The sequence below is a fragment of the Pseudomonas sp. NPDC089407 genome (assembly GCF_044900445.1).
In the GTDB taxonomy this organism is placed as follows: Bacteria; Pseudomonadota; Gammaproteobacteria; order Pseudomonadales; family Pseudomonadaceae; genus Aquipseudomonas.
Genome location: NZ_JBJDNB010000017.1, coordinates 1 through 55,452, shown reverse-complemented (window position 1 = coordinate 55,452; position 55,452 = coordinate 1). Strand labels below are relative to the sequence as shown.

51 protein-coding genes, 4 pseudogenes and 1 riboswitch (1 of these 56 only partly in view) are annotated in these 55,452 nt (G+C 63.5%); of the genes and pseudogenes, 30 read left to right on the top strand and 25 right to left on the bottom strand.

Annotation, left to right across the window (positions count from 1 at the left end; genetic code table 11):
- The 4 genes in view from ACI2KG_RS15000 to mdcA are tightly spaced (at most 1 nt apart) and all read right to left on the bottom strand, a layout consistent with a single transcriptional unit that may run on beyond the window.
- Nucleotides 1-381, bottom strand: partial view of a biotin-independent malonate decarboxylase subunit beta gene (locus ACI2KG_RS15000; protein WP_404662447.1) — the 5' end (the start) only. 468 nt of this gene lie to the left of the window's left edge; the window shows 381 of its 849 coding nt (coding positions 1-381); its start codon is at nucleotides 379-381; its stop codon lies beyond the left edge, outside the window.
- Complete coding sequence (locus ACI2KG_RS14995; RefSeq protein WP_012272082.1) at nucleotides 374-673, bottom strand: malonate decarboxylase subunit delta; 300 nt, start codon at nucleotides 671-673, stop codon at nucleotides 374-376. Before ACI2KG_RS14995 ends, ACI2KG_RS15000 begins: the two co-directional genes overlap by 8 nt.
- 1 nt (nucleotide 674) lies before the next feature.
- Nucleotides 675-1,583 (bottom strand): triphosphoribosyl-dephospho-CoA synthase, encoded by a 909-nt coding sequence (locus ACI2KG_RS14990; protein ID WP_404662446.1) that lies wholly within the window; start codon nucleotides 1,581-1,583, stop codon nucleotides 675-677.
- Entirely contained in the window at nucleotides 1,583-3,244 is a 1,662-nt protein-coding gene (gene mdcA, locus ACI2KG_RS14985; RefSeq protein WP_404662445.1) for a malonate decarboxylase subunit alpha, read from the bottom strand. The genes ACI2KG_RS14990 and mdcA overlap by 1 nt, the downstream gene beginning before the upstream one ends.
- A 517-nt stretch (nucleotides 3,245-3,761) precedes the next feature.
- On the opposite strand from mdcA, the gene ACI2KG_RS14980 reads away from it, so the two are divergent.
- A complete protein-coding gene (locus tag ACI2KG_RS14980) occupies nucleotides 3,762-4,832 on the top strand; it encodes an enoyl-CoA hydratase/isomerase family protein (protein ID WP_404662444.1) in 1,071 nt (356 codons plus the stop codon).
- Between the two features lie 16 nt (nucleotides 4,833-4,848).
- Nucleotides 4,849-6,000, top strand: a complete 1,152-nt coding sequence (locus ACI2KG_RS14975) for an acyl-CoA dehydrogenase family protein (protein WP_404662443.1) — start codon at nucleotides 4,849-4,851, stop codon at nucleotides 5,998-6,000.
- A gap of 155 nt (nucleotides 6,001-6,155) precedes the next feature.
- Here ACI2KG_RS14975 and ACI2KG_RS14970 read toward each other — a convergent pair whose 3' ends face one another.
- Nucleotides 6,156-7,088, bottom strand: a complete 933-nt coding sequence (locus ACI2KG_RS14970; protein ID WP_404662442.1) for a LysR family transcriptional regulator — start codon at nucleotides 7,086-7,088, stop codon at nucleotides 6,156-6,158.
- 125 nt (nucleotides 7,089-7,213) lie between these two features.
- Here ACI2KG_RS14970 and ACI2KG_RS14965 point away from each other — a divergent pair, with 125 nt between their 5' ends.
- A complete protein-coding gene (locus tag ACI2KG_RS14965) occupies nucleotides 7,214-7,477 on the top strand; it encodes a DUF2790 domain-containing protein (RefSeq protein ID WP_404662441.1) in 264 nt (87 codons plus the stop codon).
- A gap of 1 nt (nucleotide 7,478) precedes the next feature.
- On the opposite strand, the gene ACI2KG_RS14960 is transcribed toward ACI2KG_RS14965, so the two are convergent.
- Entirely contained in the window at nucleotides 7,479-8,171 is a 693-nt protein-coding gene (locus ACI2KG_RS14960) for a tRNA (adenine(22)-N(1))-methyltransferase (RefSeq protein ID WP_404662440.1), read from the bottom strand.
- A gap of 136 nt (nucleotides 8,172-8,307) precedes the next feature.
- On the opposite strand from ACI2KG_RS14960, the gene ACI2KG_RS14955 reads away from it, so the two are divergent.
- Together ACI2KG_RS14955 and ACI2KG_RS14950 are read left to right on the top strand one after the other, a co-directional pair.
- On the top strand, nucleotides 8,308-8,688 hold the full coding sequence (locus ACI2KG_RS14955; RefSeq protein WP_346644682.1) for a RidA family protein: 381 nt from the start codon (nucleotides 8,308-8,310) through the stop codon (nucleotides 8,686-8,688).
- Between the two features lie 287 nt (nucleotides 8,689-8,975).
- The gene (locus tag ACI2KG_RS14950; protein WP_404662439.1) at nucleotides 8,976-10,976 is read left to right on the top strand and encodes a U32 family peptidase; all 2,001 of its coding nucleotides are present in this window, start codon (nucleotides 8,976-8,978) and stop codon (nucleotides 10,974-10,976) included.
- Between the two features lie 180 nt (nucleotides 10,977-11,156).
- Here ACI2KG_RS14950 and ACI2KG_RS14945 read toward each other — a convergent pair whose 3' ends face one another.
- Nucleotides 11,157-12,482, bottom strand: a complete 1,326-nt coding sequence (locus ACI2KG_RS14945; protein ID WP_404662438.1) for a sigma 54-interacting transcriptional regulator — start codon at nucleotides 12,480-12,482, stop codon at nucleotides 11,157-11,159.
- A 342-nt stretch (nucleotides 12,483-12,824) separates the two neighbouring features.
- Here ACI2KG_RS14945 and ACI2KG_RS14940 point away from each other — a divergent pair, with 342 nt between their 5' ends.
- Nucleotides 12,825-13,091: a hypothetical protein gene (locus tag ACI2KG_RS14940; protein ID WP_003247923.1), complete on the top strand. Its 267-nt coding sequence runs from the start codon at nucleotides 12,825-12,827 to the stop codon at nucleotides 13,089-13,091.
- A 106-nt stretch (nucleotides 13,092-13,197) separates the two neighbouring features.
- Here ACI2KG_RS14940 and ACI2KG_RS14935 read toward each other — a convergent pair whose 3' ends face one another.
- The 4 genes from ACI2KG_RS14935 to cobW form a co-directional block, all read right to left on the bottom strand.
- Nucleotides 13,198-13,788, bottom strand: a complete 591-nt coding sequence (locus ACI2KG_RS14935) for a VWA domain-containing protein (protein WP_404662437.1) — start codon at nucleotides 13,786-13,788, stop codon at nucleotides 13,198-13,200.
- Nucleotides 13,789-13,865: 77 nt separating this feature from the next.
- A complete protein-coding gene (locus ACI2KG_RS14930) occupies nucleotides 13,866-14,879 on the bottom strand; it encodes an ATP-binding protein (RefSeq protein ID WP_404662436.1) in 1,014 nt (337 codons plus the stop codon).
- A 1-nt stretch (nucleotide 14,880) separates the two neighbouring features.
- Entirely contained in the window at nucleotides 14,881-18,642 is a 3,762-nt protein-coding gene (gene cobN, locus ACI2KG_RS14925; RefSeq protein WP_404662435.1) for a cobaltochelatase subunit CobN, read from the bottom strand.
- 3 nt (nucleotides 18,643-18,645) lie between these two features.
- Nucleotides 18,646-19,713, bottom strand: coding sequence for a cobalamin biosynthesis protein CobW (cobW, locus tag ACI2KG_RS14920; RefSeq protein WP_404662434.1), 1,068 nt, complete (start codon nucleotides 19,711-19,713; stop codon nucleotides 18,646-18,648).
- A gap of 99 nt (nucleotides 19,714-19,812) precedes the next feature.
- A riboswitch (cobalamin riboswitch) is annotated at nucleotides 19,813-20,030 on the bottom strand.
- A 101-nt stretch (nucleotides 20,031-20,131) separates the two neighbouring features.
- On the opposite strand from cobW, the pseudogene ACI2KG_RS14915 reads away from it, so the two are divergent.
- The 3 genes and pseudogenes from ACI2KG_RS14915 to ACI2KG_RS14905 form a co-directional block, all read left to right on the top strand.
- A pseudogene (locus ACI2KG_RS14915) lies at nucleotides 20,132-20,224 on the top strand (glyoxalase superfamily protein); the annotation flags it as partial.
- An 8-nt stretch (nucleotides 20,225-20,232) separates the two neighbouring features.
- Nucleotides 20,233-20,592, top strand: coding sequence for a hypothetical protein (locus ACI2KG_RS14910; protein WP_404662433.1), 360 nt, complete (start codon nucleotides 20,233-20,235; stop codon nucleotides 20,590-20,592).
- A 483-nt stretch (nucleotides 20,593-21,075) separates the two neighbouring features.
- Complete coding sequence (locus ACI2KG_RS14905; protein WP_404662432.1) at nucleotides 21,076-22,095, top strand: branched-chain amino acid aminotransferase; 1,020 nt, start codon at nucleotides 21,076-21,078, stop codon at nucleotides 22,093-22,095.
- Nucleotides 22,096-22,317: 222 nt separating this feature from the next.
- Here ACI2KG_RS14905 and ACI2KG_RS14900 read toward each other — a convergent pair whose 3' ends face one another.
- Nucleotides 22,318-22,746 carry a multidrug/biocide efflux PACE transporter gene (locus tag ACI2KG_RS14900; protein ID WP_404662431.1) on the bottom strand — a complete coding sequence of 143 codons (429 nt, stop codon included), beginning with the start codon at nucleotides 22,744-22,746 and terminating at the stop codon, nucleotides 22,318-22,320.
- Between the two features lie 92 nt (nucleotides 22,747-22,838).
- On the opposite strand from ACI2KG_RS14900, the gene ACI2KG_RS14895 reads away from it, so the two are divergent.
- Complete coding sequence (locus ACI2KG_RS14895; protein ID WP_404662430.1) at nucleotides 22,839-23,693, top strand: LysR family transcriptional regulator; 855 nt, start codon at nucleotides 22,839-22,841, stop codon at nucleotides 23,691-23,693.
- 312 nt (nucleotides 23,694-24,005) lie between these two features.
- Here ACI2KG_RS14895 and ACI2KG_RS14890 read toward each other — a convergent pair whose 3' ends face one another.
- Together ACI2KG_RS14890 and ACI2KG_RS14885 are read right to left on the bottom strand one after the other, a co-directional pair.
- Entirely contained in the window at nucleotides 24,006-24,905 is a 900-nt protein-coding gene (locus ACI2KG_RS14890) for a DUF2950 domain-containing protein (RefSeq protein WP_404662429.1), read from the bottom strand.
- Nucleotides 24,902-26,368, bottom strand: a complete 1,467-nt coding sequence (locus ACI2KG_RS14885; protein WP_404662428.1) for a DUF3300 domain-containing protein — start codon at nucleotides 26,366-26,368, stop codon at nucleotides 24,902-24,904. Before ACI2KG_RS14885 ends, ACI2KG_RS14890 begins: the two co-directional genes overlap by 4 nt.
- Before the next feature lie 224 nt (nucleotides 26,369-26,592).
- Between ACI2KG_RS14885 and ACI2KG_RS14880 the strand changes: the two genes are divergently transcribed.
- Nucleotides 26,593-26,844, top strand: a complete 252-nt coding sequence (locus ACI2KG_RS14880) for a hypothetical protein (protein ID WP_404662427.1) — start codon at nucleotides 26,593-26,595, stop codon at nucleotides 26,842-26,844.
- An 81-nt stretch (nucleotides 26,845-26,925) separates the two neighbouring features.
- Complete coding sequence (locus ACI2KG_RS14875) at nucleotides 26,926-27,645, top strand: TorF family putative porin (protein WP_404662426.1); 720 nt, start codon at nucleotides 26,926-26,928, stop codon at nucleotides 27,643-27,645.
- 72 nt (nucleotides 27,646-27,717) lie between these two features.
- Here ACI2KG_RS14875 and ACI2KG_RS14870 read toward each other — a convergent pair whose 3' ends face one another.
- Nucleotides 27,718-28,131, bottom strand: coding sequence for a RidA family protein (locus ACI2KG_RS14870; RefSeq protein ID WP_404662425.1), 414 nt, complete (start codon nucleotides 28,129-28,131; stop codon nucleotides 27,718-27,720).
- A gap of 188 nt (nucleotides 28,132-28,319) precedes the next feature.
- On the opposite strand from ACI2KG_RS14870, the gene ACI2KG_RS14865 reads away from it, so the two are divergent.
- The gene (locus ACI2KG_RS14865) at nucleotides 28,320-28,646 is read left to right on the top strand and encodes a hypothetical protein (RefSeq protein WP_404662424.1); all 327 of its coding nucleotides are present in this window, start codon (nucleotides 28,320-28,322) and stop codon (nucleotides 28,644-28,646) included.
- 44 nt (nucleotides 28,647-28,690) lie between these two features.
- Here ACI2KG_RS14865 and ACI2KG_RS14860 read toward each other — a convergent pair whose 3' ends face one another.
- Nucleotides 28,691-28,903 (bottom strand): PLDc N-terminal domain-containing protein, encoded by a 213-nt coding sequence (locus tag ACI2KG_RS14860; protein WP_400617836.1) that lies wholly within the window; start codon nucleotides 28,901-28,903, stop codon nucleotides 28,691-28,693.
- A gap of 183 nt (nucleotides 28,904-29,086) precedes the next feature.
- Between ACI2KG_RS14860 and ACI2KG_RS14855 the strand changes: the two genes are divergently transcribed.
- The gene (locus ACI2KG_RS14855; protein WP_404662495.1) at nucleotides 29,087-30,094 is read left to right on the top strand and encodes a GlxA family transcriptional regulator; all 1,008 of its coding nucleotides are present in this window, start codon (nucleotides 29,087-29,089) and stop codon (nucleotides 30,092-30,094) included.
- A gap of 370 nt (nucleotides 30,095-30,464) precedes the next feature.
- Here the strand turns inward: ACI2KG_RS14855 and ACI2KG_RS14850 are convergent, their stop codons facing one another.
- Both ACI2KG_RS14850 and ACI2KG_RS14845 read right to left on the bottom strand, forming a co-directional pair.
- Nucleotides 30,465-31,136, bottom strand: a complete 672-nt coding sequence (locus ACI2KG_RS14850; protein WP_404662423.1) for a TetR/AcrR family transcriptional regulator — start codon at nucleotides 31,134-31,136, stop codon at nucleotides 30,465-30,467.
- A 100-nt stretch (nucleotides 31,137-31,236) separates the two neighbouring features.
- Nucleotides 31,237-32,118: a hypothetical protein gene (locus ACI2KG_RS14845; protein ID WP_404662422.1), complete on the bottom strand. Its 882-nt coding sequence runs from the start codon at nucleotides 32,116-32,118 to the stop codon at nucleotides 31,237-31,239.
- A gap of 198 nt (nucleotides 32,119-32,316) precedes the next feature.
- Here ACI2KG_RS14845 and ACI2KG_RS14840 point away from each other — a divergent pair, with 198 nt between their 5' ends.
- The 5 genes from ACI2KG_RS14840 to ACI2KG_RS14820 all read left to right on the top strand — a co-directional run bounded on the left by ACI2KG_RS14840 (nucleotide 32,317) and on the right by ACI2KG_RS14820 (nucleotide 37,464).
- The gene (locus ACI2KG_RS14840; RefSeq protein WP_404662421.1) at nucleotides 32,317-33,297 is read left to right on the top strand and encodes an aliphatic sulfonate ABC transporter substrate-binding protein; all 981 of its coding nucleotides are present in this window, start codon (nucleotides 32,317-32,319) and stop codon (nucleotides 33,295-33,297) included.
- A 16-nt stretch (nucleotides 33,298-33,313) separates the two neighbouring features.
- Nucleotides 33,314-34,705 carry an LLM class flavin-dependent oxidoreductase gene (locus tag ACI2KG_RS14835; RefSeq protein WP_404662420.1) on the top strand — a complete coding sequence of 464 codons (1,392 nt, stop codon included), beginning with the start codon at nucleotides 33,314-33,316 and terminating at the stop codon, nucleotides 34,703-34,705.
- A 106-nt stretch (nucleotides 34,706-34,811) separates the two neighbouring features.
- A complete protein-coding gene (locus tag ACI2KG_RS14830; RefSeq protein ID WP_404662419.1) occupies nucleotides 34,812-35,648 on the top strand; it encodes a bifunctional allantoicase/(S)-ureidoglycine aminohydrolase in 837 nt (278 codons plus the stop codon).
- Between the two features lie 89 nt (nucleotides 35,649-35,737).
- Entirely contained in the window at nucleotides 35,738-36,337 is a 600-nt protein-coding gene (locus tag ACI2KG_RS14825; protein ID WP_404662418.1) for an START domain-containing protein, read from the top strand.
- A 191-nt stretch (nucleotides 36,338-36,528) separates the two neighbouring features.
- The gene (locus tag ACI2KG_RS14820) at nucleotides 36,529-37,464 is read left to right on the top strand and encodes a LysR substrate-binding domain-containing protein (RefSeq protein WP_404662417.1); all 936 of its coding nucleotides are present in this window, start codon (nucleotides 36,529-36,531) and stop codon (nucleotides 37,462-37,464) included.
- Nucleotides 37,465-37,598: 134 nt separating this feature from the next.
- Here ACI2KG_RS14820 and ACI2KG_RS14815 read toward each other — a convergent pair.
- Nucleotides 37,599-37,748, bottom strand: a pseudogene (locus tag ACI2KG_RS14815) (amino acid transporter); the annotation flags it as partial.
- A gap of 47 nt (nucleotides 37,749-37,795) precedes the next feature.
- On the opposite strand from ACI2KG_RS14815, the pseudogene ACI2KG_RS14810 reads away from it, so the two are divergent.
- Nucleotides 37,796-38,191, top strand: a pseudogene (locus ACI2KG_RS14810) (ornithine cyclodeaminase); the annotation flags it as partial.
- A 26-nt stretch (nucleotides 38,192-38,217) separates the two neighbouring features.
- Nucleotides 38,218-38,880 carry an arginine deiminase-related protein gene (locus ACI2KG_RS14805; protein ID WP_404662416.1) on the top strand — a complete coding sequence of 221 codons (663 nt, stop codon included), beginning with the start codon at nucleotides 38,218-38,220 and terminating at the stop codon, nucleotides 38,878-38,880.
- Nucleotides 38,881-39,020: 140 nt separating this feature from the next.
- On the opposite strand, the gene ACI2KG_RS14800 is transcribed toward ACI2KG_RS14805, so the two are convergent.
- Nucleotides 39,021-39,902, bottom strand: coding sequence for a LysR substrate-binding domain-containing protein (locus ACI2KG_RS14800; RefSeq protein ID WP_400617810.1), 882 nt, complete (start codon nucleotides 39,900-39,902; stop codon nucleotides 39,021-39,023).
- Nucleotides 39,903-39,960: 58 nt separating this feature from the next.
- Nucleotides 39,961-41,748, bottom strand: a complete 1,788-nt coding sequence (gene ggt, locus ACI2KG_RS14795; RefSeq protein WP_404662415.1) for a gamma-glutamyltransferase — start codon at nucleotides 41,746-41,748, stop codon at nucleotides 39,961-39,963.
- A gap of 117 nt (nucleotides 41,749-41,865) precedes the next feature.
- On the opposite strand from ggt, the gene ACI2KG_RS14790 reads away from it, so the two are divergent.
- A complete protein-coding gene (locus ACI2KG_RS14790; protein WP_404662414.1) occupies nucleotides 41,866-42,516 on the top strand; it encodes an ankyrin repeat domain-containing protein in 651 nt (216 codons plus the stop codon).
- Nucleotides 42,517-42,676: 160 nt separating this feature from the next.
- On the opposite strand, the gene pobA is transcribed toward ACI2KG_RS14790, so the two are convergent.
- The gene (pobA, locus tag ACI2KG_RS14785) at nucleotides 42,677-43,864 is read right to left on the bottom strand and encodes a 4-hydroxybenzoate 3-monooxygenase (RefSeq protein ID WP_404662413.1); all 1,188 of its coding nucleotides are present in this window, start codon (nucleotides 43,862-43,864) and stop codon (nucleotides 42,677-42,679) included.
- A 172-nt stretch (nucleotides 43,865-44,036) separates the two neighbouring features.
- Between pobA and ACI2KG_RS14780 the strand changes: the two genes are divergently transcribed.
- The 3 genes from ACI2KG_RS14780 (at nucleotide 44,037) to ACI2KG_RS14770 (ending at nucleotide 46,376) form a co-directional block, all read left to right on the top strand.
- Nucleotides 44,037-44,915 (top strand): helix-turn-helix domain-containing protein, encoded by an 879-nt coding sequence (locus tag ACI2KG_RS14780; protein ID WP_404662412.1) that lies wholly within the window; start codon nucleotides 44,037-44,039, stop codon nucleotides 44,913-44,915.
- 143 nt (nucleotides 44,916-45,058) lie between these two features.
- Entirely contained in the window at nucleotides 45,059-45,457 is a 399-nt protein-coding gene (locus ACI2KG_RS14775; protein ID WP_201206764.1) for a MerR family DNA-binding transcriptional regulator, read from the top strand.
- Nucleotides 45,458-45,476: 19 nt separating this feature from the next.
- The gene (locus ACI2KG_RS14770) at nucleotides 45,477-46,376 is read left to right on the top strand and encodes a hydroxymethylglutaryl-CoA lyase (RefSeq protein WP_404662411.1); all 900 of its coding nucleotides are present in this window, start codon (nucleotides 45,477-45,479) and stop codon (nucleotides 46,374-46,376) included.
- A gap of 531 nt (nucleotides 46,377-46,907) precedes the next feature.
- Here the strand turns inward: ACI2KG_RS14770 and ACI2KG_RS14765 are convergent.
- Complete coding sequence (locus ACI2KG_RS14765) at nucleotides 46,908-47,426, bottom strand: MgtC/SapB family protein (protein WP_404662410.1); 519 nt, start codon at nucleotides 47,424-47,426, stop codon at nucleotides 46,908-46,910.
- 235 nt (nucleotides 47,427-47,661) lie between these two features.
- Between ACI2KG_RS14765 and ACI2KG_RS14760 the strand changes: the two genes are divergently transcribed.
- The 5 genes and pseudogenes from ACI2KG_RS14760 to ACI2KG_RS14740 all read left to right on the top strand — a co-directional run bounded on the left by ACI2KG_RS14760 (nucleotide 47,662) and on the right by ACI2KG_RS14740 (nucleotide 54,388).
- Nucleotides 47,662-47,901, top strand: coding sequence for a DUF3203 family protein (locus ACI2KG_RS14760; protein WP_404662409.1), 240 nt, complete (start codon nucleotides 47,662-47,664; stop codon nucleotides 47,899-47,901).
- Nucleotides 47,902-48,022: 121 nt separating this feature from the next.
- Entirely contained in the window at nucleotides 48,023-49,426 is a 1,404-nt protein-coding gene (gene ccoG, locus ACI2KG_RS14755) for a cytochrome c oxidase accessory protein CcoG (RefSeq protein WP_404662408.1), read from the top strand.
- Nucleotides 49,427-49,476: 50 nt separating this feature from the next.
- Nucleotides 49,477-50,886 carry a GntR family transcriptional regulator MpaR gene (mapR, locus tag ACI2KG_RS14750; RefSeq protein ID WP_404662407.1) on the top strand — a complete coding sequence of 470 codons (1,410 nt, stop codon included), beginning with the start codon at nucleotides 49,477-49,479 and terminating at the stop codon, nucleotides 50,884-50,886.
- 458 nt (nucleotides 50,887-51,344) lie between these two features.
- Nucleotides 51,345-52,571: pseudogene (locus ACI2KG_RS14745) on the top strand (ATP-binding protein); the annotation flags it as partial.
- 200 nt (nucleotides 52,572-52,771) lie between these two features.
- On the top strand, nucleotides 52,772-54,388 hold the full coding sequence (locus ACI2KG_RS14740) for an ATP-binding protein (protein ID WP_404662494.1): 1,617 nt from the start codon (nucleotides 52,772-52,774) through the stop codon (nucleotides 54,386-54,388).
- Between the two features lie 26 nt (nucleotides 54,389-54,414).
- Here ACI2KG_RS14740 and ACI2KG_RS14735 read toward each other — a convergent pair whose 3' ends face one another.
- Together ACI2KG_RS14735 and ACI2KG_RS14730 are read right to left on the bottom strand one after the other, a co-directional pair.
- Nucleotides 54,415-55,161, bottom strand: a complete 747-nt coding sequence (locus ACI2KG_RS14735) for an SDR family oxidoreductase (RefSeq protein WP_404662406.1) — start codon at nucleotides 55,159-55,161, stop codon at nucleotides 54,415-54,417.
- An 87-nt stretch (nucleotides 55,162-55,248) separates the two neighbouring features.
- Nucleotides 55,249-55,428: a hypothetical protein gene (locus ACI2KG_RS14730; RefSeq protein WP_404662405.1), complete on the bottom strand. Its 180-nt coding sequence runs from the start codon at nucleotides 55,426-55,428 to the stop codon at nucleotides 55,249-55,251.
- Nucleotides 55,429-55,452 lie beyond the last annotated feature (24 nt).

Sequence of the window (55,452 nt, the reverse complement as noted above, 5' to 3'; positions counted from 1 at the left end):
GTTGGCCTCCTGCAAACGCACACCACCGGTTTCCAGCAGCAACACCGCACACGTGGGGATGCCGTTGCGGTTGTCTTCAATGGCCAGTTCCAGGGCGCCGGCAATTTTGGCGCCGCCCACTTCGCCCATGCTGCCGCCCTGAAAACCGCCTTCAATGGCGGCAGCCACGGCGTTGCGCCCGTTCAGCAGGCCCTTGGCGATGACCACGCCATCATCGGCCTGGGGCACGATGCCCTGGCGCGGCAGCCACGGCGACATCAGGCGGTCGAAGGGGCCAAGCAGTTCGCGGAAGCTGCCAGGGTCGAGCACGGCGCGGGCGCGCTGGCGGGCGCCCAGTTCGACAAAGCTGCGGCTGCGCAGCAAGCGTGCGGTATCAGTCATGGGCGATCTCCTCGAAGCCTTGCTCCAGGCGCAGGCGTACCACGCCAGGGGTGGCGCCGAAGTCATGGATGTCGATGTTCACAGCCGGCCAGGCACGGCCTTCGAACAGGCGCTGGAACAGTTGTGCCCAGCGCGCAGCACTGCCGTTGACCGAGGTCACCACCTGGATTTGCAGGCTGCCGGCAGTGCCGGGTTCGATCAGCACTTCGAGGTCGCCGGAGCTGACACAGCCCACCAGCGTGCGGCCGCGCCCCGGCTCGGCGGCGGGGAAATTGAAGGTCAGGGTTTCCATGTCACAGGCTCCCGGCTTTGTCGAGGAACAGGCAGGCGGCCAGCAGATCGGCGGCGCCGCCCGGTGAGGCGTTCAGGTGCAGCAGTTGCTGGTCGAGCGCGCGCAGCTGCCGGCGCCCGGCCAGGCTGGCGCTGCCGCCTGCAGCGAGTACGGCGCGCGCGCCTTGCTGTACGGTGGCCAAGCCGGCCGGGCCGCTACGCCAAAGCACGCAGGTGTCGCTGAGCACGGCCATGATTGCCAGCAAAGCGTCGAGCCGCGCGTGTGGCTCGCTGGCGCCAGCGGCGCGGCTGCGCAGCAGTTGTGGCAGGCCGTAATTGATGACCGCTGGGAAGCCTTGTTGTGCCTGTTCGCGGGCACCGCTGCTGCCGTAACGCTGGCGCACCGCCTGGCCATGGCTGTGCTGCTGCGGCATGGCCGGGTCGTCGAACAGGGCGATGCGCCCGGCGCGGGCGGCCAGGGTGCCGGCGTCAACATTGGGGTCGAGGGCCTTGGCAGCTACCAGCAGGCCCAGGGCCCAGATTGCGCCACGGTGGGTGTTGATGCCGTGGGTTGCAGCCAGCATTGCGGCCTCGCCTTCGCGGCCGAGCTGGCCCAATGTGGCGCGCAGCGGTGGGTTGATGGTGCCGATGGCCTGGGCGGCTTCGGCCATGTTGCGCAGGCAAGGCCATAGGGCCAGGGCCGAGGCGTGCATCATGGCCAGGGACATGTCGGGGTGGGCGCCATTGCTGCGGCGGTCGACCAGGCCGGGTTTGGGGGACAGGTCGGCTTCGTCGATCAGGGCTTCTATGGCAAGGTCGGCGAGGTGGTCGGGCAGTTGGATTTGGGTTGTCTGGGGTGGCCTCTTCGCGGGTAAACCCGCTCCCACAGGGCCCACGTAATACCCATGCGGTTGCAAGTCGAGTGCTTTCATTACCAGCTCCTGAACCGTGCAGGCGGGTTGTACAGGCCGCCAGACCATTCGACCAGGTCGGCAATGCTGCGCGCGGCCAGCAGCTCGCGGCTGGCGTCGGTGCGGCGGATGCCGAGGTCTTCGGGCAAGGCCACCAGGCCTTGCTGACGCAGGCGCACGGTGCCCTTGGGGTCGTGGCGCAGGCCGATGGCGGTAACCCCGGCCACGGCGGCGATCATCTGCTGGCGCTCTTCCAGGCTGCGCGCCTTGTACAGGTAGGCAATGCCCTCTTCGGTCAGCAGGTGGGTGACGTCGTCGCCGTAGATCATCACCGGCGCCAGCGGCATGCCAGCCTTTTTCGCGACTTCCACGGCATCAAGGGTTTCCACGAAGGTTGGCTTGCCGCCTTCCTGATACGTCTCGACCATTTGCACCACCAGCTTGCGACCGCGCTCAAGCAGGGTTTGCGGCACGGTCATGTCCAGCCAGGCCGGGGTTGCGTGGCGCCGGCCGCGTGGGTCGTGGCCCATGTTCGGCGCACCGCCAAAGCCGGCCAGGCGGCCACGGGTCACGGTCGAGGAGTGGCCATCGCCATCTACCTGCAAGGTCGCACCAATGAACAGGTCGACGGCGTACTGCCCGGCCAACTGGCACATCATGCGGTTCGAGCGCAGCGAGCCGTCGCGGCCGGTGAAGAACACGTCCGGGCGCTGGGCGATATAGTCCTCCATGCCCAGCTCGGTACCGAAGCAATGCACGCTTTGGACCCAGCCGGTCTCGATGGCCGGGATCAGCGTGGGGTGCGGGTTTAGTGTCCAGTTGCGGCAAATTTTGCCCTTCAGGCCCAGCGACTCGCCGTAGGTGGGCAGGATCAGCTCGATGGCCGCAGTATTGAAGCCAATGCCATGGTTCAGCGACTGCACCTGGTGTTTTTCGTAAATGCCGCGAATGGCCATCATTGCCATCAGCACATGCACCGGCTTGATATGGCGCGGGTCGCGGGTGAACAGCGGTTCTATATAGAAGGGTTGGTCCGCGACCACTACGAAATCCACCCACGACGCCGGAATGTCGACCCGTGGCAGGTCGTCGACGTGGTCCACCAACTGGTTGACCTGGGCAATGACGATGCCGTCGCTGAACGCGGCCGGTTCCACCAGAGCCGGGGTGTCCTCGGTGCTGGGGCCGGTGAACAGGTTGCCGTCGCGGTCGGCCATGAAGCCGGCCACCAGGGTGACGTTGGGGATCAGGTCGACCAGCAGCCGCGAATACAGCTCGATATAGGTATGGATGGCGCCGACTTCGAGCAGGCCGTCTTCCAGCAGTTGGCCGATGCGCAGGCTTTGCGGGCCGGCGAAGGAGAAGTCGAGCTTGCGGGCGATGCCACGTTCGAACAAGTCCAGGTGCTCGGCACGGCTGACGCTGGGCATGATCATGTGCAGGTCGTGCAACCGCCCGGGGTCGACCTTGGCCAGCGAACGCGAGAGGAAGTCGGCCTGTTTCTGGTTGTTGCCTTCAAGCACCACGCGGTCCCCGGGGGCCAGTAACAGTTCCAGGGCTTCGACGATACGCTCGGTAGGCAGCACCACGCCGTCGGCGAGGTGGCGGACCCGGTCAAGGCGGCGCTGCTTTTCTGCACGCCGCCGCGACCATTGCGGCGGTGGATTCTGCGTTGTTGTCATGGGTGACTCCACGGGTTCGCTGTCGTGAGGTCACCATAGGGCTGGGGTGGTTGGGGTATCAATCAAGCTCGATCGCGAATCGTTACGATCAGGTTAAAGATTGTGGCGCCTATCAGATCGAGCGCCGCCCGCGCGGCGCTTCGCGGGGCAAGCCCGCTCCCACATCTGTTTCGGGCCAGTACCTCCTGTGAGGTCACCTTTGGCCGCCTTGTTTGGCCGACTCCATATTGAGGAAGGCGCCAAGGGGCCGCGCGCCAATGCCACAGGAATAATTGGCCCGAAACAGATGTGGGAGCGGGCTTGCCCCGCGAAGCGCCGCGCGGGCGGCGCTCGATATCAGCAACACCACAAAACCCAAGCCAAACTCTACAATGCTCAAACAGGACCCGACAAAATTGCAGAAACCCCCTGCAGAATTGTCGATTGTGCAAGGCAAATTCGCATGACAGGATTCTGCGATCCTCCAGCGAACTCCAGACTTCACTTGGAAAATCAATAACAAAGCAGGGAGAACGCAATGACTGCGCACGCTCACACCTCGGCAACCGACCACGTATTGGCCGATGTCCGCAACCAGGTCGGCCACCTGACCCTGAACCGCCCCGCTGGCCTCAATGCACTGACCCTGGACATGGTCCGTAGCCTGCGCCAGCACCTGGACCAGTGGGCTGAAGACCCACACGTGCGCGCGGTGGTGTTGCGCGGCGAAGGCCCCAAGGGCTTTTGTGCCGGCGGCGATATCCGCTCGCTGCACGACAGCTTCAAGGCCGGCGACACGCTGCACGAAACCTTCTTCGTCGAGGAATACGCCCTCGACCTGGTCATCCACCGCTACCGTAAGCCGGTGCTGGTGCTGATGGACGGCTTCACCCTCGGTGGCGGCATGGGCCTGGCCCAAGGCTGCGATTTGCGCGTGGTGACCGAACGCAGCCGGCTGGGCATGCCCGAAGTCGGCATCGGCTACTTCCCGGACGTGGGCGGCAGCTATTTCCTGTCGCGCCTCCCGGGCGAGCTGGGCATCTACCTGGGTGTCAGCGGCGCGCAGATCCAGGCGGCCGACGCCTTGTACTGCGGCCTGGCCGACTGGTACCTGGCCAGCGAGCAGATCACGGCGCTGGACCAAGGCCTCGACCAACTGGCGTTCGGCGACAACCCGCTGAAAGACCTGCAGAACCTGCTGGCCAAGCTCGGCACCCAGGTACTGGGCGATGCACCACTGGAAAAACTGCGCCCGGTCATCGACCACTTCTTCGCCCTGCCCGACATGCCAGCCATCGTCGAGCAACTGCGCGCGGTCAGCATTGGCGACAGCCACGCCTGGGCCGTTGCCACCGCCGACCAGCTGGAAAGCCGCTCGCCGCTGGCCATGGCGGTTACCCTGGAGATGCTGCGCCGCGGGCGCCAGCTGGGCCTGGACGAGTGCTTTGCCATGGAGCTGCACCTGGACCGCCAGTGGTTCCGGCATGGCGACATCATCGAGGGCGTGCGGGCGCTGATCATCGACAAGGACAAGCAACCGCGCTGGAACCCGCCGACCCTGGCTGCACTGCAGCGCCAGCGGGTCGACCAATTCTTCGAAGGCCTGTGAGCCCGGGAGTACACAGATGCAAGACCTGGAACTGAGCGAAGAACAGATCATGATCCGCGACATGGCCCGGGACTTTGCCCGTGGCGAGATCGCCCCGCATGCCCAGGCCTGGGAAAAGGCCGGCTGGATCGATGACGGCGTGGTGCGCAAAATGGGCGAACTGGGCCTGCTGGGCATGGTGGTGCCGGAGGACTTCGGCGGCAGCTACACCGACTACGTTGCCTACGCCCTGGCGGTGGAAGAAATCGCCGCTGGTTGCGGTGCCACCGGGGCGATGATGAGCATCCACAACTCGGTGGGCTGTGGCCCGCTGCTGGCCTACGGCACTGCCGAGCAACAGCAGCAGTGGCTGCCGCGCCTGGCCACCGGCGAGGTGATTGGCTGCTTCTGCCTGACCGAGCCGCAGGCCGGCTCCGAGGCACACAACCTGCGCACCCGTGCCGAGCGGGTGGATGGGCACTGGGTGATCAATGGCGCCAAACAGTTTGTCAGCAATGCCCGGCGTGCCGGTTTGGCCATTGTCTTCGCGGTGACCGACCCGGAGTTGGGCAAGAAAGGCCTGTCGGCGTTCCTGGTGCCCACCGACAACCCGGGCTTCAAGGTTGACCGCAGCGAGCACAAGATGGGCATCCGCGCCTCTGACACCTGCGCAGTCACCTTCGACAACTGCCGCATTCCGGCCGCCAACATGCTCGGCGAGCGTGGCAAGGGCCTTGCGATCGCCTTGTCCAACCTTGAAGGCGGCCGTATCGGCATTGCTGCCCAGGCGTTGGGCATTGCCCGCGCCGCGTTCGAAGCGGCGCTGGTCTACTCGCGTGACCGCGTGCAGTTCGGCAAGCCGATCAACGAACACCAGAGCATCGCCAACCTGCTGGCCGACATGCAGGTGCAGGTGAATGCTGCGCGTTTGCTGATTTTGCATGCTGCGCGGTTGCGCAGCGCCGGCAAGCCGTGCCTGTCAGAGGCGTCACAGGCCAAGCTGTTTGCTTCGGAAATGGCCGAGCGGGTGTGCTCGATGGCGATCCAGGTGCACGGCGGCTATGGCTACCTGGAGGATTACCCGGTGGAGCGCTATTACCGCGATGCACGGATTACCCAGATTTACGAAGGATCAAGCGAGATTCAGCGCATGCTGATTGCGCGGGAGTTGAGGCACTATCCGCTGTAAGCAGGTGGGATATCGGGGCCGCTGTGCGGCCCATCGCCGGCAAGCCAGCTCCCACAGGTACTGCACTGCCTTCAGAACCTATGGCGAACCTTGTGGGAGCTGGCTTGCCGGCGATAAGGCCAGTACAGGCAGTGCAAAAATTTGCTTGAAATGCCTCAGCGCCAATACCGCACATCATCCACCACCCTGGCATGCCCCTCGAACAACGCCGGCAACTGCTCCTTGAGGTAGTCGATCCAGGTACGCACCTTGGCATCCAGGTAATGCCGGGACGGGTACATTGCGTACAGCGCACTCTCCCTCAACCGGTACGGCGCCAGCAAGCGGCACAAGCGCCCCTGCCCGATCGCCTCGCTGGCGGTGTAGAACGGCAGCAGGCCAATGCCCATGCCCAGCTCGCTGGCCACCAGCATGGCGTCGGCAACGTTGGTCGAGAAGCTGTCGTTCGGCGCAATCACGCACTGGTCAACCCCCTGCGGGAACACCCAGTCGCCTTCATACATCGGGTAAGCCATGCGCAGGCAACGGTGGTTGTGCAAGTCTTCGGGGCGCTCGGGCACACCGTGGGCTTCCAGATAAGCAGGAGCTGCGCAGGGAATGCTGAAAATGTTACCCAGCGGCACCGCGATCAACTGCGAATCCGGCAGCGCGCCGTCGACGGTAATCACCACATCATGCCCTTCGGCCAGTGGGTCGGGATTGCGCTGCGACAGGGTCAGTTCGATCACCACGTCCGGAAACAGCGCGTTATAACCCGCTACCAGCGGCATCAGTAACAGCCCCAGGCCGTGCGGGCAGTGTAAACGCAGGTGGCCACGTGGGGTCAGGTGCGCGCCTCGGGCTTCGCCTACCGCCTCTTCGGTCAACAGCATGATCTGCCGCGCCCGCTCAAGAAACCGCTCGCCCGCCTCGCTCATGCGCAAGCGCCGTGTGGTGCGGTGCAGCAAGCGGGTCTGCAGCTGGTTTTCCAGCTCGGCAACGATGCGCGACACCTGCGCCGCAGAAATATCCAGGGCGTTGGCGGCCGCAGCGAAGCTGCCACATTCCACCACACGGGCGAAGGTACGCATGGCATGCAGCATGTCCATGAAGGTGTGCTCCTTGTTCGGTCTTATTCTTGCGTTACTCGCAGGAATCTATCACGAAATAGCCCCTTTATTGTGCATGACCAATGAATACATCATTAGGCATACATTGAAAAAAGGAGCCTGCCATGAAACGTTCGATCGCTGTCCTTGCCGTTGCCGCTGCCCTTGCTTCGTGGGGTGCTTTTGCCGATACCGGTATCAACCAGGCGGTCAGCAGCAGCAACTACGAATACGGCATGCCGCTGGATGTGGCCAAAGTCATCTCCATCACCCCGGCCAGCAACGCCGCCGACTGCGAGGTGGGCACCGCACACATGGTGTACGTCGACCACCAGGGCCAGAAGCGCGAAGTCGCTTACCGGGAAATGGGCAACTGCTCGCAACAGTAAGTCAGCCCAGTACCTGGGTGATCCAGCCCACCTGCTGGTTGAAGTCGTCAATCTTTGCCTGAGGCACAGCGTCCCGGGCCCGCTGGAAATTGGCCAAGGTCTGCTGCTTCTGCCGCAGCATGCGCCGCCATTTGGCCAGGAACGCCTCGCTTTTTTCCTGCATCAGCACCGGGCCAAAGTACAGCTGTTCAGCGGTGTACACCGCCACACCCGGCTCGGCAACGATAATTTCGTAGTCGAAGCGGTTTTCCCGCAGCAATTCTTCACTGACGATCCGGTAGCCATTGCCCGCCAGCCACTGGCGCAAATCGCGCTCGGCGCCATTGGGCTGTAGCACCAGGCGCATAACGCCGCCCAGGCGCTGCTTGCCGGCCTGCAGGATCTCGCACATGGTTTCGCCGCCCATGCCGCACAGGCTCACCACCGAGATACGGTCTTGCGGCTCGACCGCTGCCAGCCCATCGGCCAGGCGCACGGTGACGCGGTCTTCCAGCCCGTTCCTGCGCACAGTGCGCTGGGCCGAAGCGAACGGCGTCTGCGCCACCTCACCTGCCACCCCGGCCTCAATTACGCCGCGTAACATCAAGGCCACCGGCAGAAAGCCGTGGTCCGAGCCAATGTCGGCCAGGCGCGCGCCCTGTGGCACATGGGCGGCCACGCGCTCCAGGCGCCTGGACAAAGTCTGTTCGTTCAACGTAAACCCCTGGTTTTGCAATCGGCCGCGATTCTGACGGCGAATGCCGCGCATTTCAAACACCAGGGCACCCTCGACCCGCCCCGTGTGCTCGCGTAGGCTTGCCGTTTTCCTTCCGTGCAAGGCACCACCCACCATGGCAAATGCAGACATCATCTACACCCCGGACCCGGACGCCGAGTCGATTTCCTCCGACGTCGCCGAGTACAACGGCGTGCTGGTCACCACGCAAATCCCGACCCACGCCGACGGCAGCCTGGAGCTGGGCGGCATCGTCGAGCAAAGCGAGTGCACCCTGCAGGCGCTGAAGGTGGCACTGGAGAAGGCCGGCAGCGGCATGGACCGGGTGTTGCACCTGACCATCTACCTGACCGACATGGCCGACCGCGCGGCGTTCAACGAGGTGTACCAGCGCTTCTTCAGCAAACCTTGGCCGGTGCGTGCTGCAGTGGGCGTGGCCTCGCTGGCATTCGACGGCATGCGCGTGGAAGTGACTGCGATGGCTGCCAAGCGCTGATCTACCTGCAAGGGCCTCATCGCCGGCAAGCCAGCTCCCACAGGGTACAGCGTAGCTTTCAAGCAAGTCGCTGTGTCTGTGGGAGCTGATTTACCTGCCAGGGCCCTATCGCCGGCAAGCCAGCTCCCACAGGTACTGCGCAGCTTTCAAGGCAGGTGCGGTACCTGTGGGAGCTGGCTTGCCGGCGATAGGGCCAGTACAAGCGATACACCTCTCTGATGATGCCCCCGGCCCGTTTCACCGCTACAATGCCCGCCTAAACCGTGACAGCCCGAAAATATAACGACATGTCCCTTCCAAAGAATCACCTGGAACTGCTCAGCCCTGCCCGTGACGTGGCCATCGCCCGTGAGGCGATCCTGCACGGCGCTGATGCCATCTATATCGGCGGCCCAAGCTTCGGCGCGCGCCACAACGCCTGCAACGAAGTTGGCGATATCGCCGAACTGGTCGAGTTCGCCCGTCGCTACCACGCGCGCGTGTTCACCACCATCAACACCATCCTCCACGACAACGAGCTGGAGCCGGCACGCAAGCTGATCCACCAGCTGTACGACGCTGGCGTCGATGCGCTGATCGTGCAGGACCTGGGGGTGATGGAGCTGGACATCCCGCCGATCGAGCTGCACGCCAGCACCCAGACCGATATCCGCACCCTGGAGCGGGCCAAGTTCCTCGACCAGGCCGGGTTCTCGCAGCTGGTTCTGGCGCGCGAGCTGAACCTGCAGCAAATCCGCACCATCGCCGCCGCAACCGATGCCGCCATCGAGTTCTTCATCCACGGTGCGCTGTGCGTGGCCTTCTCTGGCCAATGCAACATCTCCCACGCGCAGACTGGCCGCAGTGCCAACCGTGGCGACTGCTCGCAAGCCTGCCGCCTGCCCTACACCCTGAAGGATGACCAGGGCCGCGTGGTAGCGTTTGAAAAGCACCTGCTGTCGATGAAGGACAACAACCAGACCGCCAACCTGGCCGACCTGGTCGATGCCGGCGTGCGCTCGTTCAAGATCGAGGGCCGCTACAAGGACATGGGCTATGTGAAGAACATCACCGCCCACTACCGCAAAGAGCTCGACGCCATCCTCGAAGGCCGCCCGGCGTATGCCCGTGCGTCCAGTGGCCGTACCGAGCACTTCTTCCTGCCCGACCCGGACAAGACCTTCCACCGCGGCAGCACCGACTACTTCGTTACCGACCGTAAGGTCGATATCGGCGCCTTCGACTCGCCAACCTTCACCGGCCTGCCAGTGGGCGTGGTGGAAAAGGTCGGCAAACGCGACATGCAAGTAGTCACTGACGTGCCACTGACCAACGGTGACGGCCTGAATGTGCTGGTAAAGCGCGAAGTGGTGGGTTTCCGCGCCAACATCGCTGAACCGCGTGGCGAGTTCGAGGAAGACGGCAACAAGCGCTACCGCTACCGCGTCGAGCCCAACGAAATGCCCGAGGGCCTGTACAAACTGCGGCCCAACCACCCGCTGTCACGCAACCTCGACCACAACTGGCAGCAGGCCCTGCAACGGACCTCGTCCGAGCGCCGGGTTGCCGTTGAATGGCACGCGTTACTGCGTGAGCAACGCCTGATGCTGACCCTCAGCAGCGAAGAAGGCGTCAGCGTGCAGGTAGCCCTGGAAGGCCCGTTCGGCGCAGCCAACAAGCCGCAGCAGGCACTGGAGCAATTGCACGACCTGCTCGGCCAACTGGGCACCACGATGTACCACGCCGACAGCATCGAGCTGGACGCCCCGCAGGCGTACTTCATCCCCAACTCGCTGCTCAAGGCCCTGCGCCGCGAAGCCATCGAGGCGCTGACTGCCGCACGTGTGCAGGCGCACCCGCGTGGCGGGCGCAAGGCCGAAACCACGCCGCCGCCGGTGTACCCAGAGTCGCACCTGTCGTTCCTGGCCAACGTGTACAACCAGAAGGCCCGCGACTTCTACCACCGCCACGGCGTGCAGCTGATCGACGCGGCCTACGAGGCCCATGAAGAACACGGCGAAGTGCCGGTGATGATCACCAAGCACTGCCTGCGCTTCTCCTTCAACCTGTGCCCCAAGCAGGCCAAGGGCGTGACCGGCGTGCGCACCAAGGTGGCACCGATGCAGCTGATTCAGGGGGACGAAGTGCTGACCCTGAAGTTCGACTGCAAGCCGTGCGAGATGCATGTAATCGGCAAGATGAAAAACCACATCATCGACCTGCCGACCCCGGGCAGTGCGGTGGCACAGGTGGTTGGGCATATCAGCCCGGAAGACCTGCTGAAGACGATTCCGCGTGGGGCGCATTGATCTTTTTAGCCTGTAAGGGCCCTTTCGCGGCTAAAGCCGCTCCTACAATTGTCCGCGTATTGACCGCGCGGCCCTCACGGCCGACGCGGTCGTTGTAGGAGCGGCTTTAGCCGCGAAGCGCCGCGCGGGCGGCGCTCGATCTCACAAACGCCAAAAATGCCATGGCGTACCCCGCAAAGCTCAACGTATCTGGTGCTTATGCAACAACCGGTAAAACGTCGGCCGCGAAATACCCAGCACCTTGGCCGCGACACTCAGGTTGTCACTGTGCCGGTTGAGCACATCGCACAGCGCCTGTCGCTCGGCGCGGTGTTTGTACTCTTCCAGCGTGCCCAGTGGTTGTTGCTCCTGGTCGAGCAACTGCAAACCCAGGTCCTGTGCCTCGATCTGCCGCCCTTCGGCCAGCACCAGCCCACGCCGTACGCGGTTGGCCAGTTCGCGGACATTGCCGGGCCAGTCATGCCGGCCCATCGCCGCCAAGGCGTGGTCGCTGAATGAACGTGGCCGGCGGCCGGTTTCCAGGCTGTAGAAATGGGCAAAGTGGCTGGCCAGCATCGACAAGTCGCCATGCCGGTCGCGCAGCGGTGCAGTGACCACCTGCAACACGTTCAGGCGGTAATACAGGTCTTCACGAAAACGCCCTTGCTCGATGGCCCGTTCCAGGTCCACGTGGGTTGCCGCCAACACCCGTACATCCACCGGAATCGGCTGGCTGCCGCCCACCCGCTCGATATGCTTTTCCTGCAGGAAGCGCAGCAAGTTGGCCTGCAACTCCAGCGGCAGGTCGCCAATTTCATCAAGGAACAACGTGCCGCCATGCGCCGCTTCAATCCGCCCGGCCTTGCGTTGATGCGCCCCGGTAAAGGCGCCCTTCTCATGGCCAAACAGTTCGGACTGAATCAAATGTTCGGGGATTGCCCCACAGTTGATGGCGATGAACGGCTGCTCGCTGCGCTGCGACTGGCGGTGCAGGGTACGCGCCACCAGCTCCTTGCCGGTACCGCTTTCACCGCGGATCAGTACCGGTGACTCAGTCGGCGCCAGTTTGCCCAGCAACTTGCGCAACTCGCGGATCGGCCGGCTTTCGCCCAGCAACTCGTGGGTGGCCTCATCGACCTTGACCGCCCCTTTGCCGCGCAACCGCGCCATGCCGAACGCCCGGCCCAGCGTGACCTGCACCCGGGATACATCGAACGGCAAGGTGTGGAAGTCGAAAAACCATTCACAGACAAAATCGCCGAAAGCCGGCATGCGCAGCTGCTCGGCGCTGAGCACCGCGATCCATTCGGTGTTGCTGCGCTTGATCATGTCCTTGACCGCGTCCGGGTGGCGCAGGTGCGACGCCTGCAAGCGCAACAGGCCTACATCGCAAGGGTGATCCAGGGCGGAGCCGAGCATACAGCTGTCCACATCCCAGCCCGCGTTGTGCAGGCCAGGCAATAGACGATGGCAGTCGTCGCAGGGGTCGACGATAAGCAAACGACGTTGGGCGGCAGGCTGTTGCATGACCGATCCTTGGCGCCAGTTTTTGGTTTTTTGAAGTAAAACAGCAAGTTGTGGCGCCCGATTAACAGTAGCAATGAAGTTGACGGTTCCCAGTACCGTCTGTCTGCCGACGCATTTTTTTACAATCCTCCACGGGAATTTTCGCATTTTATCGACATCACATGGCGGCGCAGGGAACAACGGATTTGCCCCTGACAAAAAAATTTACACCCCCTGTGTGACTTACCCCCGGACAACGAGCATCAGTACACATAACCCCGCGCTGCACTTCGCGATGATTGAGGCGACTTTGAAGCAACGCGGACTTAACTTCGCTGTTTGGGACCATAGAGAGACCGAACCATGAATGCCCCGCTCCGTGTCAACGAAGCACTGCTGATTGCCGACCACGCCTTCGAACCTTTCCAGTGCGTAGCCTGGGATGCACCCAACGGTACTGGTGAACTAAGCCTGGCAGTGATCGACCGGACCAGCACCCGCATCGGCGCCAAGCAAGTGTCTTCGCGTATCTATTCCGACCCGGCCCAGTGGGCCAGCCTGATCGAAGAAGTGCGCGCCGAACTGTGCGAAAAAGGTTACGACCTGCAACCCTGGTCGATGCCAAAATAATTGCGACCGGCAAAACAAGTGCGTGCAGCGCCACGCACTTGTGCAACTTCCTTGGCGCAGCGTTGGCAACTTTTGTTATTGCGACATAATGCCGCGCAGGCTCTGTTCATTCCACGACCTTGAACTGCTGCACATGCTGGTAATCCGCCCGCAATTGTTCAGCCAGTCGCTGTGCACGCCCCAGGCGCACCGGCGCCAGTTCCATATCCACCAATAACGTGGCACAGGGCATCGGCTGCACCGTGTCCCCGTTTTGCAGGCGACCGTCGGTAAATACGAGGCAGCGCACGGCTTCTTGCGGATGCGCCTGTTGCCGCGCCAGTAGCCACTGCCGGGCCTGCTCCAAGGCCGCGATCAATGGCGTCCCACCTCCAGCCCCCAAAGCCTGTAACCAGGGCTGCAACGCGGCCGAAGCCTTCAAGCCGTGGCGCTGCCATTGCGGCGTGCGCCCACTGGCGGTCAGCAAGGCCAGCCGGGCACGCTGGCGATAGGCTTGGTCGAACAGTGCCGCCAGCAACCCTTTGGTTTGAGACAGGGCCTGATGCCGACGCGTCGAGGCCGACGCATCGACAATCACCAGCCACAACTCTGCGGGTTTGCCTTGGCGCTGTTGCCAACACAAGTCCTGCCGCTGGCGTGGTCGCCCCTTCAGCAAGGTCGGCAGCCAGGCTACCCGGCCGACCGCCGCATTACGCACGCGGCCACGGCTGACACCGTACTGCTTGCCTGCACCCGCTTTGGCATCCGCCCCTGTGGCAGGTGGCTGGGGGATGCTCAGGGCTTTTTTGCCCAGTTCGGCACCTCACGGCGGGCGCCGCTGACCACCGGCTGTGCCGGCAATGCCCCCCAGTCGCCCTGCCCGCCCTGTCCGCCAGCGTTTGCGCCCCCCTGCTGACCGGCCTGCTGTTCCGGCGGCGACGGCGGGTTGGCCTGGGGCCTGACATGGCGGCGATGGCGCAAGGCGAACTCGGCCACGGCCTCGACATCCGCTTCAGTGATGGCGGCAGCACCGCGCCAGGCGCAGTGGGCACGCGCTGCACGCAGCCACACCAGGTCGGCTCGCAGGCCATCGACGCCAGCGGCGTAGCAGCGCTCGGTAATCCAGGCCAGCGCCTGGTCGTCCAGGGCAATACCGGCCAGCGCGTGACGTGCCGTTTGGCAACGCTCGCGCAATTGCGCCTGGGCCGTAGCCCATTGCGCGCAGAACGCTTGCGGGTCGCTGTCAAACGCCAGGCGCCGGCGAATGATCTGCTGCCGTGCCTCGGGCTCGGGCAACCCCTCCAGCACCACGTTCAGGCCGAAACGGTCGAGCAGTTGCGGGCGCAGCTCGCCTTCTTCCGGGTTCATGGTGCCGATCAGCACGAAACGGGCACTGTGCCGGTGCGAAATACCGTCGCGCTCGACGCGGTTGGTGCCACTGGCCGCCACATCAAGTAGCAGGTCGACCAGGGTATCGGGTAACAGGTTGACCTCATCGACATACAGCACGCCACCGTCGGCCTGGGCCAGCACGCCCGGCGAGAACTGCGCCTTGCCCTGCCCCAGCGCGGCATCCAGGTCGAGGGTGCCGACCAGCCGCTCTTCACTGGCGCCCAGCGGCAAGGTAACGAATGGGCCTTCGCCAAGCAGGTCGGCCAGGCCACGGGCCAGGGTGCTCTTGGCCATGCCGCGCGGCCCTTCAATCAGCACGCCGCCGATTTTCGGGTCGATGGCGGTCAGGCACAGCGCCAGCTTCAGGTCGTCGGCACCGACCACGGCGGCCAGTGGAAATTGCACGGGTTCACTCATTTCAAGCCTGTTCCTCGCCGTCGAGCAGTTGTTCCTCAAGGGCTTCGCGGTAGTCGCCCGGCGCCTGCCACAGGCCCCGCTGCTGGGCCTCCAGCAAGCGCTCGGTGAGGTCGCGCAGGGCCTCGGGGTTGTGCTCGCGCATGAAATCGCGGGTTACCGGGTCGAGCACATAGGCATCGGCCAGCCCCTGGTAATGATGGTCGTCGATCAGGTGGGTGGTGGCGTCGAAGGCAAACAGGTTGTCGACCGTCGCCGCCATCTCGAAGGCGCCCTTGTAGCCGTGGCGCTTGACCCCGTCGATCCACTTGGGGTTGAGCGCACGGGCGCGGATCACCCGGTTCAGTTCTTCCTTCAGGGTGCGGATGCGCGGCCGGTCGGCCTGGCTGTGGTCACCGTGATAGCTGGCCACGCCAGCGCCGCTCAGGGTTTCCGACGCGGCGAGCATACCGCCCTGGAATTGGTAGTAGTCGTTGGAATCGAGCAGGTCGTGCTCGTGGTTGTCCTGGTTCTGCAGCACCGCCTGCACCTTGGCCAGGCGCTGGGCGAACTGGGCGCGGGCCGGGGTGCCGTCGTCGCTGGCGCCGTAGGCGTAGCCGCCGTGGTTAAGGTAGACCTCGGCCAGGTCGTCGCGGCTGTGCCACAGCCGCCCGTCAATGGCGTTCTGCACCCCGGCACCGTAGGCACCGGGTTTGGCACCGAACACCCGCCAGCCGGCCTGGCGCGCGGCTTGCTCGGCGTCCACGCCTTGTGCCTGCAACACGGCGCGCTCGCTGCGCACGCGGGCCGCCAGCGGGTTGAGGTCGTCGGGCTCATCCAGCGCGGCCACCGCCTGCACCGCCGCATCGAACAGGCGGATCAGGTTGCCGAAGGCATCGCGGAAGAACCCGGAAACACGCAGGGTCACGTCCACCCGCGGGCGGTCAAGCAGGCTCAGCGGCAGGATTTCAAAGTCGTCAACGCGCTGGCTGCCCGTGGCCCATACCGGCCGCACGCCCATCAGCGCCATCGCCTGGGCGATATCGTCGCCACCGGTGCGCATGGTCGCCGTGCCCCACACCGACAAGCCCAGCTGACGCAGGTGATCACCGTGGTCCTGCAGGTGGCGCTCAAGAATCAGGTTGGCCGAGGCAAAGCCCAGGCGCCAGGCCGTGGTGGTGGGCAGGTTGCGCACGTCCACGGTATAGAAGTTGCGGCCAGTGGGCAGCACGTCGAGGCGGCCACGGCTGGGCGCCCCACTGGGGCCAGCGGGCACGAAGCGCCCGGCCAGCGCCGCCAGCAGGCCATTCATTTCGGCAGCGCCGCAGGCATCCAGGCCGGGTGCCACCGCTTCGCGCAGGGCCTGCACCACATCCTGTACCGGCTGCCATGGGGCAAGGCCCGGCAATACTGCCGTGCCGCCCAATGCCTGCTCGATCACCTGCAGCGCCAACAGTTCGAGGCGCTCGCGGGTATCGCCACAGGTTCGCCATGGCTCGCTGCTCACCGCCTGCAACTGCTCGGGATGGGCGCCCTGCCACGGCTGGCCGAGTTCGCAATCGAGCGGGTCGAAGCCCGGTACCAACGCCTTGGCCAAGGCCCGCAGCAGGCTGGCATTGCCACCGCGACCGTCGCCACGCTCGACCCTGAGCAACGCCAACAGGGTATCCAGGCGCAGCCGGCCCGTGGGCGACTCGCCGAACACATGCAGGCCATCGCGAATCTGCGACTCCTTGAGGTCGCACAGGTAGGTGTCCAGCCGTGGCAGCCACACGGCGGCATCGTCCAGCTGGCCTTCCAGTTGCAGCTCACGGTCGATGTGGTTGGCCTTGACCAGCTCGAGGATGTCGCGTTGCAACTCGCGGGCACGCCGCGGGTCAAGCAGTTGCGCTTCGTAGAACTCGTCGGCCAGTTGCTCCAGGTGGCGCAACGGGCCGTAGGTTTCGGCGCGGGTCAGCGGCGGCATCAGGTGGTCGATGATCACTGCCTGGGTGCGGCGCTTGGCCTGGGCACCCTCGCCCGGGTCGTTGACGATGAACGGGTAGATGTTCGGCAGCGGGCCGAGCAAGGCGTCCGGCCAGCACTGCGCCGACAGCCCGACGCCCTTGCCGGGCAGCCATTCGAGGTTGCCGTGTTTGCCAACGTGAATCACCGCGTCGGCGGCAAAGGCATGGCGCAGCCAGAAATGGAACGCCAGGTAACCATGCGGCGGCACCAGGTCGGGGTCGTGGTACACCGCGCTGGGGTCCACCTGGTAGCCGCGTGCCGGCTGGATACCGACGAAAGTCAGGCCAAAGCGCAGGCCGGCAACCATCAGCCGGCCACTGCGGTACATCGGGTCCTGTTCGGGCGCCCCCCAGCGTTCCAGTACTGCCTGGCGGTTGGCCTCGGGCAAGCGCTCGAACGCGGCATGGTAGTCGGCCAGGCTCAGGCTCTGGGCACAGGGGCGCTGGTCGAGGTGGTCGAGGTCGTTGGTCACGCCGCCCAGCAACTGATGAATCAGTTGTGTGCCGCTGCCCGGCAACTCGGCCAGCGGATAGCCTGCGGCCTTCAACGCCTTGAGGATGTTCAGCGCGGCTGCCGGTGTGTCCAGGCCCACGCCATTGCCAATGCGGCCATCGCGGGTCGGGTAGTTGGCCAGCACCAGGGCCACGCGCTTCTGTGCATTGGGCAGGCGCGCCAATTCGACCCAGCGCCGCGCCAGTTCGGCAACGAAGTCCATGCGCTCGGGGTGGGCGCGGTAGCACACCACGTCGGACTGGCTGCGCTCGCTGCGCCAGGCCATGTCCTTGAAACTGACCGGGCGGGTGATGATGCGCCCGTCCAGCTCTGGCAAGGCAATGTGCATGGCCAGGTCACGCGCGCCCAGGCCCTGCTCGCTGGCTTCCCAGCCGGGCTGGTTGTCCTGCGCGCAAATGGCCTGCAACACCGGGATATCGCGGCGGAACGGGCGCAAGTTGGGGCGTTCGGGGCTGGACAGGGCAAAACCGGTGGTATTGACCAGCACCTCGGCGCCGACCTCGTCCAGCCAGGCTTCGACCTGCTCCAGGCAGGCGCTTTCCTTGAGGCTGGCCACAGCGATCGGCAGCGGATTCAACCCGGCCGCCTGCAGGCGCTGGCAGAACACGTCGATGAACGCGGTGTTGGCAGCTTGTAGGTGCGAACGGTAGAACAGCAGCGGCGCCACCGGCTGTTCGGGGTGCCACTGGGGGTACCAGTCCTCCAGCGCCGCGCTGCCCTTCTGCGGGTGGTACACCGCCGTGCGCGGCAACGGCTGGGGCTCGTCCCAGGCATAGTCGCGGCCTAGCCACTGGCTGGCCAGGCAGTTGAACAGGTTGATGGCGTTGGCCTTGCCGCCCTGACGCAGGTAGTGCCAGAGGCGTTCGGCCTGCGCGCCGGTGACGCTGCCCAGGCGGGTAAGCTCCGGGTCCGGGCGGTCGTCGCCCGGCACCAGGATCAGCTGCACGCCACGGGCAGCCAGTTCGACCAGTTGCTCGACGCCATAGCGCCAGTAGCCGACGCCACCGTGCAGCGACACCAGGATGACCTTGGCATGGCGCAGCACCTCGTCGACATACAAGTCCACCGAGGCATGGTTCTGCACCTGCATCGGGTTGGCCAGGCGCAGGCTGGGGAAGTCTTCGGGCAATTGCTCGGCGGTGTCGGCGAGCAATGCCAGGTGTGAATCGCCGCTGCAGAGAATCACCAGTTCGGCGGGTGTCTGACCGAGGTCGGCAATACTGTCATCCGGCACGAAGCCGCCGGGCTGGGTCCGCAGCAGGTGCACGGGTCAGGCGCCCAGGGCCTGGCGCAGGCGCGCTTCAAGCTGGGCTGCATCAAGGTCCTGGCCGATCAGCACCAGGCGGGTGATGCGCGGCTCGTCGGCGCGCCAGGCACGGTCGAAGTGCTTGTCGAAACGGGTGCCCACGCCTTGCACCAGCAGGCGCATGGGCTTGCCCGGGATGGCAGCGAAGCCTTTGGCACGCAAGATGCCGAACTCCACCACCAGTTGGGTCAGGGCGTCGAGCAGCAGGCTTTCGTCGGCTTCCGGCAGGTCGATGGAGATGGAATCAAAGGCGTCGTGGTCATGATCGTCATGGTCGTCGCCGTCGTGGTGCGAGTCGTGGTGGGTACGGCGGCCATCGATGTGCGCCTCGGATTCGGCGCCCATGCCCAGCAGCACTTCCAGTGGCAGCTTGCCGCTGCTGGCCTCGACCACCTTCACCGCTGGCGGCAGTTCTTCGGCGACTTCGGCGCGGACCTTGGCCAGGCCTTCGGCGTCGATCAGGTCGGCCTTGTTCAATACCACCAGGTCGGCACTGGCCAGTTGGTCGGCGAACAGCTCGTGCAGTGGCGATTCGTGGTCCAGGTTCGGGTCGAGCTTGCGCTGCGCATCAACCTGGTCCGGATAGGCGGCAAAGGTGCCGGCGGCCACGGCCGGGCTGTCGACGACGGTAATGACCGCGTCGACGGTGCAGGCGTTACGGATTTCCGGCCACTGGAACGCTTGCACCAATGGCTTGGGCAGGGCCAGGCCGCTGGTTTCGATCAGGATGTGGTCGAGGTCGCCACGGCGTGCCACCAGTTCGCGCATCACCGGGAAGAATTCTTCCTGCACGGTGCAGCACAGGCAGCCGTTGGCCAGTTCGTAGACGCGGCCAGTGGCCTCTTCTTCCGTGCAACCGATGCTGCATTGCTTGAGGATTTCGCCGTCGATACCCAGTTCGCCGAACTCGTTGACAATGACCGCAATGCGGCGGCCCTGGGCGTTGTCGAGCATGTGGCGCAGCAAGGTGGTCTTGCCCGAGCCGAGGAAGCCGGTAACGATGGTGACGGGGAGCTTGGCCAGTGTTTTCATGTCGCATTGCCCTTGGCAGTATGGCGCGGGCATGCAGGACGACAGCCACGGGCCAGGCCGGCCGGGCTTGTTCGCCACCGGATCACCCCGCCCGGTTGAAAGTCGAAAACGTCGCGAGGCAGGTCTCCTGGCTCGCACCGTTCCAGTTGCCCATGCTGTTAAACAGCGGGCTGGCGGGATGACGCCTTCCCGCGCGCTGGCGCAGTGGCTGTGTCGATCCGTTGTCGGTGCTTACAGTTGCGGGGGCAGCCGCGGCTTGTACCGCGTTCCCGTCTTAGCTTCGGCCTGGCCGAAGAACCTCGAAGTGGCAAGGCTACGCAGTGGTTGGCGGGTGGTCAACCATTGCTGCCGGGCTGAGCGCCCCTGATAGGGCAACTGGGTTACAGTGGCGCCTTTCCCCACGGTCAAGGACGCCCTCATGCACCTCGCCCCCGCCATACCGGTACTGCGCATTTTCTCGGTCGCCAAGGCCCGCGAGTTCTACCTCGACTTCCTGGGCTTCAGCGTCGAGGCCAACCCGTGAAGGCGATGGGGAAACGCGAAATGGCACGGCTGGAGCGGGAGCTGGTGGCCTGCCTGACCGACGCCTGCGAAACCGCCAAGGCCGAGATTGTGGGTTTCAGCTGGCTCACCCATCGCCTTGATCCCGACCATTTTCCGGCCAGCCTGCTTATTACCTGGGTGTTCGAGCAAGAGGCCGACAAGGCCGCTGCCATGGCGGGTGACGCCAAGGCGCGCATGCTGGCGCTGACCGGCCTGGCGTTGGAGCAGGCCCGCATTGCGCTGGACCATCCGGCCTGGCATGTAAGGTTTGACAGTGAAGAAGCCTGCAAGCAGAGCCACGGCGGCGATTGGGCCACGCGCTTGATGGGGCGCTGAGCCCGGGGGCTTGGCGGAAGATTTGCAGCGCCTGTGAGATAGAGCGCCGCCCGCGCGGCGCTTCGCGGCACAAGGCCGCTCCCACATCTGTTTCGGGCCAATCACTTCTGTGAGGCCTACTCTGCCCGCCTTGTTCGTCCCATTCGATATTGAAGGTGTCGCCTCTGCTTTTCATCGATATCCAGCCATGCACCAAGGGGGGCGCGCCTATGACCCAGGAGTAACTGGCCCGAAACTGATGTGGGAGCGGCCTTGTGCCGCGAAGCGCCGCGCGGGCGGCGCTCGATCTTGCAGGCGATGTAAATGGTGTGCCGAGCACCCCGTAGCCCCACCGCAAAACCCACGCCGGGCCGCAATAAATGCATCGCAGGCTATCAATTCGTGACTGGCCGTTCCCGATCCGCCAAGGATGTATTAAGGTGGCATGGTGCGCATATAACAGCAGCCCGAGCGATCGGGCACTTGCAAGACAATGAGGGTGTCATGAGCAACGAAAGCATTAACTGGGACAAGCTGGGTTTCGACTACATCAAGACCGACAAACGCTACCTGTCCGTATGGCGCAATGGCGAGTGGGACAAGGGCACCCTGACCGAAGACAACGTGCTGCACATCAGTGAAGGCTCCACGGCCCTGCACTACGGCCAGCAGTGCTTCGAAGGCCTGAAGGCCTACCGTTGCAAGGACGGCTCGATCAACCTGTTCCGCCCAGACCAGAACGCCGCCCGCATGCAGCGCAGCTGCGCCCGCCTGCTGATGCCGCACGTGCCGACCGATGTGTTCATCGAGGCGTGCAAGCAAGTGGTCAAGGCCAACGAAAAGTTCGTGCCACCGCACGGTAAAGGCGCCCTGTACCTGCGCCCGTTCGTGATCGGCACCGGTGACAACATTGGCGTGCGCACCGCCCCCGAGTTTATCTTCTCGGTATTCGCCATCCCGGTTGGCTCGTACTTCAAGGGCGGCATGAAGCCGCACAACTTCCAGATTTCCAGCTTCGACCGTGCTGCCCCGCAAGGCACCGGCGCGGCCAAGGTCGGTGGCAACTACGCCGCCAGCCTGCAGCCGGGCGCTGAAGCGAAGAAAGCCAACTTCGCTGACGCCATCTACCTCGACCCGCTGACCCACACAAAGATCGAAGAAGTCGGTTCGGCCAACTTCTTCGGCATCACCGCCAACCATGAATTCGTCACCCCGAAATCGGCGTCGGTGCTGCCAGGCATCACCCGCCTGTCGCTGATGGAACTGGCACAATCGCGCCTGGGCCTGACCGTGATCGAAGGCGACGTGGAAATCAGCAAGCTGGACCGCTTCATCGAAGCCGGCGCTTGCGGTACCGCTGCGGTGATCACCCCGATCGGCGGCATCGAGCACAACGGCAAGCTGCACGTGTTCCACGACCTGGAAAAAGTCGGCCCGGTTACCCAGAAGCTCTACAACGAGCTGACCGGCATCCAGAGCGGTGATGTCGAAGCACCGGCAGGCTGGATCGTCAAAGTCGCCTGAGGCGCTTTGGCGGTATGAAGACGGGGCATGCCAGCGATGGCATGCCCCGTTTTTTTTGCACTCGTGAAAGCTGGCGCGATCTCTTGTAGGAGCGGCCTTGTGTCGCGATGGGCCGCGCAGCGGCCCCGGCAATCTACGCGGCGACACTGAAAACCTGGGGCCGCTGCGCGCCCCATCGCGACACAAGGCCGCTCCTACAGGGGACCGCGTCGGACGGGAGGGTTAGGCCATGCGGCGCTGCATCAGCAGGTGCCGGGCTTTGTCGAACGCCCAGTTGTACAACACGGTGTAGGGTAGAATGATCACAAAGAAGCCCAGCTCCACCATAAACGCCTGCAGCAGCGAGATATCCAACATCCACGCCGCCACCGGCAAGCACCACACCACCAGCCCTGCCTCAAAGCCCAGACCGTGCACGAAACGCGCGCGGGCCTTCCAGTGGATACGCTCAGAGTGCACATACCGATCGACCAGCGCGTTGTAGACCATGTTCCACAGCATGGCGATTACCGACAGGGTCACCGCCAGCGCCCCTGCCGTCGCCAGCGACTTGCCCATGATCCAGGACAACAGCGGCGCACACAGCAGCACGGCGAACACCTCGTAACCAACGGCGTGTACCAGGCGTTCGGTGAAAGACACGTTTTTCATAGCATATTCCATCCATTGCGTGAGTCGTGCTTCCTATTGTCTTTGACAGAACTGATACTCGCGACATAGCCACCATCGGTTTTATCAATACCATGCGCTACTCCCCCGAAGCTCTGGTTGCCTTTGTCGAAGCCGCGTCGCTGGGTTCGTTCTCTGCCGCGGCGCGCAAACTTCGCAAAAGCCAATCCACCATCAGCATCGCGATCGCCAATTTCGAAGCCGATATCGGCTGCCCGCTGTTCGACCGTGGTGGCCGCCACCCCACGCTGAATGAAGCGGGCCGGCAGGTGCTGAGCCATGTCGAGGCGATTCTGGATGCCAGTGCCCAGCTCGATGCGCTGGCGGTGCGGCTGGCAGAAAATGTCGAGGCGCTGGTGTCGGTAGTGATGTCAGACAGCTACAGCGTCACCTTTCAGGGCGCGGTCATGGCCCGCTTTGCCGAGCATTACCCGCATACCGAGCTGCGCTGCGGCCCGTCGGAAGATGCCGATGTGATCGAGCTGATCCAGCAGGGTCTGGCGCATATCGGCATTCTGGCCACTCAGCCCAGCTACCCCGCCGATGTGGCCGTGGCGCGCCTGCCCGAGCAGGCGGAGTTTGCTGTGTACGTGGCCCGCGGGCATCCGTTGGCGGGCCTTGAACACGTGCAGGCGCAGCATCTGGAAAGCACCCGGCAGCTGTATATCAAGACCTACGCCCCCAGCCTGCACCACGGCCGCGGCCAAGCCTGGTCAGCACCGGATTACCTCACCCTGCTGGAGTTTGCCGTGCGCGGATTTGGCTGGGCCGAACTGCCCAGGGCGCTGGTGGCGCGGTTTGGCGGTGGGTTGGTTGAGCTGCGGGTGGCGGGTTATCCGCGCCGGGTGGATATGGATGTGGTCTGGTCCAGCCGGCGCGCGCTGGGGCCGGCGGGGCAGTGGTTGGTGCGGCAGATGTTGGGGGAGTAGGGCAATCTCAGCTACCAGATCCGGGGGCTGCTTTGCAGCCAATCCGACCGGTCCGGCGCACCGGCAAGGCCGCTCCTAGAGAAGAGCGCGATCCCCTGTGGAAGCGGGCAGGCCTGCAAACACCGGCGTAGCCGGTGCCAGATACCGCGTCGCCTGCTTCGCGGGCATGCCACACAGAAACATGCACAGCCAATGTAGGAGCGGGTTTACCCGCGAAGCAGGCGACGCGTTGGATGGCACGGGCGTCGCCCGTGTTCGCGGGTGAACCCGCTCCCACAAGGACCGCGGGAGTCTTTCACAGGTGATTGCAATTCAATCTCCCGCAGCCACGTCTACCACCTTCCAACTGTCATCCGGGTCGAAGCGTTTCATTTCCTTAGCCAGCCTGTCGCCGCGCGGGCCGAGGTCTTTCTCGAATATCTGGCCGTCATGGCTGATCATGAAGCTCATCACCCCGGTGTCATCGTACCTGGCCGGCCAGGCGACCATGGCGAAGCCGCGGCTCATCTGGTCGCCGATCAGGTAGCTGTAGGCACCGCCAGGGGCGGAGGGGCCTTGGGCGTCGAGGATGCGGAAGTGGTAGCCGTACCAGGCATCGCCGAGCTGTTCCTGGCCGAACAGCGGGCCGAGTGGGCTGATCGCTTTGTCGCCGTCGCCGTCATCTTCCCAGTACAACCCGTCATGCTTGCCGGGTTCGCTGAAGATTTTCTGTGCATATTCCAGCGCGCCATTGCCGTTGTGGTCCTGGGTGGCGTAGTCCATTTGCGCGTCGTGATAGGCCAACAACGACTGCAGCACGCCCAGCTCGTTGCGGCCGATGCGCCTGGCACGGATCTCGGCACTGCCGGCCTTGAGGTCGAAGCGCCAGCCCTGGCTGCTTTTGGTCAGCGGTATGGGCAACGTCCAGTGATCACTGCCGACCGCCAGAATGGCCTTGCCCTCGCTTGCCATGTCGATGCTGTGCTGCGCAGCATAGGCCTGCAGGAAAGCGTCCACATCGCTGCGTTGCATACCACCGCGCGGTATGTAGGTACGCCAGTCATCGCCCAGCAACTGTGCCAGGCGGGCTTCGTCTGGTTTGTCCTGGCCCAGTGCCGCTACCAATGCTTCCACTGCCTTGTCCGGCGCCGGGAAGGCTTCCTGCGCAGCGGCCAGGGAGGACCAGGCCAGGCCAGCAGCCAGCAGCAATGCCGCTATTGTTGAACGGTTCATCGACGGCCACCTCCACCGCGACGTGCCGGTGCACTGGGCCGGGAAATCTGGTGACCGGTGGCACGTGATGCATTGGGCCGCTGGGCAAACGACTGGCTGGTGCGGCCGCGGGTGGCCTGGGCACTGGTGCGCGACGGCGAGCGCACGCCATCGAACGCATTATTGCGAGCCCGGCCTGCGGTATTCGCCGGGCGGTTCTGCGCCACCTGGCGCGCCTGGCCTTCACCTTGCCGACGTTGGTTCAACTGGCTGTTCTGCTGCCGCTCCTGGCCGTGGCGTGCTGGCTGTTGGCGGTCGGCAACCCTTGGGTTGTCGCCACGGGGCTGCGTGCGGTTGCCCACCGTGTTGTCTGCCCTCGCTTCGCGCATTTGCTGGCGTGCCTGGTTGTTGCTGGTCGCCGGCCGCTCGATACCGGCGCGGTCCATCGAAGCACGCGCCTTGTCCCGCGCCTGGGCACGTCGAGCGTCATCGCCACGGAACGCGGTGCGCTGCGAGGCACCGTCCAGCTGGCGGCCATATTGCTGGCGGCTGCGGGCATCACGATAAGGCACGCCGTCGCGGTTTGCGGCGTTGTGCTGCCATTTGTTGTTGGTGATACGGTTGTTACCGTTGATGTTGTTGTAGCGGTTGACGTCGATGTCGATGTCATTGTTGCCCCAGTCACAGTCCCCCCATAGCGAGGCGACGATTGCCACACCGGTGCCAAAGGCCAAGCCGGCTACCAGCGCGGAACCGGGGTAATACATCGGCGGTGGCGGGTAATACGCCGGCGGCGAGGCCGGGTAAGCCCAGGTGCCATAAGTGGTGGCCGGATTGTAGGTGGGCACGTACACCACTTGCGGGTCGGCCGGTTCGATGACAATGGTGGTGGGTGGCGCGCTGGCGGTGATCACCTGAGTGCTACCGCCGCTGGAAGCAGGTGCAGGTGCAGGTGCCGCGGCAGGTGCGATGGAGTTCTGCACGGTCACGTTCTGGTACGGGTTGCTTTGCAGGTTTCCGGCGGCCTGGGCCTGGTGGCGCAAGCGCTGCACGCTGCCCATGACATCGTCGGGCTGGGCGAGGAAGGCATCACCCAGGCGCTGTACCCAGACCGGGTCCTGGCCAAGGGTTGCCAGCACCTGCGGAAAGGCCACCAGTGCCTGCACACTTGGGTCCCAAGGCTGCTTGGCCACCTGCTTGACCGCGTCGTCACCGGCGGCCTTAGGGTTGGCCTTGGACCAGGTCACGGCTTCGCTCACCTGCCCCGGATAGGTCGATGCCATCAACACCTGGGCCAGCAACGGGTCTGGATACAGGGCGATGGGCGCAGTCATCTGGTCCAGTTGTTCCTGGTTGAAGACCGGGTCCTTGCTGGCGGCCGGTGGCGCCGGGTCTGGCGCGGGTACGTCTTCGGCCAGCGCCAGGCCAGGCGCAGCGCTCAGGCACAGGACTGCTGACAGGACAGCAAACAATGGCATGCGCATCGCTTATCCCCATGAGGTCAGACGGCGTGGAATAAGGGTAGCAACGGCCGTGGGTTTGGCCACATGCGGGGGGGCGTAAACTTTTCGTTGTGATCCGCCTGGCTGCACTGACCAGCATCCATCGATAGTCACTATCGAGAATGGCAATTTTTACCAAATGACGCAGCCTAATAACCTAGCTCCATCGACTCGCCGCCCACGACCCCGGCCCCTGGAGCTCCCTGATGAATACCCTGGCCCGCTTGCTGTCCGCCACCCTCGCCGTACTTGCCATCGCCATCAGCAGCGGCTGTGCCAGCCACCCTGAGCTGCGCCCGTACAGCGCCCAGGAAACCCGCCAACTGCAGCTGGAAGCCTTGCAGCGGCGTGGCCTGTCGCTGGACGACTACGAACTGCAACGGCGGGTGATCCAGCGTGCCGGCAACCTGCCGGTGGTAACCGAAGCCGCTGACACCGACCGTTCGACCAAAGGCTGAACGGGCTGATCCAAGGTTCCCTCGCGCCACCTGCACAGGTATCCTTTAGCGCTCTACCGCAAGCCTTCCAGGACGGAGACCATGATCAGGCCCCTTCTGTTGCTGAGTGCTGCCCTGCTGTTCAGCCCCCTGTTGCTGGCCCAGCAAATGAAACGCCAACTGGGCGATTTCGACTTCACACTTGGCACCACACCCTCGCGCAGCATGGCCCAAGGGCTGATATCACCCACTGCAGTGGGTGCGTTCCATGGTGGACTGGACCTTAGTCACTCCAGCGGCTGGTACCTCGGCCAGTACGCCCCGAGCATGGGCGTGACCCACAATTCGACCCTGCGCCTGGACAGCTACCTGGGTTACAAGCAGCATTTCGACAGCAGCTTGGGCTATGAGGTGGGGTTGATCCACTATAGCCAGCCCAACATCGCAGGCCCCGACAGTTTTGCCCTGTACGGTGGTATCTCTGTGCTCGGCAGCCGCTTCGGCGGGGCACTGCGTGACAACCCCGACAACCGCACCGGTACGCTGTTCGCCGACTTCGGCCAACTGCCGCTGTTCGACGTCGACTTCACCGTCAAGCTCGCCCACCACCGCCTGGGCACGCCGTTCACCATTGGCGATGGCAGCCAGGTCAGCGGCTTTTCCGATTGGTCGCTGGAACTGTCGCGGCCTTGGCTGGGCATCGACCTTAATCTGATCTATAGCAACTCCAGCCTCAGTGGCGGTGGCTGCGATGCGTACTCGGGCATCAACACCTATTGCGACAGCGTCGTCACGCTCAAGGCGCAGCGCAGTTTCTTTTAACGACGCGGTAGCAGCGCCAGGGCGATACCGCGATGTTCGCGGCTAAAACCGCACACACCGTCTGCGAGCGGGTTATTGCACGGCGGCCATGGCGTCAATTTCTACCAGCATTCCGTCCAGCGCCAACCGTGGAACCGGAATCAGCGTGCAGGTCGGTTTCATGTGTGGGCCCCAGGCCCTGTCGGCTTCCGCTACCCACTGCCGTAGGCGCATTTCGCTGTGGTCGACAATCAGCAGGGTCAGCTTGAACACCTGGGCCAGACTGGCGCCTTTCGATGCCAGTGCCAGCTCAAGGTTGGCCAGCGCCTGGCGGGCCTGTTCGGCGAACAACGGCGACAACGCTCCGTCGCTGTCCTCGCCGCCTTGGCCGGCAACGCACAGCAGGCGGCTGCCGGCGCGTACCTCGGCGACATGGGAATAAGCGTTGCCACTGGGGTCGTACAGGCTTTCGGGGTTGCTTAGCTGAAATGCGCTTGGTTGGGTCACGACAAGCCCTCGTTCTGATGGAAGAGCGGCGCAGTATCGGACCTGAAGTTAACTCGAGGTCAAGCACAATGTAGGACACTTCCCACAAGACCCCGTCATGCTTGAACCAAGCGTCTGTTTGCGCGGCCGCCGTGAACCAGTAGATTGCAAGGCCCGGCATGGAGGCCTGTTCGCAACAAGGAAAACCAATGAGTAAATTTGATTTTCAGCTGGCCTATACCATCAAGCCCTGCAACCCTGAACGCGATGAAACTGATGCAGCAAAGGCCCGCCTGCACCTGCGCGAAGATCTGCGCCTGGACACCGTCGAGCACATTGAAACCACCCTGCTCGGCAACGTCACGCTCCAAAGCAGTACGCTCGCAGACCGCAAGCGGGAGGCTGAAAAGCTGGTTCACGATTACATCCACAAAGCGCTCAAGAAACTGGACGTGCTGTCTACCGTAAAGTTCTATGGCTGCCTGATGGTGGATGGCCTGGGCCCGGCTATCCGCTTCAACATCCTGCCCAAATGAACCTCCACAGCCTCAGGCGCCCCCGCGCCTGAGGCAGTGTGCTGTTATTTTTCCTGCAGTACCGCCCTGCCCTTCACCGCCCGCGGCCCGCGCCAGGCCCAGAACAGCAAGCCGGGAATTGGCGCGTAGACCACAAAGACGATCCACAGCATCTTGCGCTCAGCGCGCCGCTCGCTGCCGATGATGTGCCAGATGGCCCAGATTTCCATGAGGATGACCAAGGCCGCGATGATGATCCAGATCGTACCGATTTCCATGAACGCTCTCCCATTGGCATGTAATGGCTTGGGTTGCAGCGGGCGCTGAGGGTTCAGATTGATTTGGCAAGCAGCACCCGGTTGCCTGAACACGACCTGCAATACGACACGGCCACCCGGGAGATTGTCTTTCCCACTGCCACCGGCCACACTCTCCAGGCCAGCCAGGAAGCGGAGTCCAGAGTGCCCACGCCACGCCAGTTCAGCAAGAAGACTAGCACCAGCAACATGCTGCGGCTCAAAACCAGCAGCGCCACTGCCCAGGCCCCCTACCGGGTCGATTTCGTTTTGCTGGAACATTTCTCGATGGCCAGTTTCACCGTGGCCATGGACGTGCTGGTCACGGCCAACCTGCTGCGTGCCGACAGTTTCCAGTTCACCCCGTTGTCGCTGGATGGCGATCGGGTGCTCAGTGACCTGGGGCTGGAGCTGGTGGCCACCGAGCTGTCGGCCGAAGCCTTGAAGGAACTGGACTTGCTGGTGATCTGCGGTGGTTTGCGTACCCCCCTGAAGTACCCGGAACTCGACCGCCTGCTGGGCGACTGCAACGCCCACGGCATGGCCTTGGGTGGCCTGTGGAACGGTGCCTGGTTCCTGGGCCGCGCCGGGGTGCTGGACGACTACGGCTGCAGCATCCACCCCGAGCAACGCGCCAGCTTGTCAGAGCGCAGCCCGCAAACCCGCATTACCCCGGCCAGTTTCACCTTCGACCGCGACCGGCTCAGCGCGGCCAGCCCCAACGGCGCGATGGAGCTGATGCTGGGCCTGGTGCGCCGGCTGTATGGCGATGGCCTGGCCGAGGGCGTGGAAGAAATCCTGTCGTTCTCCGGCGCGCGCTATCGCCAGGTAGGCCCCGGGGCGAAGAAGTCCATGAGCCTGCACCTGCGCACCATTGTCGAGCTGATGGAGAACAACCTTGAGGAAACCCTTAGCCTCGACCAGCTGGCAGCCTACAGCGGGCGCTCGCGACGGCAGATAGACCGGTTGTTCCAGGCCCAGCTGGGTACTTCGCCACGGCGTTACTACATGGAACTGCGCATCACCAAAAGCCGCAGGCTGCTGCAGTATTCCGACCTGTCAGTGATGGAAGTGGCGGTGGCCTGCGGATTTGTTTCGGTGTCGCACTTCAGCAAGTGCTATGCAGCGTATTTTGGTTACCCGCCGTCGCGAGAGCAGCGGTTGGGGGAGTGAGCGGGCCTGAGTGATGTGTTGTCTGGGGATTGAATAAGGTTGCATGAAGGCCGCAAGGTGTTCGACACAACAGTTTCAGCGCCTATGAGACCGAGCGCCGCCCGCGCGGCGCTTCGCGGCGCAAGGCCGCTCCCACATCTGTTTCGGGCCAATTACTCCTGTGACAGAGGCGCGCGCACCCTTGGTGTATGACTTGAAATTTGCAGAAGAGCGGGTGTGCTACCTTCGATGTCTAATGGAACAAACAAGGCGGGCAGAGATGGCCGCACAGGAGTGACTGGCCCGAAACAGATGTGGGAGCGGCCTTGCGCCGCGAAGCGCCGCGCGGGCGGCGCTCGGTCTGATAGGCGCTGAATCTCTATCGCCGTACTTACGCGCGGATATACCGCAGGACCGCATCACAGATCATCGCCTTGTGCCGCAGCTTGACCTCGTCATCAGACAGGTCGATCTGGAAAATTTCACCGAAGGTATGCCGGTTGGATACCCGATAGAAGCAGAACGCACTCATCAGCATGTGCAGGTCGATAACCTCGATGCCGGCTCGGAACACCCCTTCCTCGACACCGCGGCGCAGGGTGTTGCCCAAGGCCTCGAGCACCAGGCTGCTCATTTCACGAATGGCCGGCGACTGCTTGACGTACTCGCCATAGTGGATGTTCTCAGTGCAGATGATCCGTACAAAATCGACGTTGCGGTCGTGGTGGTCGAAGGTGAACTCCACCAGCCGGCGAATCGCCTGCTCGGCCGGCAGCGACTCCAAATCCAGGCTCTGCTCGGTCTTGCGGATGTCGCCGTACAGCTTGATCAGGCACTCGCAGTAGAGCTGCTCCTTGCTGCCGAAGTAATAGTAGATCATGCGCTTGGAGGTGGCGGTACGTTCGGCAATGGCGTCGACGCGGGCGCCGGCCAGCCCTTGCTGGACGAACTCGTTGATGGCGGCCTGGAGGATGTCCTCGCGGGTTTTCTCGGGGTTGTTCTTGCGCGTTCTGCGCACCCCGTCGGTTTCAGGCTGGCCAAGGCCGACTACGGAATCACTCATACCCACTCACAGGCTGTTTATTGGAATGCGGGGATTATCCGTTAGCACGGCTGTGCAGGGAAGCACGCTGTTGGTCGGGTGGCCATGTTGCCGTGCGGCCTCAGTCACGCTGGGCGGAAACCGGCTCCGGCGGTGGCGTCAGGTGCAGTACACGGTTGCGCCCGCCTTCGGCCAGCAGGTAGCCGCCTTTGCCATCGGCGATGATCGACTGGGGCGCCTTGAGGAAGGTCAGCACGGTGTGCTGGCTGCCATCGGCAGCGATGCGTAGCAGGCGCGCGCGGTGTGTGTTGTCCTCGCTGATCCACAGGCCGCGCTGGTCGCAGTACAGGAAAGTCGGGTTGCGCAGGCCTTCGACGACCACCGGATCGCTGCCATCGTCAGCCAGGGCGCGGACCTTGCCGTTGGCCTTTTCGGTGTACAGCAAACGGCCTTCGCAACGGGTGAGGCCTTCGGTTTCGGTCAGGCCGGAACGCAGCACCTCGAGCTGACCGCTGTTCCAGTCATAGCGCATCAGGCGGCCATTGCCCTTGCGGTCTTCGATGGCATACAGGTGGTCGCCCTCGTTCCACAGGCCTTGCACGCTTTCACCGTCGAACAGCCGGGTCACGTGGCCATCGCGGGACAGGCTGACCGGGGCCGAACCGCCTTCCTGGCTGTATACCCAGCCACCTTGCGCCGCGACCATGCCGTCGGGCTTGGACAGGTTGTCGATGACCACCACGCGGTCGCCGCTGGCAGTGATCCTGAGGATGCTGCCTCGGCCATCGTCCAGCTCGCGGCTGACCAGCAGGCTGCCATCGGCTTGGGGCAACAGCGAAGCGGCCTTGGCCACGTCGCGGTGCAGCACCTCAACGTCCCAACCGGAGGCTGCCTGGACCGGGTAGAAACTTTGCCAGGCAAAGAAGCCCAAGGCAGCTGCAAGCAGGCCGGTGGTGGCAGTCAACGCGAGGCGGGTGCGGCGCTGGCGCAGGATGTGCGGCATGTAGGGGCTCCTGAGGAATGCCGGGGATCCTAGCAAGCGAATGTGAAAAAAATGTCGAAACGGACAGCATCGTTACAAAACAAAAGGATATAAAAATAACAAAACAATCTAACAATCAGGAATATAAAAATTGAAAGCCATACGCCATCTCCTTAGGCTGGGTGCATCGTCTCTTACCCGGTTCAAGGAACAATACCCATGCCCGCCAGTGCCTTTTCCCCCCTGCGTCGCCTACTGATCGGCGGCCTGCTGGCCAGTGTCGCCAGTGCCCTGCTGCCCGGGTCCGCAGCGCTTGCCGATGACGGCAAAACCCTGCGTATCGGTTACCAGAAATTCAACAGCATCAACATCCTCAAAGGCAGCGGCGCGCTGGAAAAGGCATTGGCGCCACAAGGTGTGAAAGTCAGCTGGCATGAGTTCGCCGCCGGCCCGCAGCTGCTCGAGGCGCTGAGCACGGGCGCCATCGACCTGGGGCATGCCGCCGATGCCCCGTCGGTGTTCGCCCAGGCCGCTGGCAAACCGGTGGTATACCTGGCCGCCGAACAACCCTACCCGCGTGGTATCGGCTTGGTAGTACGTGAACAGGACCACCTGGCCAACGTGCAGGACCTCAAAGGCAAGCGCGTGGCGACCGGCCGCGGCTGGAATGCCCAGTACCTGCTGGCCGTCGCCTTGGAGCAGGCTGGCCTGAGCTATCAGGACATTACCCCCGCCTACGTGAACAATGCCGCCGATGCCGTGGCCGCGCTGCAATCAGGCAGCGTCCAGGCCGTGACCTTGTGGGACCCGTTCCTTGCCGCCGCAGAAAGCCAGCCAGGGCTGAAGAACCTGCGTGACGGCAGCGGCCTGTCCAACAACCGCACCTTCTACCTGTCCACTGCCAGCTATGCCGACCAGCACCGTGCACTGCTGAAAACCTTCTTCACCGAACTGGGCAAGGTCAGCCAGTGGGCCAACGCTCAGCCGGCCGAAGTGGCCGCATTGCTGGCCCCGCAGCTGGGGATCAGCGCCAACGTGCTGGAGGTGGCCAGCGAGCGGCGCAACTACAACGCCGTGGCCATCACCCCACAAATCGTTGCCGAGCAACAGAAGCTGGCCGACACCTTCCGGGGCCTGGGCCTGATTCCACACAAGCTGCAGGTGGCCGACGCGGTCTACCCGGCTTCCGTGTTGCCCTGAGCGGAGCGTGACGACCATGCCACGCCCGATCCGCTTCAACGCCTTCAGCATGAACGCCGCCAGCCACCAGTCCCCCGGGCTGTGGCGCCACCCGCGCAACACCAGCGTGGCGTTCAACCGCCTGGACTACTGGACCGAGCTGGCCCGCCTGCTTGAGCGTGGCCTGTTCGACGCCCTGTTCATCGCCGATGTGCTGGGTATCTACGATGTCTACCAGGGCGGCCCCGAAGCCGCCTTGCGTGGCGGTGTGCAGGTGCCGGTGAACGACCCGCTGCTGCTGGTGCCGGCGATGGCCGGGGTCACCCGGCACCTGGGCTTCGGCGTGACCTTCTCGCTGACCTACGAACACCCCTACCCCTTTGCCCGGCGCATGTCCACGCTCGACCACCTGAGCAATGGCCGGGTCGGCTGGAACATCGTCACCGGTTACCTCGACAGCGCGGCGCGCAACCTGGGCCTGGCGCATCAGCTGGGCCACGACCAACGCTACGACCTGGCCGAGGAATACCTGCAGGTGCTGTACAAGCTGTGGGAAAAAAGCTGGGAAGACGATGCCGTGCTGCTGGAGCGTGACAGCGGGCGCTACATCGAGCCTTCGCGGGTGCACCCGATCAACCATGTGGGTGAGCACTTCCAGGTGCCCGGCATGCACCTGTGCCAACCCTCGCCGCAACGCACCCCGGTACTGTTCCAGGCCGGCGCTTCGGCACGCGGCCAGCAGTTTGCCGCGCGACACGCCGAATGTGTGTTCATCAGTGGGCCAACGCCAACAGTGCTGCGCCGCTACGCCGACGGTATCCGCCAGGCCAGCGAAGCCGCCGGGCGCGGCCGTGACGAAGTGCTGATCTATGCTCAGGCGCTGCTGATCGTCGCACCCACGCAGGCACAGGCCGAAGCGCGCTTTGCCGAATACCGCCGCTATGTCGACCTGGATGCCGCTCTGGCACTGCTGTCGGGCTGGACCGGCATCGACTTTGCCGGCCTCGACCCCGATGCGCCCATTGAGTACGTCGAAAACGATGCTGGCCGCGCTGCCCTGGCGGCCTTTACCGCCGCCGACCCAAACCGTCGCTGGACCGTGCGTGAGGCCGCCGAGTTTGTTGGCCTGGGCGGCCGCGGCCCGGTGCTGGTGGGTGATGCCAGCACCATCGCCGACCAGCTGGAACGCTGGCTGGACCAGACCGGCATCGACGGTTTCAACCTGACCTACGCGGTGCAACCGGACGACCTGACCCATGTGGTCGAGCTGCTGGTCCCCGAGTTGCAACGCCGTGGCCGCTATCCATCGAACTACGCCGAGGGCAGCTTGCGCCACAAGCTGTTCGGCCAAGGTGACCGGCTGCCGGACCAACATGCTGGACGCCTGGTCGACATTCAGCAGGCAAATACCGGGTATTCCAACATTTAATTTGTGGATGGCACGCGCTCGACCCTATGCTGTCGCCACATCCCCTGCGCCGCACCGGCCGGTGCGGTTCACGGCATGGGGAGAGAACAACAAGTCGAGATTGTCCATGTCGAACCATTCGTACTTCGCCCCCCACGGTGGGCACCCGGCTCAAACCGAGCTGCTGACTGACCGTGCCATGTTCACCGAAGCCTATGCCGTCATCCCGAAAGGCGTGATGCGTGACATCGTCACCAGCCACCTGCCGTTCTGGGACAAGATGCGCATGTGGGTCATTGCCCGCCCGCTGACCGGCTTTGCCGAAACCTTCTCCCAGTACATCGTCGAGCTGGCCCCGGAAGGCGGCAGCGAGCGCCCTGAACTGGACCCTAACGCCGAAGCCGTGGTGTTCATCGTCGAAGGCGAGCTGGACCTCACCGTCGAAGGCAAGCACCACACCCTGGTACCGGGCGGCTATGCCTTCCTGGCCCCGGGCGCCGAGTGGAGCCTGCGCAACAATAGCAAGTCCAACGTCACCTTCCACTGGCTGCGCAAGCACTACCAGAAGGTTGAAGGCCTGGACATCCCTGAGTCCTTCGTTACCCACCGCGACAACGCCACCGTGATCGAAATGCCGGGCACCGAAGGCCGCTGGAAAACCACCCGTTTCGTCGACATGGCCGACATGCGCCACGACATGCATGTGAATATCGTCACCTTCCAGCCAGGCGGCGTCATCCCGTTCGCCGAAACCCACGTGATGGAGCACGGCCTGTATGTGCTGGAAGGCAAGGCTGTCTATCGCCTGAACCAGGACTGGGTCGAAGTGGAAGCCGGCGACTTCATGTGGCTGCGCGCCTTCTGCCCGCAAGCCTGCTACGCTGGCGGCCCAGGCAACTTCAGCTACCTGCTGTACAAGGACGTGAACCGTCACGTGCACCTGACGCTGAACCCTCAGCGCTAAGCGCTGGCAATACCCGCAAGCCCGCCAACCTGGCGGGCTTTCTGTTTGCGGCACATACTGAAACACTCATCCCCCGCGCGGTACCAGCCATGAACCGCTGCCTGCTGCTGGCCGCCCTGCTGCTGTGCACCCCTGCCCCGGCCGCCGATGACTGGGACCTGGCCTATGACCGCGAGGGCATCCGCGTGTACCTGAGCGCTTCAGCCGGCTCACCCTACCAGCAGTTCCGTGGTGTCAGCACCATGAAAGCCAGCGTGCGCACGCTCACCGACCTGCAGGAAAACCTGCGGGTGGCCTGCAAGTGGCTGTATGCCTGCGAACAGATGCGTTTGCTGGAAGTAGACGGTGACAGCACCTGGGTTTACCTGACCACCAACCTGCCGTGGCCGACCCTGCCGCGGGACATCGTGCTGAAGGTGACCAGTGAGCGGCTGGAGGATGGCACCCTGCTGCGGCACTTGAGCGCCGCACCGGACAGGATCCCCAAGGTGGACGGGCTGATCCGCGTGCAGCACCTGAGTGGTGAGTGGCGGATGAAGCCGCTGGGTGAGCGTAAAACCGAGGTGACGTATCAGTTGCAAGCCGACCCGGCCGGGGATGTGCCGGGCTGGCTTGCCAATCGGTTTGTGGTGGATGCCCCGGTGGTGACACTCAGAACGTTGAGGGCCGTAGCCGAGCGTCAGCCTTGAGCGCCCTACGCCAGAATGTGTCAGGTATCACTCAAGGCCACCAGGCCTTCGCAATCCCATGTCCGCCTCCTGGGAAACATCAAAGCGGTAGAGCCTTGGCTGAGCGAACTCCGCTCTATCGCCTTGGGTAATTTTCTGCCACTGTGCGCGCGCGGCTCGGACCAGCGCGCCGCGCCTTGCCAGGATGTCGCATGAAAACACAAGAAAACGGCAACACGCACAAAGGCTATCGACGCATCATCCCGTCGATGACTGCCCTGCTCGAATTCGAAGCGGTAGCCCGTCACAACAGTTTCACTTTGGCGGCCCAGGAACTGGGCGTGACTCAGGCAGCCGTCAGCAAACAGATCCGACAGCTTGAAGAAAACCTCGCTTGCCAGCTGTTTCAGCGCCTGCATCGCGGCGTGCGCCTGACCAGCGAGGGCCAGGCGCTGTACGCGGTGCTATCCGACTCCATGCAAAAAATTGCCTCGGTGTTCGATCGCCTCAGCGAAGGCGACAGCGAGCAGGAACTGGTGCTCAGCAGCACCGCCACCTTTTCCCAGTTACGGGTGATGCCGCGCCTGGGCAGCCTGCGCAGCGCCCTGCCCCAGGTACGCCTGCGCCTGGCCACGCAGATGTTCACCGGCGACTTGCGCAACCACGACGTCGACTTGCTGGTGCGTTATGGCAATGGTCGTTGGGAAGACGGCATCGCCTTGCACCTGTTCGATGAAGAGATTTTCCCGGTGTGCTCCCCGGCGTGGCTGGCCCGCAACCCGCTGCCGGAGTCACTGGAGGCGCTGTACCGCGCCGACCTGCTGGATGCCGACGCCACCACCGAAGGCTGGATGACCTGGCCCACCTGGTTCCGCGAACTGGGGGGCAACCCGCCGAAACTGAGTTACAACCTGCGGTGCCAGCTGTACACCGACACCATTCAGGGCGCATTGCATGGGCATGGGGTGGCATTGGGTTGGGGGCGCATGCTCGACCACCTGCTGGCTTCCGGCGAGCTGGTGCGCCTGACCGACCTGGTGGTGCGCCCGCGTGAGGCGTATTACCTGGTAGTGCCTCATGGGCGAACTACCACCCCCACCATCCTCAAGCTGGTGGACTGGCTGCGTGATAACCCGCTTGCCAGTTGAACAAAAGATTGGGGCTGCTGTGCAGCCCATCGCCGGCAAGCCAGCTCCCACAGGTTCTGCGCAGCCCATGCAGATAGCGCGGCCCCTGTGGGAGCTGGCTTGCCGGCGATGGGCCGCAAAGCGGCCCAAATGGGCTAGCCAGCGGTAACTATCTGTGGCTGGGCACTGGCCTTGACTCTGCGCCGATAGGCCAGTAACAAACCTGCATACCACAGCGGCATCACGTACAACGCCGTGCGGGTGTCCGGCTCCAGCGCCAGCAGGCACAACACGAAGACCAGGAACCCACCGCCGCCACCACCCAGCTGAGCCAGTATGACCAACTGAGAATATGCATTTGAACGCCGTGGGCGGTGATTGCCCGGGCAAGACCGAGCTGCATGCCGATGTACTGCGCAACGTCCGGGTATTCGTCGAGTACGAGCCGCAAACCCGCATTGAGGGTGACATCCAGCAACTGCCGGCGGACTTCCCGGTGGTCGACCTGTGGCGTGTGCTGCGCGGCGAAAGCGAAGGCCGTCAGAGCGACAGCCAGGTCACCGTGTTCGACTCGGTGGGCTTCGCCCTGGAAGACTACACCGTACTACGGTATGTACTACAGCAAGCAGAAAAACGCGGTATGGGCAGCAAGATCGACCTGGTGCCCTGGGTGGAAGACGACCCGAAAGACCTGTTCAGCCACACCCGCGGCCGCGCTGCCAAAAACCGCATCCGACGTGTTGCCTGACCCGCTGCCAACCCGAGTATTTGCACATGGCATTTCCAACGCGTTCGATTCAAGCACCGGCAGCAGTGGTCATGGTCCGGCCACACGCCTTCACCCCCAACCCGGAAACCGCAGCCGACAACTCGTTCCAGCGCAGCCACCCGGCGCTTGCCGCACATACCGTGGCCGAGGTGGCCCGCGATGAGGTCACCCCGGCCGCCGGCAAGCTGGAAGCCGAAGGTGTGCGCGTGCACCTGTTCGACGACTTCGGCGAGCACGACACCCCGGACTCGGTGTTCCCCAACAACTGGTTCTCCACCCACCCCGGCGGGCATATCGCGATCTACTCGATGTACTCGCGCAACCGCCGCCGCGAACGCCGCGCCGATGTGATCGAGATGCTCAAGCATGAGTACCGCGTGCAGGATGTGATCGACTATTCGGGGCTGGAGCAGGACGAACTGTTCCTTGAAGGCACCGGCGCCATGGTCTTCGACCACCTGTCGCGGGTGGCGTATACCGCACGCTCCAACCGCGCCGACCCGATTGCCCTGGAGCGCTTCAGCACGCACTTCAACTTCGAGCCGAGTGCGCATGCGCCTGATCGCTCGGCGCGGCTGGTGCCGCTGGATGTGCCGACCATCGAGATGGCAGGGGGCTCGGTGCGCTGCATGATTGCCGGGATTCACCTGTCGCCCAGAAACCAGTGAGGGTGCTGTAATTTTGGGGCTGCTGCGCAGCCCATCGCCGGCAAGCCAGCTCCCACAAGGACCGCGCACTGCTCGCGGGCTGCACTGCACCTGTGGGAGCTGGCTTGCCGGCGATGGGCCGCAAAGCGGCCCCAGCCCTGTCAGATCCCGCCACCCGCCAGCAATTGCGTCATCACCTCGGCCAACGCCTTGACCATCACATCCGCCGTGGGCCGATGGACGATGACAATTTCATAGCTGTCAACCTCCGGCAGCCCTTGCCCTCCCCCCAACACCCGGTGCTCACCCGTTGCCGCCCTTGGCGGCAGCAGGCTGATGCCCATGCCATCGGCCACCGCGGCCTGGATACCGCTGAGGCTGGAACTGGTGAAGCTGATGCGCCAGCGCCGGCCCATGCCTTCGATGGCGTTGATCATGTCTTCACGGTACAACCCGCGCGGCGGGAAGGTTACCAGCGGGATCGGGTCCAGTTCGAAGGCGGGCGTGCGCGCGCTGTCGATCCACTGCAGGCGTTCTGGCCAGCACGCCACGCCTTCGCGGGTATTGCGCCGCTGCTTGAGCAGCACCAGGTCGAGTTCGCCATTGTCGTAGGCCTGGCTGAGGTCTCGGCACAGGCCGCTGGTCACTTCCAGCTTTACCTGCGGGTGCAGCCGGCTGAATGCCGACAGCGCATTGGTGGTACGCCCGCCAACAAAGTCTTCGGGCACACCAAGCCGCACGGTGGTGCCCACCATGGCCCCGGCCAGGGCCTCGAGCATCTGGTCGTTCAGCGCCAGCATGTGCCGGGCATAGCCGAGCAGGGTCTGCCCGGCATCGGTCGGTAGCACGTCGCGGTTACCGCGTACCAGCAAGCGGTGGCCGACCATGTCTTCCAGGCGGCGCACCTTCTGGCTGATGGTCGACTGAGTGGAATGCAGGCGCGCGGCAGCGGTGGTGAAGCTGCCGCAATCGGCCACCACGACAATGGCGCGCAACAGGTCAAGGTCGAACAGAGCTCTATTCGATTTCACGCTGACAGTCATCTTGGTATTCAACTACTGAATGGCAAGATTGGTTTCTATCACGCCACCCCCTGCAGCGCTAGTCGCCGAGGGCGACGCCTTCGCGTCGGGGGTCGGCGCCCCCTGACCAGCCCTCGCCATTGCGCTGGATAATCTGCATGCCGCTGGTCATGGTCATGGGTGTTATCTCATGGCCCCAGGCTGCCAGTTGGCGGATCAGCGCCGGGCTGGCCAACCCCGCCTCCACTTCCGTTCCGGCATTGCGGCTGCCAAAGTTGGGCAGGCCGGCGGCCTGCTGCGGGTCGAGCTGCCAATCCAGCAGGCCGACCAGCGCCTTGTTCACGTAACCAATGATCTGTGAACCACCCGGCGAGCCGAGGCTGGCCACCAGTTCGCCAGACGCACGCGAAAACACCAGCGTCGGCGCCATGGCCGACAATGGTCGCTTGCCTGGCTGTACCCGGTTGGCCACGGGTTTGCCGTGTTCCTGGGGAATGAACGAGAAATCGGTCAGGGTGTTGTTGAGCAAGAAACCCTTGACCATAAGGTGCGAGCCGAACGCGGCCTCCACCGACGTGGTCATGGCCAACGCCTGGCCACTGTCATCCACCGCACTGAGGTGTGAGGTGGAAATACGCAGCGGTGAGCGATCAGGTGCCAGGGCCAGGTTTGCACCTTGCGGCTGGCCCGGGCGGGCGCGCTTCATGCTGTACTCGCCCACTTGCTTTGCGCGGATGGCCAGGTAGCCGGTATCGGTCAGCGCCTTCAGCGGCACCGGCACAAAGTCGCTGTCCGCCAGGTACTGGGCGCGGTCGGCAAAGGCCAGGCGTTCGGCTTCGGCAACCAGGTGTACGGCCAGCGGCGGCGCCTCCAGGCCGGCCGGCGATGCATGGGTCACTGGCCGTAGTGCTGCCAGGTCGCGCTGCGGCGAAGCGCGCTGAACGGCTTCGAGAATGCCCAAGGTCTGCAGCACTGCTACGCCACCCGACGACGGCGGCGGCATGCCGCAAATTTGCCAGGCTTTGTAAGGGCCGCACACCGGCTCGCGCTGCTTGGCCTGGTACTGCTGCAAATCGTGCAGCGACAGGTAGCCGGCATTGGCATGGCTGCGCACCTCGGCCACGATGGCTTCGCCGATTTCGCCGCGGTAGAACACTTCAGGGCCTTGTGCAGCGATCTGCTCGAAGGTGTGTGCAAGCGCCGGGTTGCGTAGCAGCGTCCCGACCGCCATGGGGCGGCCCTGCTCATCCAGGAAATAGCGCGCCATGGCCGGCGAGCGGGCAATGAAGGGGTCACCAGCAATCAAGGTGTGAAGGCGTGCCGAAACCGGGAAACCGTTGCGCGCCAGCTCGATCGCCGGGGCGAACAGGTCGCCCCAGGGCAGCTTGCCGTGCTGTTCGTGAGCCAGCTTCAAGGCCCGCAGCACACCCGGCACGCCGACCGAGCGCCCACCCATCTGCGCCGCCCGGAACGGCATCGGGGAGCCATCGGCTTGCAGGAACAGTTTTTCCGTCACCGCTGCCGGTGCTGCTTCGCGGCCATCGAATGCCTGCACGCGCTTGCCATCCCAATACAGGATGAACGCCCCGCCACCAATACCACTGGACTGCGGTTCGACCAGGGTCAGCACCATCTGCATGGCAATGGCAGCATCGATGGCGCTGCCACCCGCACGCAACATCGCCCGCCCCGCTTCGCTGGCCAGTGGGTTGGCGGCAGCGGCCATGTGCCTGCTGGCATGCACCGGGTGCAAGCCACTGCGGTAACCGGAGGCCAGCTCTGGTGGCGCGGGCAGCACCTGATCGGCGCAGGCCCAGCCACTGCCCAGCAGGCACAGGGCGCTCATCAGCGGGGTGGAGAGTTTCATCGTTTGCTTCCGGCCTCATACCTATTGACCGGGGCACTGTGGGTCATGCGCAAACTTAACTTCAAGCCTTGGTGCGTTTTTTCTAGGATGCAGGCAAGTCACCGAGGAGCCCGCACCATGCGTTTATCACTCACGGCCATGCTGTTTGCCCTGTGCGCCAGCCTTGCCGCCCACGCCGAGACCCGCACCATGGACAACCGCCTGCACACCGCCGCCCGCCAGGATGACGTTCGCACCTTGCAACAATTGCTGGCACAGGGTGCACAGCTGGACAGCCGGGATGAACAGGGGCGCACTGCCCTGCTGGTGGCCACCCACGACAACAGGGTGGCCGCAGCAAAAGCACTGATCGAAGCCGGTGCCGATGTGAATGCCAAGGACAACATTGCTGACAGCCCGTACCTGTATGCCGGTGCCCGGGGGCTGAATGACATCCTGCGGCTAACCCTGAGCCACGGGGCAGACCTCAAGAGTACCAACCGTTATGGCGGCACTGCATTGATCCCTGCCGCCGAGCGCGGGCATGTCGAGACCGTACAGATGCTGATTGATGCCGGGGTGGACGTGAACCACCTGAACCGGCTGCACTGGACTGCGCTGATGGAGGCAGTGGTGCTGGGTGATGGCGGGCCGGGGCATGTGGACATTGTGCGCCGGCTGCTGGCGGCCGGGGCGGATCGGCAGATTGCCGACAAGGACGGGGTAACGGCGTTGCAGCATGCGCGGCAGCGGGGGTACAGGGAGATGGAAGCGTTGCTGTCTCACTAATTCCGGGCTACACGCGAACCTTGTGTAGGAGCGGCCTTGTGTCGCGATCGGGCCGCAAAGCGGCCCCAGGGTTTTCAGCTTCGCAGCAGACATTGCCGGGGCCGCTTTGCGGCCCGATCGCGACACAAGGCCGCTCCTACAAATGTTCCGTGGCTGACCCTCAGACCACTTCTTCGTACGGCAGGCCCACATAGTTCTCGGCAATGCTCACCAGCCCCGCCGGCGACGTCAGGTAATACTCGCGGTCGGCCTCCTGCATCTTCTGGTCCCAGGCATCCTTGTGGCTGCCAAAGTCATGCAGCAACTGGGTCATGAACCAGCTGAAACGCTCCCCTTTCCACACCCGGCGCAGGGCCAGCGGCGAGTATTGCTGCAGCAGGTCGATACGCCCTTCGCGGTATACCTTGACCAGGATCCGGTACAGGTAATTGACATCCGAGGCCGCCAGGTTCAGGCCCTTGGCGCCGGTCGGCGGGACGATGTGCGCGGCGTCGCCCACCAGGAACAAGTGGCCATACTGCATGGGCTCCACCACCAGGCTGCGTAGCGGCGCGATACTTTTCTCCAGGGCCGGGCCAGTCACCAGGTCGGCTGCCACATCGGCAGGCAAACGGGCTTTCAGTTCTTCCCAAAAGCGCGCGTCGGACCATTCCTCGACGCGGTCCTGCAACGGCACCTGCAGGTAGTAGCGGCTGCGGGTTTGCGAGCGTTGGCTGCACAGCGCAAAGCCGCGCTCGTGGTGGGCGTAGATCAGCTCGTGGTTGACCGGCGGCGTATCCGACAAAAGGCCCAGCCAGCCAAACGGGTAAACCCGCTCATACTGCTTCAGCACGCCTTCGGGAATACTCTGCCGCGAAACGCCATGAAAGCCATCACAACCGGCAATATAGTCGCAGTCCAGGCGCTGCACCTGGCCGTCTTTCTCGAAAGTCAGGTAGGGCTTTTCGCCTTTCAGTTCATGCGGCTGAACGTTGCTGGCTGAATAGATGATCGGCGCGGCACTGGCTTCTCGGGCCTGCATCAGGTCACGGGTGACTTCGGTCTGGCCGTAGACCATGACCGTCTTGCCGCCGGTCAGGGCCTTGAGGTCCAGGCGTTGGCGGCGACCACCCACCAGCAACTCGACACCTTCGTGAACCAGGCCTTCGCGGTCCATGCGCTCGGCCACGCCGGCTTCGCGCAGCAGGTCGACCGTGCCTTGCTCAAGCACCCCGGCGCGAATGCGGCCAAGCACGTACTCGGCTGTCTGGCGCTCGACGATGACATTGTCGATACCGGCCTTGTGCAGCAGTTGGCCCAGCAAAAGGCCAGACGGACCTGCACCAATAATTGCAACCTGAGTTTTCATTGTTGTTGTCTCTGTTCGGACGATACCGGCCCAGGACTGGCAGTGGGGCGGCATCTGCTGTTAGGGTTTGCCCTTGCATTTTTACTGGCAAAAACAGCCGCTGAACTGTGCTATTCGATGCAAAAACTGCACTTTTATAAAAATCGTTCGATTAACGGACAGGCCACCCCAGATGAAGCCCACCCTCCCCGGCGTCCCGCTGTTCAAGCTGTATGGCGAAAACCAGGCCTGGCCCGGGACCGACCTGCTGCACTGTGAGTCGATCCCGGCCCGCAGCCGCCTGCACCACTGGGAGATCAAACCGCACCAGCATGCCGAGCTGTTCCAGTTGCTATATGTGCAGCGCGGGCGGGCCCAGGTAGCGATCGAGGGCGTGCGCAGTGCCATCGGCGAGGCGGCGATCCAGGTGGTGCCACCCATGACCGTGCATGGTTTTCACTTCAGTGCAGATATCCAGGGCTATGTGCTCACCTTCGGCACCGCGCTGGTGGCGAACCTGGAACAGCGCCTGGGCATGCCGCTGACGGTGCTGGCGAAACCAGCGTGTTACCCGCTGGGCCACGACCGCGTGCACCTGCGCAGCCTGATCGATACCCTGCAGCAGGAATACCAGGGCAATGCCCCGGCGCGCGCGCCGATGCTCGAGGCGCTGGTGACAGCGCTGATGGTGTGGATCAGCCGCCGCCAGCAACTGGGGCAGGCGCCGCGCAACCGTGATGAGCGTGACCGCCATTTGCTGGGGCAGTATTTGCGCTTGGTCGAAGCGCATTACCGCGAGCACCTGTCGGTGGAGGATTTTGCTGCGCGGTTGAATGTTCCAAGCTTGCAATTGAACCAGCTATGCCGGGCCTTGAGTGGGCAGACGGCGCTGCAGGTGGTGCACCAGCGGTTGCTGCTGGAGGCGCGTCGCAGCCTGATTTATACACGGATGAGCATTGGGCAGTTGTCCGATAGCCTGGGGTTTAGCGACCCTACGTATTTTGCGCGGTGGTTCAAGCGGTTGAGTGGGCAGACGCCGAATGGGTATCGGCGGGCGGTGCAGCCTCAGTGATTTGAGGTGTCCTGTGCGAGCCTCTTCGCGGCGGTTCGACGCCTCGAAGAGGCCAGCACAGGCACCACACATCTTCATCCCTTGCTTGACGTAAACGTAAACCTACCCTCAGGATACCCGCATACCCCACGCCGAGCCCCAGCATGAGCACCCAGACCTACAGCATCTCCGACCTGTCCCGCGAGTTGGACATCACCACCCGCGCGATCCGCTTCTACGAGGAACAGGGCCTGCTGACCCCCGAGCGCCGTGGCCTGGAACGTATCTACTCGCCGCGCGACAAGGTCAGCTTGAAGCTCATCCTGCGTGGCAAGCGCATCGGCTTTTCCCTGGCCGAGTGCCGCGAACTGATCGAGCTGTACGACCCCACCAGCGGCAACCTCAAGCAGCTCAACAGCATGCTGGCGAAAATCGCCGAGCGCCGCGCCCAGCTGGAGCAGCAGATGCTCGACATCCACCAGATGCAACTGGAACTGGACACTGCCCAGGAGCGCTGCGAACAAGCCCTGGCCGCCACCCTGAACAACAAAGACAACCGCTGAACGCCACAGGAAACCCGCCATGTCCTTGCCCAAACACGTCCGCCTGGTCGAAGTCGGCCCCCGCGACGGCCTGCAGAACGAAGCCCAGCCCATCAGCGTTGACGACAAGGTGCGCCTGGTAAACGACCTTACCGAAGCCGGCCTGGCCTATATAGAAGTGGGCAGTTTCGTTTCGCCCAAGTGGGTACCGCAGATGGCCGGCTCGGCCGAAGTGTTCGCCGGCATCCAACAGCGCCCCGGTGTTACCTATGCGGCGCTGGCACCCAACCTGCGCGGCTTCGAGGACGCGCTGGCGGCAGGTGTGAAGGAAGTGGCGGTGTTCGCTGCTGCCTCCGAAGCGTTCTCGCAGCGCAATATCAACTGCTCGATCAGTGACAGCCTCCAGCGCTTTGAGCCGATCATGGAAGCTGCACGCAGCCACGGCGTGCGGGTGCGTGGCTATGTATCGTGTGTGCTAGGTTGCCCCTACGAAGGCAAGGTCAGCGCCGAGCAGGTGGCTCCGGTGGCCCGTGCCCTGCATGACATGGGCTGCTACGAAGTCTCGTTGGGCGACACCATCGGCACCGGCACCGCTGGTGACACCCGGCGCCTGTTCGACGTGGTCGCGGCGCACGTGCCACGCGAGCAACTGGCCGGGCACTTCCACGACACCTACGGCCAGGCGCTGGCCAACGTCTATGCCAGCCTGCTCGAAGGCATCAGCGTGTTTGACGGCTCGGTCGCCGGCCTGGGCGGCTGCCCCTACGCCAAAGGTGCCACCGGCAACATCGCCAGCGAAGACGTGGTGTACCTGCTGCAAGGGTTGGGCATTGAAACCGGCATCGATCTTGATCGGCTGATTGCCGCCGGCCAGCGCATAAGCGACGTGCTGGGCCGCGACAACGGCTCGCGGGTAGCGCGGGCACGTAGCGCGCAATAAGTCATACAGGTGTCACACAGGTGTGGGTGAAGTGTTACCTCCCCCACGTTTCACAGCAAAAAATCGGGTAACAGGGAAACAAATCGACAGAATTTCAGGCCAAAGGTTTTCGACGAAAACCGCTAAACGCTTGATTTTAAAGCATTTGAAAAAGTTGGCACGCACCCTGCTATATCTTTGGTACAAGAACAAAAAAAATGTGACACCCAATAAAAACAACAGGTAACGGCTCTGACATAACAAGAACAACACGGCAGAGGCGTAGCAAGCAGATCTTTTTGAAGTCGACACGCTTTTCAGGGGTACGCCCCGCGGTCTGGCACAGAACAATAAAACTACCTCCAGGTAGCAGCAGCCAGGTTCGGATCAGCAATGATGAAGGCAGGTCAGCGCTCAAAAAAATACGTTTGCTCTTGACCCCGCATGGGGGTCGCCCGCAACACCAGGACAGGCTGCCAAAAACAACAACAGGCCAGTCCCAATAATAAAAAAGAGCAGGCAACAACGCTTTGAGGGGAGCTTCGGCTCCCCTCAGTGCTTCCTGCCCTCTTCCTCCTCCTGCTTTTCCTCGTCTTGCCCTTCCACCTTCTCTACCAGCAACGGCATCGTGCCCAGCACCAGCAGGGCCAGTACCGTACTGATCAGCGCCGTGGCTTCGCGGCCCATGCCAGCTGCCGTGCCGATGGCGGCGGTCATCCATAACCCGGCGGCAGTAGTCAGGCCTTTCACGTGGCTGGTGTCCTTGCCGTTACCTTTCAGAATGGTACCTGCGCCGAGAAAACCGATACCGGCGACGATGCCCTGGATCACCCGGCTCAGTGCCTGCTCGTCAGCCCCGGCCATGCTGGGGGCCAGCACGAACAGCGCGGCGCCCAGCGAGACCAGCATGTGCGTGCGCACGCCGGCGGACTTGCCTTTGTGTTCGCGCTCAAAGCCCAGCACGGCACCGAGTACGGCTGCCATCAGCAGGCGTACAACAACCTTGATGACCTCGCGCAGGTCTGTGATATCGGCGAATTCGGCCTGGATTGTTTGCCAGATGAGGTCCATTGCCTTGTTCCCTTGCTGGGGATTGTGTTGGCAGGTCAGGCCTCTTGGCGGGTAAACCCGCTCCTACAGGGATTGCATAAGGCTTGTAGGAGCGGGTTTACCCGCCAAGAGGCCGGCCCTGCCCTCTACAAAAACTGACCCCCACACACAACACAAAGTGCCGCCCAACCCGCCGATTGCAGCAACCTGCCCCTCGCTGCGGTCCACCCTGTAACCACCCCAGGAGGATCACACCATGCCTGTTGAAATCGACGAAACCACCCGCCGCTGCACCTTGATCGGCGAAGACCTGCGCATCGAGGGCGATGGCCCGGATATCGAAATCATCACTGACGAACAGCTGCGCATGTCCGTGGCCCTGCTTGCCGACCAACGCGTGCCGATTACAGAAGCCGAAGCCGATGCACTGACCGTGGCAGGTGCGGTCGATAGCCGCAGGCACCTGAAGGCCAGCGCGCCAGGCTCGGTAATCTGAGGCCTGGCGGGGTCAGGCGGCAAATCTGATATGGTTTTTATCGTAAAATCTGAACCTGTGCTGATAACAGCTTCGGCGCCATAGTGCTCATGCCTGATCGAGGCCTGATGAGCACCGAGCCATGAACGATAAAATTCTTATTACAGAGATCGCCACCGCCCCAGCCAGCCCCCAACCGCGACGCATCGACAGCGGCATCCACACCCGCAGCTTTACCGGGCTGTACCGCAACCTGCGCATTGGCTTTGCCGGCGCCCTGTTCGTGCTGTTCTTTGGCACGGCCTGGCTGAACTGGAACGGTCGCCAGGCCGTGCTGTGGGACCTGGCCGACAGCAAATTCCACATCTTCGGCGCCACCTTCTGGCCGCAGGACTTCATCCTGCTGTCGGCGCTGCTGATCATCTGCGCTTTTGGTCTGTTCGCCATCACCGTCTACGCCGGCCGTGTGTGGTGCGGCTACAGCTGCCCGCAAAGTACCTGGACCTGGCTGTTCATGTGGTGCGAAAAGGTGACCGAGGGTGACCGCAACCAGCGCATAAAGCTGGCCGCCGCGCCCTGGAGCCTGAACAAACTGGCGCGCCGCACGCTCAAGCACAGCCTGTGGGTCATCATCGGCGTGCTGACCGGGTTGACCTTCGTCGGCTACTTCACCCCGATCCGGCCACTGGCGGCAGAGCTGCTCACCTTGCAACTGGGCGGCGTGGCGCTGTTCTGGGTGCTGTTCTTCACCGCTGCCACCTACATCAATGCCGGCCTGCTGCGCGAAGCAGTGTGCCTGCACATGTGCCCCTATGCGCGGTTCCAGAGTGTGATGTTCGACAAAGACACCCTGGCCGTCGCCTATGACCCGCGCCGTGGTGAAACCCGTGGCCCGCGCAAGAAAGGCAGCGACGTTCACGCCCAGGGCCTGGGCGACTGCATCGACTGCACCCTGTGCGTGCAGGTGTGCCCTACCGGCATCGACATTCGCGACGGCCTGCAAATGGCCTGTATCGGTTGCGCTGCATGCATCGACGCATGTGACGGGGTCATGGACAAAATGGGCTATGCCCGCGGCCTGATCGGCTACAAGTCCGAACACAGCCTGCAAGGCGGCACCACCCACTGGCTACGCCCGCGCCTGCTGGGTTATGCCGTAGCACTGGTCGTCATGATCGCGGCGCTGGTAGTGGCCCTGCAGCTGCGCCCGATGGTGTCGATGGATGTGATCAAGGACCGCGGCCTGTTCCGCGAAAATGCCTTGGGCCAGATCGAGAACATCTACCTGCTCAAGATCATCAACAAGACCGAACGCACCCAGTACTACCAACTGCGCCTGCTGGATGCCGAAGGTTTCACCTTACAGGGCAACACTACACTGGTCATCCCCGCAGGCGAAATGACCGAATTGCCAGTGTCGGTGGCGATGCTCGCCGAGCGCCCGACCAGCAGCTCGCAAACCCTGAGCTTCGAAATCAGCGAGCTTGCCGACCCCGCCATTCGCAGCGTGGCCCACAGCCGCTTCGTCGCACCGATGAACCGTTGATCCCTTACACTGACACCACCTTGCCTGCCAGGCTTCGACAGAAGGCCAGAATGAAACGCTACGAACGCTTTGCCGACGACATTGCCGAACTGATCCGCTCCGGGGTACTGGGCCCCGGCCAGCGCGTGCCTTCGGTGCGCTACGCCAGCCAGACCCACGGGGTGAGCCCATCCACGGTGTTCCAGGCCTACTACCTGCTGGAGCGGCGCGGGCTGATCCGTGCCCGGCCGCGCTCGGGGTATTTTGTCAACGCCCATGCCCTCCGCCAGTTCAGCGAGCCGCAGGCGCTGCAGCCGGTCAGCGAGTCGACCGACGTCGACGTCAGCGCACTGGTGTTCTCGATCCTCGACTCGATGAAGGACCCCAACACCGTCCCGTTCGGTTCAGCCTTCCCCAGCCCCGAACTGTTCCCGCTGCAACGGCTGTCACGCTCGCTGGCCAGCGCCAGCCGCAGCATGGACCCGCGCATGGTGGTAACTGACCTGTCGCCCGGCAACCCGCAGCTACGCCGGCAGATTGCCCTGCGCTACATGGTCGGCGGCCTGATGCTGCCAATGGAAGAACTGCTGATCACCAACGGTGCCCTGGAGGCGCTGAACCTGTGCCTGCAGGCGGTAACCCAGCCCGGTGACCTGGTAGCCATCGAGGCCCCGGCCTTCTATGCCTGCCTGCAGGTGCTGGAGCGCCTTAAGCTGAAGGCGGTGGAGATCCCGGTGCACCCGCGCGAGGGCATGGACCTGAGCGTACTGGCTCAGACGCTGGAAAAACACCCGGTAAAAGCCGTGTGGTGCATGACCAACTTCCAGAACCCGGTGGGCGCGAGCATGCCCGAGGCGAAAAAGCAGGCCCTGGTGGAGTTGCTCACCCGCCATCAAGTGCCGCTGATTGAAGATGACGTGTATGCCGAGCTGTACTACTCGCAGCAGGCGCCCAAGCCAGCCAAGGCCTTCGATACCCAAGGCCTGGTGATGCACTGCGGCTCGTTCGCCAAGAGCCTGGCACCGGGCTACCGCATCGGCTGGGTGGCGGCCGGGCGGTTTGCGCAGAAAATCGAGCGGCTGAAACTGATGACCTCGCTGTGCGCCTCGATGCCGGCCCAGGCGGCCATCGCCGACTACCTGCAGCACGGTGGCTACGACCGCCACCTGCGCAAGTTGCGCTACGCCCTGGAAGGCCAGCAGGCCAACATGCTGGCGGCCATTGCCCGCCACTTTCCGGCGCAGACACGGGTCAGCCAACCCTCGGGGGGCTACTTCCTGTGGCTGGAGCTGCCCGAGCAGATGGACGCCCTCAAGCTGTTCCACATGGCCCTGGCGCAAGGCATCAGCATCGCCCCCGGGCCGATCTTCTCGCCCACCCGACGCTTCGGCAACTGCATCCGCCTGAACTACGGCAGCCCCTGGCATGAGGGTGCTGAACGGGCCATGGAAACCCTGGGGCGGATAATTCGATCTTTCTGAGTAAAGATTGCCCGGCGCCAGCTATATTTGTCGGGCCTGCAGCTCGGAAAGCCAACATGCCACCTGATGACGCACCCGTTTGCATAAAACAACTACAAGAAAAGCTGCTTGAACTGGAGGCGCAGAATAGCGCTCTGCGCCTCAAGGCGGCCTGCTACGACGTCATGGCTGCGAATATGCACGAAGGCATCTGCGTACTCGAACTGCTTGAAAACAATGCCGGCGAGCTGCACGACTACCGCTACATCATGGCCAATGACAACTGTCTGAAGCACACCGCCTGCACCAAGCAACTGGGCCAGACCGCTCGCCAAACCATTCCTGACGAAGTCGACACCTGGCTACCGCGCTTTGCCCAGGTCGCCCGCTCCGGCCAATCGTTGCAATTCGAAGAACGCCTTGCTGTGAGCGACCGCTGGCTCAGCCTGTCGGTGCACCGCCTGGAGCCCGCCAGCGACATGCGTGTGGCGGTGATCTTTACCGGGGTGCCGGGTGAGCAAGTGACCCTCGACAGGCTGCAAGCGCTCAATCAGGAGCTGGAAGCCAGAGTTGGCAAGGAACAGGCCAGCAACAAACTGCTTGGCGAACTGGTCGACAACAGCGTGACCAACGTGTTCGCTGCCGACCGCAACTTCAGGTTGTTGGCGATCAACCGCACCGCTCAGGAGACCTTCAAGCGCCATCGCGGCTTCGTGCCCAAGGTGGGGGACTATATTCCGCAATTTCTGTCGCGCCAGCCAGACATCATGAGCCAACTCGAGCCAGTATGGCCTCGCGTGCTTGCGGGTGAGGCGTTCGTCGACACTATAGCCTTGGGCCTTGAAGGCGACTTGCGCCATTACGAGATCCGCTACAGCCCGTTGCGTGACGCTCAGCACCGAATCCAGGGTGGCTACCTGTTTGCTTACGATGTCACGGAGCGTGTCGCCGAACAGGAGCGCCTGCGCGAAATCGAAGAAACCTTGCGCCAGTCACAGAAAATGGAAGCGGTTGGCCAGCTGACCAGTGGTATTTCACACGATTTCAACAACCTGTTGGGTAGCATCCTGGCGGCGCTGGAAATGTCCGCCCAGCGTCAGGCCGAGCAGCGCTACCCGGACGCTGCCCGGCTGATTGGCGTGGCCCGCCAGGAGGCCCAGCGGGCAACCTCGCTGGTGCAACGCCTGTTGGCATTCTCTCGCCAGCAGACCTTGATGCCGCAGACGGTGGATGTGCAGCAGCTGGTAGCCGGCATGCATGAACTGATCAGGAGTTCGCTGCATCCGGGAATCGACTTCATAGACCGGACACAGGCCGGCCAATGGCTGATACAAATCGACCCGCCGCAGCTGGAAAGCGGCCTGCTCAACCTGTGCATCAATGCTCGCGACGCCATGCCAGCGGGTGGCACCCTGTGCATTCGCAGCGCCAACAAAGCGTTGGGCCTGGAACAAGCGCGCACCCTGGATTTGCCGGCAGGCGACTACGTGCTCATCAGCGTCAGTGACAGTGGCATCGGCATGCCCGGCAACGTGCTGCAGCGAGCGATAGAGCCGTTCTACACCACCAAACCGTTGGGCCAGGGCTCGGGGCTGGGGTTATCGATCGTGTATGGCTTCATCCGTCAGTCCGGCGGGCAACTGCACATCAGCAGTGTGCCAGGGCAAGGGACCTGTATCGATATCTACCTGCCAAAGGGTGAGGCAACCAGCCTTCCCCACCTTTTGACCTGAGTACCCTGAGCGACAGGGTCGCGAAAATGCTGACGCAGTTTCGATAACGGAGTGGAGTGCGATGGATGGCCAGTCATTTCATACAGAGCCCGGTTGAACAAGAACGAAGCCTGCACGATCGCATCGCCCGGCTCGAGCAGCAAAACAGCCAGCTGCAACGCCAACTGCGCGAGATGGATCAACGCGTGAAGCAGGCCGAACGTTACCGGTTCCTGTTCGAAAACATGGAAGAAGGCTTCTGCATCATCCAGTTCATCGATGGCCCCATGGGGCCTTTGAGTGACTACATCCACCTGGTAGCCAACTCCGCGTACTGCCGCCATGCAGGACTGCTCAATGTCGTAGGGCGGACCTTGCGTGAAGTGCTCCCGGACGAAGCGCATGTGTGGCTGGGTTACTTTGGCACCGTTGAGCGTACCGGTGCCCCCCTGTACTTCGAGCACGAACTGCTCGCCACCGACCGCTGCCTGGGCTTGGCGGCGATTCGCATCGAACCGGCCGAAGACCACCTGGTGGCAGTGATCTTCCGTGACGTAACGGCGCGTAAACGGGCCGAGAACGCACTGCGCACCCTGAATGAAGAGCTTGAAGAACGCGTGAAGCAGGCCGTGGCCAAGAGCCAGGACGCCGAAGCAGCACTGCACCAGGCGCAAAAGATAGAAGCCGTTGGCCAGTTGACGGGTGGCCTTGCCCACGACTTCAACAACTTGCTTGGTGGCATTCTCGGTGCGCTCGATCTGGCCAGGCTCAGACTGGATGATAAACAGCAACAGGCCACAATTTCCCCGCTGCTGGAGAGCGCCCATGGCGCTGCGCAACGGGCCGCCGCGCTGATCCATCGCTTGCTGGCTTTCTCTCGGCAGCAGACCTTGCAGCCGCGCCCAACGGATGTTGCCGAGCTGGTCAGTGGCATGCTGGAACTCATCGCCCGCAGTATCGGCCCCCACATCACAGTTGATTACCACGGCAATGCGGCTGCCTGGGTAGTGCGCGTCGACCCACCGCAGCTAGAAAGCGCGCTGCTTAACCTGTGTATCAACGCGCGCGACGCGATGCCTGGCGGCGGGCGGATCCGCATCGTGCTGGACAACGTGGTACTGCCCGTAGAAGTTGCCCAGCCACTGCAACTGGATCCAGGCGAATACCTTTGCCTGGGTGTTGAGGACGACGGTCGCGGCATGAGCGGCGAGATTCGGGCGCGTGCCGTCGACCCGTTTTTCACCACCAAACCGCTGGGGCGTGGCACCGGGCTGGGTCTGTCGATGGTTTACGGCTTCGTCCGCCAGTCCGGGGGGCAACTGCGTATCGAGTCGGTGCTGGGTGAAGGCACCCAGGTAAGCCTGTTGCTACCGCGGCACCGTGCCCGCCCTGCCCCTCGACGCGTTGAGGCGCCGGGCCTACCGGCGCCACTGCCTGCACAGGGCATGCGTGACATCGTTGTGGTTGAAGACGAAAGTGCCATGCGCATGGTCATTGCAGAAGCGATGCATGACCTTGGCCATGAGGCCAGGGTGTTCGAGGACGGGCCGGGCGCACTCGCCCGGCTAGCAGGCTGCCCGCAGCCCGACTTGCTGATCAGCGACGTCGGGTTGCCGGGCGGGCTCAACGGGCGGCAGTTGGCCGACAGGTTACGCGTGGCTTACCCTGGCCTGAAGGTCTTGTTTGTCACCGGCTACGATGAGCACGCGGTACTTGCCGATGGCACCCTGGATGAAGGCATGAGCGTACTGACCAAGCCGTTTACCTTGCCGGCACTGATTCAGCGCGTCAGCGAGATGCTTGAAAAGTGAAGCGGCAGGCGCTTAGGTTTGAAAACCTAGCGCCCGCCACTCAGGTCGATGAAACTGCCGGTCGAATAGGAGGCTTTGTCCGAAAGCAGCCAGAGAATGGCCTCGGCTACTTCTTCGGGGCGCCCGCCACGGCCCATGGGCAAGCCGGGCTCGAGCTTGCTGACGCGGTCGGGGTCGCCGGACAGGGCATGAAAGCCGGTATGGATGTAGCCTGGGCGTACGCCATTGACCCGCACGCCCTCGCCTGCCACTTCTTTGGCAAGGCCGATGGTGAAGGTATCGAGCGCGCCCTTGGAGGCGGCGTAGTCGACATATTCGTTGGGCGAGCCGAGGCGTGCAGCCATCGACGAGACGTTGACGATGGCCCCGCCCTGCCCGCCATGCCGATGTGCCATGCGTAGCAGGGCGTGCTTGGCGCAGAGCATGGGGCCGACGACGTTGGTCTTCATGATCTTGAGCAGGCGAAACTCGGACATGGCCTCGACACGGCTTTGCTGGCCGATGGTGCCGGCATTGTTGACCAGTGCGGTGACCGGGCCGAGTTCTTCGTCAACGCGCTGGAACAGTTGGATGATTTCATCTTCGACACTGGCGTCGGCGCGTACGGCGATGGCCTCGGCACCAAGGTCGCGGACCTGGCTGAGGACGGCTTCGGCGGCCTGGTCGTCGGCGTGGTAGTTGATGCAGATGCGATAGCCCTGGCGGGCGGCCAGCAGCGCTGTGGCGGCGCCGATGCCCCGGCTGCCGCCGGTGATGACGATGACGTTCTCCATGAATGTGCCATTCGTTTTGGGAAGGGAATATCGACAATAGGCGATATAGCGCTGTATTGGAATGATGAAGATCAGCACAGACATCCATCAGCTGTTGCCATGGCTGTGGCTGTTGCCCTGGCTGTTGCTGTTGCTGTTGCTGTTGCTGTTGCTGTTGCTGTTGCTCTGGCTGTTGCTCTGGCTGTTGATCTTGATCTTGATCTTGATCTTGATCTTCGCGACTTCAGGAGGCCGAACGCAGGCCTTGCGGAGGGAGGTGACGGGCATGGATGCCCGTCAAGCGCTGAGGCC

Coding starts and splice junctions, on each gene's coding strand:
- ACI2KG_RS14995 (WP_012272082.1), bottom strand. CDS start 673: ATGGAAACCCTGACCTTCAATTTCCCCGCCGCCGAGCCGGGGCGCGGC.
- ACI2KG_RS14990 (WP_404662446.1), bottom strand. CDS start 1,583: ATGAAAGCACTCGACTTGCAACCGCATGGGTATTACGTGGGCCCTGTG.
- mdcA (WP_404662445.1), bottom strand. CDS start 3,244: ATGACAACAACGCAGAATCCACCGCCGCAATGGTCGCGGCGGCGTGCA.
- ACI2KG_RS14980 (WP_404662444.1), top strand. CDS start 3,762: ATGACTGCGCACGCTCACACCTCGGCAACCGACCACGTATTGGCCGAT.
- ACI2KG_RS14975 (WP_404662443.1), top strand. CDS start 4,849: ATGCAAGACCTGGAACTGAGCGAAGAACAGATCATGATCCGCGACATG.
- ACI2KG_RS14970 (WP_404662442.1), bottom strand. CDS start 7,088: ATGGACATGCTGCATGCCATGCGTACCTTCGCCCGTGTGGTGGAATGT.
- ACI2KG_RS14965 (WP_404662441.1), top strand. CDS start 7,214: ATGAAACGTTCGATCGCTGTCCTTGCCGTTGCCGCTGCCCTTGCTTCG.
- ACI2KG_RS14955 (WP_346644682.1), top strand. CDS start 8,308: ATGGCAAATGCAGACATCATCTACACCCCGGACCCGGACGCCGAGTCG.
- ACI2KG_RS14950 (WP_404662439.1), top strand. CDS start 8,976: ATGTCCCTTCCAAAGAATCACCTGGAACTGCTCAGCCCTGCCCGTGAC.
- ACI2KG_RS14945 (WP_404662438.1), bottom strand. CDS start 12,482: ATGCAACAGCCTGCCGCCCAACGTCGTTTGCTTATCGTCGACCCCTGC.
- ACI2KG_RS14940 (WP_003247923.1), top strand. CDS start 12,825: ATGAATGCCCCGCTCCGTGTCAACGAAGCACTGCTGATTGCCGACCAC.
- ACI2KG_RS14930 (WP_404662436.1), bottom strand. CDS start 14,879: ATGAGTGAACCCGTGCAATTTCCACTGGCCGCCGTGGTCGGTGCCGAC.
- cobW (WP_404662434.1), bottom strand. CDS start 19,713: ATGAAAACACTGGCCAAGCTCCCCGTCACCATCGTTACCGGCTTCCTC.
- ACI2KG_RS14905 (WP_404662432.1), top strand. CDS start 21,076: ATGAGCAACGAAAGCATTAACTGGGACAAGCTGGGTTTCGACTACATC.
- ACI2KG_RS14900 (WP_404662431.1), bottom strand. CDS start 22,746: ATGAAAAACGTGTCTTTCACCGAACGCCTGGTACACGCCGTTGGTTAC.
- ACI2KG_RS14895 (WP_404662430.1), top strand. CDS start 22,839: ATGCGCTACTCCCCCGAAGCTCTGGTTGCCTTTGTCGAAGCCGCGTCG.
- ACI2KG_RS14890 (WP_404662429.1), bottom strand. CDS start 24,905: ATGAACCGTTCAACAATAGCGGCATTGCTGCTGGCTGCTGGCCTGGCC.
- ACI2KG_RS14885 (WP_404662428.1), bottom strand. CDS start 26,368: ATGCGCATGCCATTGTTTGCTGTCCTGTCAGCAGTCCTGTGCCTGAGC.
- ACI2KG_RS14880 (WP_404662427.1), top strand. CDS start 26,593: ATGAATACCCTGGCCCGCTTGCTGTCCGCCACCCTCGCCGTACTTGCC.
- ACI2KG_RS14875 (WP_404662426.1), top strand. CDS start 26,926: ATGATCAGGCCCCTTCTGTTGCTGAGTGCTGCCCTGCTGTTCAGCCCC.
- ACI2KG_RS14865 (WP_404662424.1), top strand. CDS start 28,320: ATGAGTAAATTTGATTTTCAGCTGGCCTATACCATCAAGCCCTGCAAC.
- ACI2KG_RS14860 (WP_400617836.1), bottom strand. CDS start 28,903: ATGGAAATCGGTACGATCTGGATCATCATCGCGGCCTTGGTCATCCTC.
- ACI2KG_RS14850 (WP_404662423.1), bottom strand. CDS start 31,136: ATGAGTGATTCCGTAGTCGGCCTTGGCCAGCCTGAAACCGACGGGGTG.
- ACI2KG_RS14845 (WP_404662422.1), bottom strand. CDS start 32,118: ATGCCGCACATCCTGCGCCAGCGCCGCACCCGCCTCGCGTTGACTGCC.
- ACI2KG_RS14840 (WP_404662421.1), top strand. CDS start 32,317: ATGCCCGCCAGTGCCTTTTCCCCCCTGCGTCGCCTACTGATCGGCGGC.
- ACI2KG_RS14835 (WP_404662420.1), top strand. CDS start 33,314: ATGCCACGCCCGATCCGCTTCAACGCCTTCAGCATGAACGCCGCCAGC.
- ACI2KG_RS14830 (WP_404662419.1), top strand. CDS start 34,812: ATGTCGAACCATTCGTACTTCGCCCCCCACGGTGGGCACCCGGCTCAA.
- ACI2KG_RS14825 (WP_404662418.1), top strand. CDS start 35,738: ATGAACCGCTGCCTGCTGCTGGCCGCCCTGCTGCTGTGCACCCCTGCC.
- ACI2KG_RS14820 (WP_404662417.1), top strand. CDS start 36,529: ATGAAAACACAAGAAAACGGCAACACGCACAAAGGCTATCGACGCATC.
- ACI2KG_RS14805 (WP_404662416.1), top strand. CDS start 38,218: ATGGCATTTCCAACGCGTTCGATTCAAGCACCGGCAGCAGTGGTCATG.
- ACI2KG_RS14800 (WP_400617810.1), bottom strand. CDS start 39,902: ATGACTGTCAGCGTGAAATCGAATAGAGCTCTGTTCGACCTTGACCTG.
- ggt (WP_404662415.1), bottom strand. CDS start 41,748: ATGAAACTCTCCACCCCGCTGATGAGCGCCCTGTGCCTGCTGGGCAGT.
- ACI2KG_RS14790 (WP_404662414.1), top strand. CDS start 41,866: ATGCGTTTATCACTCACGGCCATGCTGTTTGCCCTGTGCGCCAGCCTT.
- pobA (WP_404662413.1), bottom strand. CDS start 43,864: ATGAAAACTCAGGTTGCAATTATTGGTGCAGGTCCGTCTGGCCTTTTG.
- ACI2KG_RS14780 (WP_404662412.1), top strand. CDS start 44,037: ATGAAGCCCACCCTCCCCGGCGTCCCGCTGTTCAAGCTGTATGGCGAA.
- ACI2KG_RS14775 (WP_201206764.1), top strand. CDS start 45,059: ATGAGCACCCAGACCTACAGCATCTCCGACCTGTCCCGCGAGTTGGAC.
- ACI2KG_RS14770 (WP_404662411.1), top strand. CDS start 45,477: ATGTCCTTGCCCAAACACGTCCGCCTGGTCGAAGTCGGCCCCCGCGAC.
- ACI2KG_RS14765 (WP_404662410.1), bottom strand. CDS start 47,426: ATGGACCTCATCTGGCAAACAATCCAGGCCGAATTCGCCGATATCACA.
- ACI2KG_RS14760 (WP_404662409.1), top strand. CDS start 47,662: ATGCCTGTTGAAATCGACGAAACCACCCGCCGCTGCACCTTGATCGGC.
- ccoG (WP_404662408.1), top strand. CDS start 48,023: ATGAACGATAAAATTCTTATTACAGAGATCGCCACCGCCCCAGCCAGC.
- mapR (WP_404662407.1), top strand. CDS start 49,477: ATGAAACGCTACGAACGCTTTGCCGACGACATTGCCGAACTGATCCGC.
- ACI2KG_RS14740 (WP_404662494.1), top strand. CDS start 52,772: ATGGATCAACGCGTGAAGCAGGCCGAACGTTACCGGTTCCTGTTCGAA.
- ACI2KG_RS14735 (WP_404662406.1), bottom strand. CDS start 55,161: ATGGAGAACGTCATCGTCATCACCGGCGGCAGCCGGGGCATCGGCGCC.
- ACI2KG_RS14730 (WP_404662405.1), bottom strand. CDS start 55,428: ATGCCCGTCACCTCCCTCCGCAAGGCCTGCGTTCGGCCTCCTGAAGTC.